Raw genomic sequence first — 57,671 nt, forward strand, 5'->3', positions numbered from 1 at the left:
GGCATAATTCCACTGCTGGAGGGCAGATCCCTCTTCCCCTGAACGGTAATAAGCCTTTCCGAGCCAGTCTAAAACCATGTTTTCGCCGGGAAGATGTGACAGTGCCTGTTCGAACACACGAATACTCTCATTAAACTGTCCCCGGTAATAACTCTGAACTCCAAGCCTGAATTCATTTTCCGCAAAACCGGCATAGGCAGACCTGGAAGAAGATTTTTCATCCTTCATGGTATCTTCAAGAACACTCTTGCGTTCCACATAAGACACCTCCGGCTTTTTTGAACATGCAGAAAAAACAGCTGCCGGTATAATCAATAACAAAAGCCTTTTCATTCTTCCCCCGCCTGCAGTTCACGTAAATGCTCTTCAATAATACTACTGTCAGGTCTTTTACTGTATGCCCGCTCCAAAAACTTGCGGGCTTCTGAATAAAGTCCCATCCTCAAATATACGTATCCCAGGCTGTCAAGGCACGCTGCGTTTTCCGGCTCCATATCAAGAGCTTTCTTGCAGCAGCTGAGGGCTTTCGTAAGTTCCTTTCCCTCTACCGCAAGCACATAGCCAAGTCCGTTAAGGGCGGTTGGATTCGCTTCATTCTCAAGAAGAGACTTTTCATAGTATTCAACCGCCTGGTCTGATTCTCCCCGTTCCCAGGAAATATAAGCAAGTGAAGAATAAACTTTATCCCGGTTATATCCTGTTTCCAGAAGTTTCTTTAACTCAAAGTCCGCAAGCTTTTCCCTTCCCGTAAGACAGTATATTACGGCAAGAATATACCTGCACTGTAAAATTCGTCCTTCGTCAATTTCAGCCGGGCTCCTGCCATGGGCAGAAGTTACTACCTGCTCCAGATATGCAAGGGCATCATCATATCTTTTAAGTTTTGAATAACACAGCCCCAGATAATATGAAAGTTCAACGGAATCTATTCCCTCATCATCAGGAAGGGAAAGAAAAAAAGTAAGGGCTGCAGAAAAATTACCGCGGTTAAAAAGAGATATACCTTCTTTCAGAGCATTTTCTTCAAAATTATCTTTAGCCATCATGTTCCCCTCAATACAAACGGCAGCAGTAAAAGCAGATTCCGGAATTTCCAAATCACAGAATGAAATCCGCTGCACAGGATTCCGGCTGACGCGCACATCCACCACCGGGATATACAAGAGAAACGCTTATAAATCCGTTCTCTGCCGCAGCAAAATCACTGTTTCCGTCTCCCTGAGTTTCTATACTGCCACCGCCTGTAATCGTAAAGAAACGGCGGCCGTCTTTAACCTCAGAGACGACATTGTCATTATACTTTCTGTAGCACAATGAAGTAAAGGATACACCTTTATAGGCATCTGAGGAAGCACCGTTAACGTTCACAAAATACGGAAGTTCCCCGGAACATTTTTTTCCGGAAAAACTGCACAATTCCTTCAGCTGCTGAAGATTCTTCAGGGCAAACCCTGCCATTGCATCAAACTGATAAACACCGGAGGATTCTTTCTTTTCCGCCACGCTGAGGGCAACTCCGGGAATACCGTTTACGGCAGACTGACGTGCAGCCCCGCAGGTTCCAGAATACATTATGTCTGTTCCAAGATTATAGCCGCTGTTTATACCTGATATAACAAGATCCGGCAGACAATCTTTCATTAAACCCCTGAACGCAGCAATAACACAGTCAACCGGACTTCCGTCAAGGGCATACCGGTCATTGCCGTAAGAAATCAGTTCCATGGAACGCTCCATAGTAATTCTTGCAGAATAGCCGGAGCGGTTTGACGAAGGAGCAACGACAGTAACATCATGGAGCGGAGAAAGAACTTCATACAGTTTTTCGAGCCCCGGAGCTCCGAAACCGTCATCATTAGTCAGAAGAATCTTCATAAAATCTTAACACCTTCAGCAGGCTTAACTTCATAAAGTTTTGGTGAAAATCCGAATATACGCTCATACTCAGCAAGCTTTTCCCTGTACTTATCCAGATCTTCCGTCTTTAATATGGAATATGTACAGCGTCCGAAGCCTTTGCCGGTAATTCTTCCGCAGCTTTCCGGAGACCTTATGTAATCATGGCTCGGTGCAATGTCCTGTATTCTTTTCAAAAGCCAGTCAATCTCCGGACATGAAATATCATAAAGATCCCTCATTATCTCGTGACTTTTGTTTACAGACCTTGCGAACATCGAAAAATCACCTTTCGAAAGGGCATTTACTGCATCCAGAACATTCTTATGTTCCTGCATTACACAGGTAAGCCTTCTCTTAGTATCCTCGTTTACAACCGAAAATACTTCTGCAATTTCGGAGCGGTTTTCTTCATACTGCCAGCCTCCAAATACGTTAGACCTTATTTCCTTAAGTTCTCCAAGCAGCAGGACGTTTTCAGGCTGAAAGAGACTCTCTTCATTCCACGTGGTTATGCGGGGAACTTCCGCATCTGTAAGGACAATCGTCTTGCCTTCAAAATCAAAAGGTATATTCTGGCAGGTACCGTTTCCGTAATCAGTAAGGACGAATGACTTTTCTTTTGAGTATACGGCAGTAAAATTATCTGCCTTAAGGTTATTCAGCCCGAGGAATTTTCTGTTTGCCTTCTCAAGCACCTGAAGCAGTACGGAATCCCCGCAGTCAAAGCCGAATGCCTTTCTGACAGCCCATGCAAGAGCAACCTTTACAGCACTGGTAATGCCAAAGCCGGCGGATGGAAGCACCTGAGTCCAGACAGTAATATCCATTCCCCTGCATTCATATCCGGAATCACAGAAAGCAAGGATGACCGCCTTTATCGATGCAGCCCACCTGTCTTCCTTCTTTATCTTAAGCTGAACAATTCCAGCATGATTTTTTTCGCCCATCTGAACAAAATTCATATTGAGTTCAAGGTCTTTGCGCAGCGATACAGCCACATATACCGGAAGGTTTATTCCCATGGAAAGTGTCTTATCCCTGAAAAACCACGTATGTTCTCCCATAAGATGAAAACGTCCCGGAGCAGATGCAACGACATCAGGCCTGCGTCCGTATTCTTTTTTATGCTGCTGAATTACTTCGTCCATAGACAGATACCCCTAAACCCCTGTTTTTAATTGAATGTTGCTTTTTTTATCTGTAATAATTAAGATGATATAATGATTTCCTTCATTTTACAAGTTTTTTGCTCGGTTTTTTCGGGGCTGGCTTTATCCGCTGCCATTCCGAGCAGTTTTTACATATTCGGAATTCCGTCAATAGGACTCATAGCACTCATACCTCTTTACACGGCAATCTGCAGATCCCGGTCATTTCACGAAGCCTTTTTTCTTACTTCACTTCAAGTGCTTACAGTTCACCTGACCTCCTGCTGGTGGCTTGGAAATTTCCGCGGTTTCGGCATATTTGCACTTGGAGCCAGCGCCCTTGGAACAGCTTTTGAAGGAGGATGCTGCGGACTCTTCTTTTTCGCACTGCTTTCATACAGAACCCGGACAGACAGAATGAAGGAACTGGCAGGTTCTGACCATACCGGAATGATAAAGAGAAGCATCTGGTTTGCACTCTGCTACACGGCATGGGAATACATAAAATCCACAGGGAGCATGGGATTCCCCTGGGGAACGATATTCATGTCCTCCTACCGGTGGAAGCTGATAACACAAGTTTCCGACATAACCGGCGTATGGGGAATAACATTCCTTTTTTCCCTGACAAATGCCGCAGCCGCAGAAGCAGTACAGCTTTTCCTCAGAAAAAGAAATTCAGAACACTTCTCCAGTTCCCTCCGTCAGCTGAAATCCCTCATAAAACTCCCTGCATTTTTATTCCTTCTCTGTCTTGTCTACGGTACGTGGAACTATCTGTTTCCGGGAAATCCGGTCAAGCACGTAAACACAGTCATCGTACAGCAGAACCGGGATCCATGGGAAACTGACGAATCTGAAACCTTAAAAGTAACAATGAACCTTACCAGTCAGGCTCTGGAAAACCTCAATGACAGAAATCTTGAGGCAGACCTGGTACTGTGGAGCGAGGGTGTGCTGTCCCATAAATTTCCGGGTTCAGAAGGCTTTTACCAGGATTATCCTGCAAAAGAAAGCCTCTCATCCTTCATAAAAAACACGGGAACCCCTTTCATAATCGGCGGTGACACGGCAATAGACAGAAAAAGGCACATAAACTCAAACAGTGCCATATTCTATGATGCAAAAGGCAAGTATTCGGGATTTTACAGCAAAATGCAGCTGGTTCCTTTTGCTGAATACATTCCCTTCTCTGACAATGCTTTTATAAAATACATAATGGATGATGTAGTTCAGTACGGTTCCGACGGATGGGAACCGGGATTTCAGCACGTACTGTTCAAGATACCGTTAAAATCAGCCAGGCATGAGGAAACTCCCCTTAATATCGGAAGAGAAAGCCGGGCTGTAATCGCCCTGGACAAAAACGGAAACTCTGACTCTTCCGTTACGGAACAATACAAAAAAAACAAGGCCGAAAATCCAGACGCATTCTTCAGTTTTACGACACCGATATGCTTTGAGGATTCATTTACGGCAGTATGCAGGCAGCTTTACAACTCAGGAAGCGAAGCCTTCATGAACATAACCAATGACTCATGGTCAAAAACACCTGTTGCGGAATACCAGCACTTCGTGGTTGCAAGTTTTCTGGCAATTGAATACAGGACGACACTGGTACGTTGTTGCAACTCAGGCTATTCAGCAGTTATTCTTCCAAACGGAAAAATCGCAGCAGACTTAATGCCTTTTACGACAGATGCAATGGCCGTCAGCGTTCCCGTTTACCAGCGTAAGCCGACCGTATTTGCAGTATTCGGTGATTATTTTGCCCTGAGTGCCATATTCATAATAATTGCAGCAGTTTTCCTGCGCGCACTGAAGGAATTCATCAGTCCTGAAAAATTAAAGGTTCCGGCTTCCGCAAAAATAAAAATCTGCATAGTTACAGAAAATAAAGCCGGCATAAGTACTGATGAAGCTGAAGAAACAGAAAGTACGGGGCCTCAACTCAAGGAAGAGCCTGAATCAAAAAAGCCGGGCAGACGCAAGACAGGAAAAACTGTTCCTTCTTCTGAAGAAAAAGAAAAAAAGTCCCTGCCGGCAAAAAAATCCGGAAGAACGGCAAAAAAAACTTCTGAAACAACAGAAAAGAAAACCGTAAAAAAAGGCACGGCCGCAGTAAAGAAAACTTCCGGAACTGCAAAAAAAGATGGAACTGCCTCAAAAAAACCGGCCGTAAGGCGTACTCAAAAAAAGACAGGAGACAGCTGATGAAGGAAACGACGCTTAGGAACGCACTCAGAAGCTCCTGTACAATCGCCTGCAGTTTTCTGACCGGAATCACGGTTTTATTTTCATTCATTTCAAATGAGACATCCCTTCAAGTACAGAACCTGACAGCCGTGCTGTCAGGATGCATACTCGGAGGAATAAACGGAAGTTCAGCAGCAGGCCTTTTCATAATGGCAGGAATTCTGGGTATTCCGGTTTTTCCCGGTTTTGAATCAGGATTTGCTGCATTTACATCAGAAAACGGAGGATGGCTCTGGGGTTTTTTTACAGGAGCTCTGGTTTCAGGACTGATAATCAAACATCCTGCCCCGTACGAAAAGGCAGTTTCTGGCACATTCATAAAGGCAGCGGCAGCATCAGCAACAGGTCTGGCAGCAAGCTACATTCCCGGACTATTGTGGTACCTTCATTCATCCGGAGACTCAGCCTGCGATATTTTAAAAAGCCACATCCTTTATCTTAACATCCAGATTGCAAAGACTGCCGCATGTACAGTACTGACAGTATTCCTGCGGCCGCCGGCAGCAAGGCTCATGTACCCGGGACTTGAAAGCGCACTTAAAGAACAGAATGAACTCATGGAAAAACTGAAGACATACAACCAGAAAAAACACAGGAGGTCTGAAAAATGAGATGTCCTTATTGCGGAAGCCTGAAAGACAAGGTTATAGAATCAAGAACAATGGCAAACGGAGGAAGCATACGCAGAAGGCGGGAATGCTGCAGCTGCGGATACAGATTTACCAGCTATGAACGGATTGAAGAAAAACCATTCATGGTAATAAAGCGCGACGGCAGACGGGAACCTTTTGATCCTCAGAAACTTTACAAGGGAATCGAACGGGCCCTCGAAAAACGACCGGTTCCTACTTCCCTCATCGAACAGATAAACGACGAAATCGAAGACGAGGCATATCAGGCTGGTAAATCCAGTCGTGAAATAAGCACCGCTGACCTTGGAGAACTGGTACTTAAAAGACTGTACAACGTTGATAAAGTTGCATACATAAGATTTGCCAGCGTTTACAAACAGTTTGCCAACCTCACGGAATTCGTAAACGAAGTCAAAAGACTCGAAATGGAACAGTCGGAAGAACAATGACAGTCCTGCTGCTCTCAAAGAAAGACTGTCCCCGCTGCACGGATATAAAACAGATCATACTCACAAAAATAAAAGGAACAGATGCCGGATTTCAGGAGCTGGATGCATCATCAGCAGCAGGTTCTGAATTTGCAGCCAGTCACGGAATAATCATGCTTCCTCAGATTTTCTTCCTCGATGGAGAACAGGAATATGCCGTGTGCTCTCAAAAGGATGAATTCATAAAAATTTTTGATTCATTTTTTAAAAACTCTATTGACACAAACAAATAAAAAAATATATACTCTCATCATTCTATGGGGGCATAGTCCAGCTGGTAGAACACCGGACTCATATTCCGTATGTCATAGGTTCAAATCCTATTGCCCCTATAAAACTAAAAGGCTTTTCAGCAATGGAAAGCCTTTTTTTATTTAAGAAAAAAAGGAGATCTGAGGGATGAAAGCAGAAAAATTCAAAAGTCCTTTTAAGGGCAGAAGCCTCCTCAATTGGATTGACTGGAAAAGAGAAGAAATAGAATGGATTCTCGACAAAGCCTTTCTGGTAAAAAAACAGTCACACAACGGAGAAGTTCATCAGCGTTTTCTGGGAAAAACAATCGCACTCATTTTCGAAAAACGTTCAACCAGAACCAGATCAAGTTTTGAGACTGCATTTGGCGAAGAAGGCGGACATCCTGTTTTCATGTCAACTGACGACATCCAGCTCGGCGGAAAGGAAAGCGTAGAAGATACGGCACGCGTACTTGGAAGAATGTTTTCTGCCATAGAATTCAGGGGATTTAAGCAGGAACACGTAGAACTTCTTGCAAAACATTCTGGTATACCGGTCATAAACGGACTTACAGACTCCTTTCACCCTACTCAGGTTCTTGCGGACATAATGACATTAAAAGAACAGTTCGGCACGCTTAAAGGACTTTCCGTATGTTTCTGCGGCGACGGACGCAACAACATGGCAAGGAGCCTCATGCTCATCTGCGCAAAATTCGGAATCAACTTTTCAATTTTTGCACCAAAAGAACTGTCTCCTGATGAAGAAATAATAAAAATCTGCACTCCGTTTGCAAAGGAATCTGGAGCCTCCATTACGATTTCTGATGAAATTTCTGTTGTCAAAGGTGCCGATTGCCTTTATACTGATGTTTGGGTTTCAATGGGAGAAGAAACCCTCAAGGATGAAAGAACTAAGCTTCTTCAGCCTTATCAGGTGAACAGAGAACTTATGGCTGCAACCGGAAAAAGCAGTACGATATTCCTTCACTGCCTTCCTGCCGTAAAAGGACAGGAAGTAACGGAAGAAGTATTCGAAAGCAATGCAAGCAGGGTTTTTGACCAGGCAGAAAACAGGAAGCACACCATAAAAGCAATAATGCTCGCCTTAATATAAAGAGGTCAAACATGAAAAAATTATCAGCAGCCCTTGCGCTGGCATTTTGCATCTGCGTACCGTTTATTGCGCAGGACAAAAAACAGTCCACCCCAATCTGGGATCACGGCGATAACGTTTCTCCGCTTACATATCAGAACGTGGAGATTTACCGCGTCATGGATTCAAAAGATGCATACGTCGTTCTCTATGCAAAAGGTGGATATCAGGTAGGACAGGTAACACTCCCTAAATCATGGATGAAAGAAGAACCGCGCAAACTGGAATTCCGTGAAAAGGCAAGGCGCGTCAGTCCATACATGACAGTCATTAAGCAGGACGGAAACTTTCTTAAAGTCTGGCTTAACATAACCACAGACAAGAGGGATCCTATATGGGGCCTCATGCCTAACGGAGCCAAGATTGAGGGAATCGATGCAGATACCCTCACGATAGAATACTAAACCGCGTTCTACACGGAAGAAGGCAGGAATCAAAAGTTCCCGCCTTTTTTGTTTTAAAATACGTCGAGTCAAGGCACGCTAACGCTTAAAGCCTTGACTTCGCCGTTTTGAGGGTTTGTACTACCCCCTCAATCAAAATCAAGGAATAAAAAAATGAAAATCGTTTCACCGGAACAGATTAAGAATTTCAAAAGCTTCATGGAAAATCATGAAAGTTTCATCATAGCAGGCCACAAAGAACCTGACGGTGACTGCATCTCAAGCTGCATTGGACTTTCCTACATTGCTGATTATTTCAAAAAACCATACATAATGATTAATGCAGGCCCATTCAAAAGAAGCGAAATAAAAAAATACAGTTCAATGTTCACAGACACCCTTCCCTTCATGAACAAACAGGAACGGGATTCCTGTGGACTGATAATTACAGACTGCAGCGAAATTCAGCGGCTGGGAGAAATAGACGGAGACTTAAAGGGATTCGATACATTCATTATAGATCATCACAAGACGGCAGATGTTCAGGGAGACAACACCATAATCGACCCGTCCAGCCCTGCTGCCTGCCTAATAGTTCAGCAGCTGGTAGAAGCCATAACAGGGCAGCTCACGAAGGAACAGGCAGAAACAATATTCTTCGGAATGGCAACAGATACAGGTTATTTCAGGTTCCTGACGGAAGATTCAAGGGAAGTATTCCTCCAAACCTCAAGACTTGTAGACGCGGGAGCAAATCCGCGCATCATATACCAGGACATGACTGGCGGAAAGCCGTGGTCTACCAGAAAGCTTTTAGGAATAATGCTTGACCGGGCAGAACGTCATGCCGAAGGAAAACTTGTAGTTACATACGAAACAATGGAAGATACGCGCAGATACGGTTCAGAAGGAAGAGACAGCGATGCACTTTACAGCCTTATGCTTGCCGTAGAGGGTGTAGAAGCAGTAGCTTTCGTAAGGCAGGATACAGAACACACCTGCACCCTCGGGCTCAGGTCAAAAGACAGCTGCGACGTAAGCCTCATTGCTGCTAAATTTGGAGGCGGAGGACACAAAAATGCTAGCGGAGCCAGTACGGAAGGCCGTATAGAGACACTTCTGCCTCTCCTTATAAAAGAATTTATGAAAGTTCTGTAAAAAAAAACGTCGGACAGTAAAATAACATGCCGGGAACATGCCATCTCCCGGCTTTTTTTTTACGGCCGCTTGATAAATATAATCTTACTCCTAATAAAATCATAAATATCACTTATTTAATAAGTAAAATAATTATTTTATCAGTTTATTAATATTTTTTTTATTCATCTAAAACTCCAGAAACTCACATATCTCCATAATTTCATCATGGCACGGAAATTGCATATATAAAACTGATCATTTAAAACTGGAGGGTATAAAAAATGGATCAACTGGAACTTACGGCTCTGGCCGTAAAGAAAAATGTCATTACGTCAGACGAAGGAGCAAAAATCATCTGGGAAACGGTTTTCACCCAGAGAACAAAATTTGCCCTGGGAGCAATGGATTACGACAGTTTCATGGATTTTCTTGAATACATACAGCCGAAATTCAAGAAAATTCTTGAATCCTACCAGCCTGCAGACGGAACTTTTTTTTCCTTTTTGTTTTCCCATATCCGGAAAATACTTTTCAACTGGAAAAAAATAATCGTAAGAAAGGCGGCAACAGCAGAAAGTTACCTGAGCATACAGGAAATAGAATATGACACGGAATTTGACAAGTACAGAAACTGCGAAAGCTCCGTAAAAGCATTTACAGAAGATACAAAACCCAGTCTTGATGAAATAAAAAACATAAAAGAACTGGAAGAACATAAAAACCGGCTCCGGCGCAGAAGAGGCAATCCTGCCCTTACCCGAACGGACGAAACTTTCAGAAAAGAAGCTATTCTGATACTTACACTGAAAGCCTGTTTCGATGTAACGGAAGACATAATTGAAAAAGTAAGCATTCTGACCGACATAACAAAATCAGAACTGCACGAAATGGTCGCAAAGGCAAAATCTACTCTTTCCACAAAAATACAGAGGAGGAACATGTGCACCCGCACAAGAGACAATGCATTCTTTTATCACAGAAAGTACTCTATTGAAATTCCCCGCGTTGACCGCAGAAGTTCATGGGCGGAACATCTGGCATCCCGTTATGAAAGGCACACGAAGATCTGGGAAAAGGCAAACAGAAGGCTTAACACAAAATACTGCCGGCTTGTTCCAAGTACAAAAAAAGTCGCGGAAATTCTGGGATTATCCGTCAGGCACTGCGAGTACATTCTTAAAAAACTTTCTGATGACATGGACAAGGTAAAGCTCAAATGGTATCCTCAGCATCATGAAAATTTACCTTGCAAGCTCAAACGATCATAAAAAAAGGGAAATGGCAGAACTTTTTCCCGAACATCAGATTGTTACGCCAAAAGATGAAGGAATTGATTTTGATCCTGTAGAAAACGGCGAAACTTTTTATGAAAACAGCCTGATAAAGGCCCGTGCCCTTTGGGAAATCGTACACTGCCCCGTATTTGCAGATGATTCAGGGCTGTGCGCAGACGCACTTAACGGTTCCCCGGGAATATACACCTCCCGCTATGCCGGACCACAATTCATGAAAGGTAAACCGGACGGAAGTAAAATTCCCCAGGAGCTGCAGAATGAATACCTTGTAAAACAGGTCGCAGATGCAGTAAAAACCGATTCCACCCTTACTGGAAAAGCCCATTACGTCTGCGCAATGGTTCTTTATATGGGACCGGACAGACTCTTTGTAGCACAGGAAACCATGGAAGGAGAAATAATTCCGGACATAAAAATGCAGAAAGGCAGCGGAGGATTCGGCTATGACCCTATATTCTTCCTGCCGGAAAAAAACTGCACGGCGGCAGAACTTTCTCCTGAACAAAAAAATGCTATAAGCCACAGAGGCAAAGCAGCCCGTGCAATAAAAAAAATAGCAGCAGAAGCCCTTTCCCAGATGCAGTAAACATTTCTTTCCGGCTGTCCTTTTTCTACTGATGCAGCACCGGACAGCCGGAATTAAAAAAAAAAAATAAAAAAAATCTCAAATTTTATTAAAGTTTTCATAACCTCAAACCGATAGTCAAAGAGAATAACTATGGCGGTATGATTTCGTTGAAATCGAAAAGCCGTCAGGGTATTCATGTAAAAGAAAGGCAGATGTAGCCTTGTAATGCAGATGCCTTCTTTTACAACAGGTTAAAAAGGATTTTGACCTGACAACTTCCACGGAGGAACAAACTATGGTTATCAACCACAACATGTCCGCAATGTATTCCAATCGTACTTTAGGGGTTACCAACGGCAGCCTTACTAAAGACATGGAAAAACTTTCATCCGGCGAAAAGATTAATCGTGCCGGAGACGACGCTTCAGGACTTGCAGTTTCTGAAAAAATGCGTTCTCAGATTCGCGGCTTGAACCAGGCTTCAAGAAACGCTGCAAACGGTATCAGTTTCATTCAGACAACTGAAGGATATCTTCAGGAAACAACTGACATCATTCAGCGCATCCGCGAACTCGCAGTACAGTCATCAAACGGAATCTACAGCGATGAAGACCGCATGCAGATTCAGGTTGAAGTTTCAGCACTCGTTGCAGAAGTTGACCGCATTGCATCCCAGGCACAGTTCAATGGTATGAACATGCTTACAGGACGTTTTGCAAAACCAACAGGAGAAAACACTCCAACTGCTTCAATGTGGCTCCACATCGGTGCAAACATGGACCAGAGAACACAGGTTTACATCGGAACGATGACAGCATCGGCTCTCGGAATTCGTGAAATCGGAACCGAAGATGTAATGACAATTGCGACACCGGATGAAGCCAACCGCGCAATCGGCACACTGGATGAAGCTATCAAAAAGATCAACAAACAGCGTGCAGACCTTGGTGCTTATCAGAACCGCCTTGACTACGCAGTAAAGGGACTTGATGTAGCAGCTGAAAATACTCAGGCTTCTGAATCAAGAATCCGTGATACTGACATGGCAGCTCAGATGGTAGAGTTTACCAAGAACTCAGTACTTACACAGGCAGGAACAGCTATGCTTGCTCAGGCTAACAGTCAGAGCCAGTCAGTCTTGTCTTTGCTTCAATAGTGTAGTATAATCTCAACATGGGTGTATCCAAAATATACCCATGTTGACTGTTGTGCGGTACATTTTCTTTAACCTTCCCGTTTAATCAAAATCGCACCCACATTACGATCATTTTGTCCTTTGTTTTAGGAGGACTTATTGTTCTTTGAAAATGCCCTTAATGTGTTTGTAACAGCACAGACGGTTGCTTATTTTTCTGTACAAGGCTCTAAAATAAGAAACAGTTCCTGCTGTAAGGGACTAAAACGGACTCCGGGGGCGCAAAAACCGGTGTCTTCCCATACAAACAGGCGTAACAGCACGATGCTTTACGTAAAGAATCATGGAGGGCAATTATGGTTATTAATCACAACATGAGTTCAATGTTTGCTAACCGCGAGCTCGGAGTTTCTAACTCACAGCTTATGGGCAGCATTGAAAAGCTCAGCTCAGGCGAAAAAATCAACAGAGCTGGAGATGACGCATCAGGACTTGCAGTTTCTGAAAAAATGCGTTCACAGATCCGCGGACTGAATCAGGCTAACAGAAACATTCAGAATGGTGTTTCTTTCATTCAGTCAACAGAAGGATACCTGCAGGAAACTACAGACATTCTTCAGCGCATCCGCGAACTTTCAGTTCAGTCTGCCAACGGTATCTACTCAGATGAGGACCGCATGCAGATTCAGGTTGAAGTTTCACAGCTTGTAGCAGAAGTTGATCGTATTGCAAGTCAGGCACAGTTCAATGGAATGAACCTTCTTACAGGACGTTTTGCAGAAAACTCTGTAACAAATCAGGTTATGACATTCCAGGTTGGTGCAAACATGGATCAGAGAGTTACTGCTTTCATCGGAACTATGACCGCTCAGGCACTTGGTCTGAAAGGAACACAGGGAACTGATGATCAGATCAGTATTTCTACTCCTGATACTGCAAACATGGCTATCGGTACTATCGATGCAGCACTTAAGACTGTTTCTCGTCAGAGAGCAGACCTCGGTGCATATCAGAACCGTTTCGAAATGGCTTCTGACGGTATTGCAGTAGCTGCAGAAAACATGCAGGGAGCAGAATCAGGTATCCGTGATACAGACATGGCTTCAGAAATGGTTGAATATACAAAGAATTCAATCCTTTCTCAGGCAGGCACAGCAATGCTTGCTCAGGCAAACAGCCAGTCTCAGAACGTTCTGGCATTGCTTCAGTAGAATAAACCGTGAGGATATTGTTTTGAGAGAAATCTGGATGTCTTCTTTTGGACAATAGAATCACGTAAGAGTGAGGAGGGGTGCGCCCCCTTCCCCATCTCTTTTCAAGGAGGAACACCATGAATACCATCAGTACGATTGGACAGACCGGTGCAATGGATGGCACCACAGTCAGCAGTTCTTTTGAGACAACTAAAAACATAAAGCTCCAGACGGACTCCATGAATAAGTTGCCTGATAGTGCTGCAGAAGTTTCAGAAAATATCTCACGCAATATTGAAGCAACAAAAGCCGATGTACAGGAACTTCAGAGGCTTTCTGACATGGTAATGGGCCACAAGCTTCAGTTTAACGTGAACGAAGATCTCAATAAAGTTATCGTCAAAGTTGTAAATTCCAAGACAAACGAAGTCATTCGCGAAATTCCATCAGAAGAGGTTCAGAAATTTCAGAGCAGGCTGAAACGTCAGATTGGTTTACTGTTTGACGAAGTTATCTGACTCTTCAAATAAACTAACAGGAAAAAAGCGTATAATTCTATGGCAGACGGAATCGGAATTCCAGGCGTCTCTGACAAATATAAGACAAATGATCTCGTTGAATCTTTAATGGAAGTGGAACGCATTCCATTAAAAAGAGAGCAGACTCAATTAGAGACATATCAGAAACAGCAGGATGCCTGGAGAAATGTCAACCAGAAAATGTCCACGCTCAGGGACAGCGTAAAAACACTCTACTCCTTCGAGAATCCCTTCAACAATAAACTTACGACCTCTTCAGACGAAAATGCACTTACTGTAGACGCAGGAAGGGAAGCAGAATACGGTTCCTTTAAAATCGATGTCGTAAAACCGGCTACTGCAGACAGATTTTTAAGCGGTTCCATTGACAAGGATCTTGAAGTACCTCAGGGACAGTATACATTCCGCACAGGAGACAAATCTCTTGACTTTAACTGGAAAGGCGGAAAGGTAACGGATTTTGTCGCAGCAGTAAACAGACGCGGCGGAACGACAGTAAAAGCCAGCCTCATAGGTGTAAGCGCGGATAAAAAATCCCTCTTAATAGAATCCCTTAAAACCGGTAACGAAAATTCCCTTAAATTTGAAAATGATGCCCTTAAATTTGTAAAAACCATAGATATGATAAGCGAAGTAAAACCGGAAACCTTCAGCTTTGCAGACAGTCTGTCAAAAATCAAAGATACTCAGACAAAAGATGCAGTCTTTCAGAAAGGAATGCCTGAAATTTCAAAGGACAATATTACCCTTCAGGAAGAAGCTTTCACTGTTCCGCAGAGAAGCGGTTTTGAAACAGAAATTCCTTCTCAGGCAAAAAACAATAAAGATTTTGCCATAAGTTTTTCATATAAATCAGATCCTGCACAGGATATTACAGATGAAATAAACCAGAGATCCTCACTTCCATCAATGCCTGAAGCAGGGAAAATTCTTTACGGAGGAATATCAGTGAGCAACAGCCTCAGTGACCCCGCCATGAAAAAGGATCCTGACTGGAAACCGCTTGAACCAATAAGCAGTTCTCACTATTTTTTTATAAAAGACTCTTCCGGCAGAGAAACAGAAATACAGCCGGCTTCATTCAAACAAAACGAAGAAACCTCAATGACAGATGTTACCGTCAATCTTTCTGACTATCCGGATGCAGAGTCCCTGATAGTCAGAAACAGCAGCACGAATTCTGTAATAACTGTATCGTCATTCAAAGCATTTGACGCAACAAAAAACAAAGGATTTGCACCGTCACATGCAATTACGGAAGCAGGAGATGCTGTAATAAAATACGAAGGCATTACAATGACCCGCAGTTCCAATGACATAGATGACGTCATTCCGCATATAACCCTGCACCTGCATGATACCAGTGAAAAAACAGTAACCGTTAAAATTGATCCTGATACAGAATCTGCAAAAGACGCACTGATAAATTTTGTCGGAAACTACAATCAGACAATAGCAGAAATGAATATACTGTCTTCCGATAAAAGTGAAATAATTTCTGAACTTGACTACCTTACTTCTGATGAACAGGACAAGGCTAAAGAACGGCTTGGAATGTTCCAGGGAGATTTCACCCTTACAAATGGAAAATCATCCCTTCAGAGGATAATTTCTTCAGGATACAGATACTCAACTGACGCCCAGATAACCCTTCTCTCTCAGATAGGAATTTCAACCAATGCCAGCACTGGAAACCGTGGATATAATCCGGGACAGATGAGGGGATATCTGGAAGTAGACGAAAAAAAACTTGATGAAATGCTTGCTTCAAATTTGAATGAAATAAAAAACATGTTCGGATTTGACTCAGACGGAGATCTTATCATAGACAACGGAGTTGCTTTCCTTCTGGACAAGCAGCTTACATCCTGGGTTCAGTCCGGTGGAATTATTTCTGCAAAAACAAACGCCCTTGAAGGCAATATAAAATCTTCCAATTCAAAAATCACAAGACTGGAAACTCAGCTCGAAAGAAAAGAAGCAGAGCTTAAATCAAAATACGCAAGCATGGAAGGAACCCTTAATAATCTTGAGGCCCAGCAGAATTCTTTAAATAATTATTCCAACGCAAACAACCGAAAATAGTAGCAGAGGTAAAACGTGGAACTTAAAATAAACGGTCAGAATGCTGACGTAACTTTAGAAAATGAAAAAACAATAGGAGAAGTTCTTAAAGCATTTGAAGAAGAAGCTGCAAAGAATAATGCCGCAACAATCGGTATCACGATAAACGGAAAGAAAATTCTGGCAGAAGATTTTGACAGCGCATGCCTTATGGAACTTAAAGATGATACTGTCATAGAACTGGAAGTAATATCAGAGCCGGAAATCAAGGATTCATTCATACACTGCGGAACAAGCTTTGAAACCCTTTCTGAGAAACTTGAAAATATAAGTATCTACCTTCAGAGCGGAAAAGACGAGCAGGCTCATGCAATAATAACCGAGCTTGCAAATGCCATTGATGTTTTCTGCAGGACAGCAACTTTCAGTGCCCTTTTTCCAGACACCTACAAATCCATACAGATAGACGGAAAAGAAATGGGAGAATTCTTTAAGGATTTCGCCCCACTGCTTTCAGATTTTGAACAGGCGCTTGAGTCAAACGATACTGTTACGACAGGTGATATTGCAGAGTACGAAATTTCCCCGAGACTAAGAAAACTTTCACAATCAGTAAAGAATGTGTTAAAATAATAGAAGGAGCCAGAGCGGCTGCATTAAGTACCCTGCAGCCGCAAACCGTTTCAGCCGTGACTTTAATGGAGGTGCCTATGGACAAGACTTTATCACCTGTCAATGCAAGGCAGGACAGTTTTACTTACCTTTTCATATTAGGCGCTGCAATAATCCTTATCCTGCTTTTTATACTCTACCTCATAATCCGGCACATAAAAAACATTCATTCCTCCAAAAACTGGATTGAGACACACAAAAACCTTCCGACAGTACTGAAAAACGTTAAAAATCTGGCAAGAGAAGCAGCTCTTACAAAAAGTGAAATTTCAATGTTATGGAGCATCTGCAAAAAAAATCAGGTTCCAAACATTGAATACAGCTACAGAGACAACAAACTCATGGATCAGCTTTTTTCTGCTGAATACCAGGACATGATTGTACTGGAAGTTGATGAAGAAAAAATACAGGAACTTTTCAGTTTAAGATACAAACTGGAAAAATGTCACGAAAAGAAGCTTCAGTTAAAAAGCACCAGGAGTCTGAAAGAAGGACTGAACTTTACCTATAACGATGAAAAGAAACGCCTCTGGACTCTTACGCTTCTTGAAAATAAGGAAAGCGGAATGACTATCCTGCTTCCATCTGGATTCATTGAATCAGAAAACAGACCGGAACCACTTACAAAGATAACCTTATCCTTCAGCACACCTTCTGATACCAGATACAAAATGATAACCCGGATAATCCGTTATGAAAAAGACAATAAGGACAGACCTTTGATGACGGTAACAACTTCTGACCAGCTGGAACCGATTTTAAGAAGGCTTGCAAAACGAATGGATATTGAAACCGAATGTGAATTTTCAGCCATAAAACTTGAAACTCAAAAAAACAAGAAAAAATTTACAGTCATGAAAAACCGCTATCCGGGAAAACTTCTTGATATTTCCGCAACAGGCTGCAGTTTAAAATCCTCTCTGCCTATAAAAAAAGGCCAGTACTTAAAGCTCTATTTTCAACTCAACAATCCAGAACTTCTTGAAGCTTCGGGAATAATTATAGTTACAAACAGGGCCCAGGACGGAAAAAACTTTATAATACACGTAAAATTCGAACAGATTTCAATTTCAGCCCAAAACAGGATTTATGCACAGATTTACGGATATAATGCCCTGTAACAGCACTCAGTCAAATCTTAAATGATTTTACGTAACCTAATTGTTTTTTTAATTGATAAGCATTAAAATATACTGTATGAGGATTTTGGGATTACGAGCGATTTCTAAGGAAGAAAGCTACATCTACTACATTGACCGCTACAAAGCCACAGTCATAATGGAAGTACTCAACAGGCAGGTTTCATTTCAGGTGAATTTCTCAATAGAAATCAATCCCCTGGGAATGAAGAGCATTGACCTTGAACCGCTTCCAAAAACACTTGACTACCCTGTTCTCCCGATAACAAAATCCCTCAAACAATATATTACGGAACTTTCAAACGAAGGAAAGCTTCCATAAGTTTAAAGGCAAAAAATGACTTTTCATACAGATTCCTCAGAAGAAACCATAGAGCTCGGAAAAAAAATAGGAGCCCTTTTAAAACCAGGTGACGTAATAGCAATGACAGGCACTCTTGCAGCCGGAAAAACAACAATTACAAAGGGAATTGCAGAAGCTCTTGGTGTAAAAGATAACATCACAAGCCCGACTTTCTGTCTGATAAGCGAGTATGAAGGAGAAAAAATGCCCCTTTATCACATGGACGTATACCGTCTTGATGGAGAAGAAGACTTCATTAACCTGGGGGTTGAAGACATGCTTTACGGAAACGGGGTCTGCATAATCGAATGGAGCGAAAAAGTACAAAAAGAACTTCCAAAAAAGACCATTTACATGACAATCACTCCCGATGAAAACTCAGGACGTACAATCACCATTGAAAACTGGAATGTGGAGATAAAAAAATGAATGCACTTGCCATAGACTGTGCTGTTTCTAAAATTACGGTTGCAGCAAAAAAAGAAAATAATCTTATAAAATTAACTCTTGACGTTGGTATTAAACAGTCAGAAAAACTCCTCCCGGCAGTTGACTATGTAATGAAAGAAGCCGGACTGAAAGCAGCTGACCTTGATTATACAGCATGTACATCAGGACCGGGAACCTTTACAGGACTTAGACTCGGAATGAGCACCCTCAAAGCTCTGAATCTTTCCCACAACATTCCCCTATACGGAATTCCTTCACTTGAAGCTTACTCATGGCCATATAAAAGAGCATTGGAAACAGTACTTCCCTTAATTGAAGCAAAAGAAGACGAGTACTTCTGTAATTTCTTTGTCAGAGGTCAAAAACTGAGGGAAGACGAAGATTTAACAGTTGAAGAAATCCTTAAACAGATTGATGCAGAAGCAGGCGTACTTGCCTGTGGTCCGGGGGCAAAGAATTTTACGGAGCGTGTAAACACGGACTACCCTATGTACTCAGTACACTCTTTCCTTCCGGAAAATGACAGCTGCGAAAGCCTGTTCGAAATAGCTGAAAAAATGATTGCAGAAAAAAAGGAACCGCTTTCAGATTATGACGGTCCCCTTTATGTCAGAAAAAGTGAAGCTGAAATTGTACGGGAGAAAAAACTCTCCGAAGAAAAACAGTCTTAGGAAAAAAGCTTTTTAAGCTGTTCTTCTGACGGCTGGGTTGCGGCAGCTTTATTTTCATTCTGTATTTCATCAAATACTTCCTGACGAAATACTTTTACGTTTTTAGGAGCCTCAACTCCTATCTTTACCTGATCTCCCCTTACTTCGATTATAGTAAGGGTTATCTCATCACCTATTCTTATCTTCTGGTCAACTTTTCGGGAAAGAATCAGCATCAGTTTTCCTCCTTTGCCTTGAGGGCACCGAGGATATTATGCTTAGTAGTCCATTTTGTTCCGTCAAGAATAGCCTGCATGCATTTATGATTTTTCTTGTTAATAACAAGCGGTCCCTGAAGGTTAGCAGTTACCGCGCTTCCGTCACTTGGAACGGTGACCACAGTCATTACGGTTACATCTGCAGGATCCTTTATACCAATCTTCAAAAGTTCCCTGTCGTCAATATCAGCTTCATAATCCGAACAAATGATGAAAGGATCAATTAAAAGAAAAGCAAGATTCTGTTCCTTAAGAGACTGAAGCCATATAAACGGTTTATACTGACTTTCAATAAGTGCAAAATCCGTATATTCCTCAAATCCGAAAAGTCCGTCCGGAATATTAATTACATGATTCTGATCAACTTCTACAGTTCCCATCATCTTTGTTTTTACCTGCATTTTTTTACCTGCCTTTTCCTGCATTATTTTATCTTATATAATCAAGAAGCGTGCTTGAATACATTTTACCGGCATTGCTGAGAGTTGCCTGATTTACATACTCAAGCATTTTAAGGTCTGTAATGGCTTTCGTCATATCCACATCACCTTCACGGCTTACAAGACGTGTAACATTAAGATTGTTTGTCTTTGCAAGTTCCACGTTATTTACAGCACGTTCATAGTCACTTCCAGATTTAGCCAGACGGGTCGTAAGATTATTCATTCCCTCATCAAGAGTTCCCAATATTCTTCCGCCAATAGCTTCATTATCACCCCTCAGCATGGCATCCCTTAAAGCTATTACAGAGTCAAACAATGAACCGCCTGAAACTTTTACATTATCGGCAATATTGTAAGGAGGAAGCTGGCTCTTATCCTTTATGATTCCAAGGTCTCCCAAAACACTTCCATCCCTGTCTTCAAGCCATATCTGGTGAGCATCAGTAGTTACAAGAGAAAGACCGTTTGATATAGGATCAACGGAAGCCTTTATAGCTGCTCCGGAATCATTGATTTTTGCTGCAAGAGCATAAACATTGTCACCTGCATTTATCTTAATATCAACTCCATCAACAGAAATTACGGCATCAGAAGCACTCTGCCAGGAAGTCATATCACGCTGTGCTATCAAAGACTGTTTTTCTGCCCAGAATGTTTTATTTCCGGAAGCATCAAGAGTCATATAATTGTTTTCATCTACTTCAATTTTATTTAAACCGATATTTCCGTTATAACGTACTTCCTCTATCAAAGCACCGTCAGCACCAGGAACATTTCCCATTATTATATCAAAAGCTGTTGAACTGCTTCTCGTTCCAGCAAAAAGTGAATTACCATCAGGACCGACAGCATTGGCATTCTGAATCATTTCCTTTAAAAGTTCATTAACTTCAACAGCCATATTCTTAAGGTCATCCTGATTGTAAGTACCATTTGCTCCTGTAACAGCCAGTTCACGTACCCTCTGCATTATCTGAAGGTTCTGATTTATATAACCGTCCCTTACCTGAAAATTATCAGCCGCAGTCTGTGCATTTTTCTCAAACTGATTGACACGGGTTAAATAAGACTGATAGCGGACAAGATGACCGGCAGCAATAGGATCATCCCTCAGAGATCCAATTCTACTCTGACTTCCGATCTGAGCATTCATCTGATTCTGGCGTATTTCCTGCTTTCTAAGATAGTACTGAGTATCATTATTATTCATCTGTGAACTTATTCTATTCATTCCGTTTCTCCTTATGTTTCAACATATAACCAAAAAACTGTTCAGACTCCAAGACGGTTTATGAGAGTATCAAGAAGTGCATCCTGTACCGAAATAAATTTTGCAGCTGCATTATACCCATGCTGAAATTTAATTATATCAGCAAGTTCTTCATCAATATTGACACCGCTTATAGAATCACGAAGACTCCTCAGATCATCCATAATCTTATTCTGGCTTGCAAGCTGATTCTGTGCCTGCTCTCCTTTCAAACCTACTTCAGTAACTGTATCAGCAAAATAATCATCAAAGGTTCTCTGTTTACCAATCATTACTTTTGTATTTCTGATTGCCGCAAGCTCAACAGCCGCCCGTCCGTCAGAAGCATCTGCAAAGCCCTGCCCGTTAGCATAGGCAGAAGCAACACTTGAAACATCTGAAACAATGGAAGGATTAACTTCTACATAAGCAGAAGGATTCCTTAACGGACTTACAGCAAACTGGGCACCGGCAAGAGAATTAACAGCATCAGCCCTGTTCCAGTCAAAGGCTCCGGCTTCGCCGGACTGACTGAGTATTCCTGCATATCCGGCAAGGAAAAGACCGGAATCTTCAACATGACGTATTACAAAATCAGGATTTGAAGCATCTGAAGCTGCAGAAGCTTTCAATACAAGGGAATTATTTCTGTCCAAATAAGCCTTTACTTCTGAAGCAGAATCATTAATACGATTTATAACATCCTCAACCGTATCAGTCGGATAATACGGAACGCTTACAGTTTCTGCACCGGCATTAAAAGTCATCGTTCCTGCAAGACCAGTCTGTTCCTGGGCTTTTAAGGCGTTATTTCCAGTAATTCTGAATATCCGGCTGGAATCTTCAACACCGTCGCCGTCGGAATCATAATTACCATTTACATTCTCAACAAAATCATGCTGTACAAAAAAATCAAGACCCGTAACATTGTTTTTTCCTACAGAGTTGCGGTGAACGTCATTCACAAGGTCTGCAAAATTAAGAGTCATCGTATCAAGGGACTGAAGCTGGGCTCGAAGATCTTTATCCCTAAGTTCAACAAGTGCCCCAAGGGAACCGCCCCTGAAATAAGCATCAGCATTCGTATCAGTCCATACAAGCTTTGAATATCCGCTGTCATTATCCTGAGGTGCAAATCCAATCTGTCTGTTTACGGCCCCCTGAACGATAATCTGTCCGTCTGTATGAACCATAAATTCATCCGGATCCCGCTGAGTAACAGTAACGTTTATCAGGCCTGAAAGTTTTTCTACAAGAAGATCCCTTCTGTCCATCAGATCATTAGGATTATCCCCCACAGCCTTTGATTTTACTATTTCAGCATTAAGTGCAGAAATCTGCCGCGAATAATCATTAACCTGCTTTACAGTCGCTTCTATATCTCCATTAATCTGATTTCTGATTGATTTCAGAGAGTTAAACTGCTGCCTGATTGAGTTTGTAAGACTTTCTCCTCTTGTAACGACTGCCTGACGGGCTGCATCGCTTTCAGGATAATTAGAAAGTTCCTGCCACCCTTCCCAGAATTTATCCATATTGTATCTTACTGAAATTTCATCAGGCTCATTGTAAACCTGCTCAATCATTGAATAATAATTATTTCTTGTTTCCCAGTAAGTCTCTTCATTTTCCTGTGCAACGATTCTTGACTCAAGAAGTTCATCCCGGATTCTGGTTACGCTTTCTACATCAGTACCCTGTCCAAGCTGTCCAGGGCGCATCTCACGTTCCAGGTCAGGACGATATATAGGTTCAAACGACTTTACGATAACACGCTGTCTGGAATACCCTTCAGTATCTGCATTTGAGATATTATGACCTGCAGTCTGAATCTGTACTGTATGAGCCTGAATTGATCTTTTTCCTATTTCTATACCTGCAAAAGAATTTCCCATAATAAAGTTCCCCCGAAATAATCAAAATACTGCATTCACAATAAGTGAAGGCGCCGAAGATTTACGTAACTGACCGGTACGGGTATAAACCGGAGTTCTCTGCTGCGGTGTACAGCGTTCAATAACACCATAAACAAATTTCTGAGCGGACTGAACATATTTTGCAAGAGCTTCATTTTCAATCTTACTTTTCATAAGTTTTGACCTTACACTGGTAAAAACAGGGGAAATATTTTTATCCATATAAATGGATTTATCATCACCGGCAAGAATTTCCCTTTTTTTATCAAGATTTACAAAAGAATCACTGAGAGTTCTGATTTTACACAAATTTTCCTCCAGATCACTCCAGCGGCGTTCCCTTACGCATTCATGAATTTCATTCTGTTTTACGAGGATGGCATCCAGAACGCCTTCAAGATTTACTAAAACTTCAGCAAGATCAGCTCTATGATTTTCTGTAAAATTCATATTTCCACTCCTACTCTGTTTATCGGAATTTTAAAATTCAACTTTAGAATAATGATGATTAAATATTTACGAAAAAAAATGATTTTTTTTTATTATTTTTTTTAACTCACTTGACAAAGTTTTATGTTTTACGATATATTCTTCTACGTTGATTACACGGTGCCTGTAGTTCAGCGGTGGAATCCCAGATTGTGGATCTGGTTGTCGTGGGTTCGAACCCCACCAGGCACCCAGACTCTGTAAAGTATAGAATGGAGTAACCCACGCGTCCGTAGCTCAATCGGATAGAGCAATGGACTTCGAATCCGGAGGTTGCACGTTCAAGTCGTGTCGGACGCATACTTTAACAGGCCAAGTAATAAAAATACGGGCGATTAGCTCAGCTGGTAGAGCAACAGACTCTTAATCTGTGGGTCGGGAGTTCGATCCTCCCATCGCTCATAAGGATTTTAACCCCGTTTAGGCTGATTCAGGCACTTTTTCTTGCGAGGGTGGTGAAATTGGCAGACACGCCAGACTTAGGATCTGGTGCCCTAGGCGTGAGGGTTCAAGTCCCTTCTCTCGCACTAATTTTTGATTTTAGTGTTTTAAGTTTGCAGGAATGGCTCAGTGGTAGAGCGCGACCTTGCCAAGGTCGATGTCGCGGGTTCGATCCCCGTTTCCTGCTCGAAACAAACAGCGGAAACGCAAATTATTTGCAGGAATGGCTCAGTGGTAGAGCGCGACCTTGCCAAGGTCGATGTCGCGGGTTCGATCCCCGTTTCCTGCTCGAAAATATAGAGCGATTTGATTATTCTCAAATCGCTTTTTTTTTACAATTTTTATAAAACAGAGGACACTCAAGTGAAAGTAACAAAAGAATTCACAAGAATCGAAAATTCAGCAGTAAAACTCACTGCAACTGTTTCAAAAGAAGATGTAGCTGAAGGCTACAAAAAGACACTTGCTAAGTATTCAAAAAACCTGCAGCTTCCAGGCTTCAGAAAAGGCCATGTTCCTGCAAGCGTCCTTGAGCAGAAATACGGCGACTCACTTAAAATTGAAAGCATCGGAGACATAATCGACGAATCACTCAATGAAATCTTTAAGGAAGAAGATGCAAAAGACATCCGCCCTCTTCCTTACAGTCAGCCGCGTCTTGAGAACGACAAGATGCCAGAATTTGATTCATCAAAAGATCTTACATACACAGTAATTTACGATGTATTCCCAAAAGTAGAAGTTACTAACTTCAAAGGAATCACTGTAAAGGAACCACAGGTTAAAGTTGGCGACGAAGAACTTAACAATGAACTCAAAGCCATTCAGGAACGCAATGCAATGGTTATCGACAAAAAAGACGGTGACCCTGTAGAAAAAGAAAATATTGTAACTGTAGATTACAAGGAACTCAACGAAGACGGTTCAACAGTTGAAGGCAGCGAAAGACAGGACTTCGTATTTACAGTTGGAAGCGGCGAGAATATCTACAAATTTGATGATGAAATCCTCGGCATGAAGAAGAATGATACAAAAGAATTCTCAAAAACCTTTGCAGCAGATGATGCAGATAAAGACCTTGCCGGAAAAACTAAGAAAATCAGTGTAACAGTTAAAGCTGTAAAAGTACGCAACCTTCCAGAACTTGATGACGATCTTGCTCAGGATGTTAATGAAAAATTCAAGACTCTTGAGGATCTTAAAAAAGACATAATGCTGAATCTTGAAACTGCAAAGAACAGAAAAATTGCAGAAATCAAAAACCAGAGTCTTCTTGACCAGCTCGTAGAAAAGAATCCTATCGAACTTCCTGCTTCAATGGTTGCAGCAGAAAAAGAAAGCCGCTGGAACATGATGGCACAGCAGTTCAGGACATCACCGGAACAGCTTGAAAAGATGGTTGTTGCAAGCGGCCAGTCAAAAGACGCAATGCTTGACCAGTGGACAGGCAACAGCGAAAAAATGCTTAAGAGCCGTCTTATCGTAGACACACTCCTTCGCGAAAAGAATATTTCCGTTACACCGGAAGAAATCGAGGCTCAGTACGAAAAAATTGCTTCTGAAAACGGAATGACTGTTGAAGAAGTAAAAGATCACTATAAGGATCCTAAAACTAAGGAATACCTTATCGATGATACGAAAGAAAACAAGCTTTTTGATGAACTTTACAAAGAAGTAAAGGTAGAAAAAGGCGACAAAATGACTTTTGCTGATCTTTTCAAGAACGAAAGATAAAGTAAAATATAATTTTGTGAAAACGGAGTGTTGTCGCATTCCGTTTTTTTTGTTTATATTATTAAGTATAAAAACATTAAATCTAATAAAACAGGTTTAAAAATCACGGGAGTTTACATGAACGAATACATGAACACACTGGTTCCTACAGTTATGGAACGAAGCGGAAACAGCGAACGGGCTTATGACTTATACTCAAGACTCTTGAAAGACCGCATTATCTTCGTTGATGGAGAAATCAGGGATGAAACAGCCGACTTAATTGTTGCCCAGCTTCTTTATCTTGAAAGTGAAAATCCTGACAAAGATATAAACATGTACATTAACAGCCCCGGGGGCTCTGTAACAGCCGGGCTTGCAATTTATGACACTATGCAGTACGTAAAATGCGACATTCAGACTATCTGCATGGGTCAGGCAGCAAGCATGGGAGCAATCCTTCTTGCAGGAGGAACACCTGGAAAAAGACATGCACTTCCGTCCAGCCGCGTAATGATTCATCAGCCTAGAGGCGGAGCCGAAGGTCAGGAAAGTGATATTGCAATCCGTGCAAAAGAAATCATCAGATTAAAAAAACTCAGCATAAAATACCTTGCCCAGCAGACAGGAAAATCAGAAGAAGAACTTGCTCATGACATGGAAAGAGACTTTTTCATGAGTGCTGAAGAGGCAAAAGACTACGGCATTATCGATGACATTCTCATTTCTACAAAAGCTTCTAAAAAAGGAGAAAATAAATAATGGCACGTTTTGGTAAAGGAGACGCAAAGATCTGCGCATACTGCGGAAAACCTGCGGACAGTTCAAGAAGAGTCGTTCAATCACCGGCAATTCCTGACGTATACATCTGTGAATTCTGTGTAGATGCGTGTCGTGACGTTCTTGATGATCAGGAACATTCCATTGCTCCTATCAATATGGAGGACATCCCTACTCCAAAAGAATTCAAGGAATATCTTGATCAATATGTAATCGGACAGGACTATGCAAAAAAAGTTCTTTCTGTAGCCGTATACAATCACTATAAACAGCTTTCAGGAGACAGGCTCTCAAAAACAGGAGAAAACATTAAGATTGAAAAATCAAATGTCCTTCTTCTCGGACCTACAGGCTCAGGAAAAACCCTTCTTGCAAAAACGCTTGCCCAGAAACTTAATGTTCCCTTTGCAATAGCTGATGCAACCACGCTTACAGAAGCCGGTTACGTAGGCGAAGACGTAGAAAACGTCCTTTTAAAGCTTTATAACGCAGCCGGACAGGATGAAAAGGCAGCAGAAAGAGGCATAATTTTTATCGATGAAATAGATAAAATTGCAAGAAAAAGCGAAAATACTTCAATAACACGGGATGTTTCCGGAGAAGGCGTACAGCAGGCACTCCTGAAAATTCTTGAAGGTACAGTAGCTTCCGTTCCTCCTCAGGGTGGAAGAAAACATCCTAATCAGGACATGATCCATATTGATACAACAAATATTCTCTTCATCTGTGGTGGAGCTTTTGTTGATCTGGATAAAATAATTGAAAAACGCCTCTCTACCAGTTCAATCGGATTCGGTGCAGAAGGAACAAGAAGAACTGAAGCAGAAAGAATGGAACTTCTTAATCAGGTTACATCTGACGATCTCGTAAAATTCGGAATCATTCCTGAACTTATCGGTCGTCTTCCTATTACCTGTGCACTTAAGGAACTTGACAAGGCTGATCTCAAGAGGATTCTTACAGAACCTAAAAATGCAATCACGAAACAGTTCCAGGCCAGCCTTGCAATAGATGACGTTGATCTCAGTTTCAACGACGAGTCAATAGAAGAACTTGCAGAAATTGCAATAAAGAATAAAACAGGAGCCAGAGGACTGAGGGCTATTGTTGAAAAAATACTTCTTGACATAATGTTCGAAGTACCGAGCGTCAAGGGAAAAAAGAAACTTGTAATAACCAGAGACATCGTAAATCAGAAATGTATCCCTGACCCGAAAACTCTCCTGATCGAAGAAAAGACAGCCTGAGTTCAAAAATAAAAAAACTGCATTATTGCCAGACTATAGGCATAATGCAGTTTTTTTTATCGCTTACTGTCTTTTTATTACAGACAGAACCACTTCCATGGTTTTTGCAGCGGTTTTTTCCCATTTAAAATTTTTAGTCCATTCAAGCCCACTGGCAACAAGTTTAGCCCTGAGTTCCGAATCAACTGCAAGACGCTCAAGACAATAAGAAATTTCCTCAACATTGTTACTGTCAAAAAACAGTGCATTATTTCCGGCAATTTCCTTCAGGGCTCCAGATGAAGAACAGGTTACCGGAATTCCCGTAGCCATCGCTTCAAGAACAGGAAGCCCTACTCCTTCATTCATTGAAGGAAAAGCACATATTTCTGCACCCCGGTAAAGTTCAGGAAATCCTTCATGAGGAAAATATCCGGTTATAAAAATATCACTTGCTGCTGACGAAGTAAAAGCTGCCCTGTGAACAAAATCACTGTACGGACCTTCACTTCCAGAAATAACAAGTCTGTGAGGAAGTCCTGTTCTTTCCTTAAAGAGCGTAAAAGCCTTAATCAGTTCCACATGCTTTTTTTCTTCGCGCTGCATGCGGCTGGCATAAATTATATACGGTTTTTTTATTGCAAATGGCTTTATATCAACTACATCATTTTCAATTCCAAGATTTTCCTGCGGATAAAAAATACTGTGATCAATGCCATTATGAACAACCTCAACACGATTCGGTGTTATTCCTGAAGAAAGCAGGTCATTCCTTATAAAATCACTGGCTGCAATAACGCAGTCTGCCCGGGAAAGCCCCTTTACAATCTGACGCCGGAGAAATGCATTTTTTGTCTTATCAAAAACACTGCTGACCATGTCACTGATTATGGCAATGGAAGGAACGGAAAAATTAGACGGTATGATTCTTGCGCCTGCCGGAAAAATAACGGCATCATACTTCTGTTTTTTTGCAAAGGAATTAAACTGAAACTTATGCCATAAAAGTTCAGGCGTTACCCCTTCCAGTATATTGACACTTTTAAAAGTAAGGTTTGGATTTTTCTCGGTTTCAGGAGAAACATATGTATATCTGTCTATTTCAGAACCAAAAAGTTCAAACTGAATATCCTGATAATCAATGCTCAGCTGCCTGCACATAGAAATAAGATAAGAGCCTAAGCCCGAGCGTCCGTGATCGCAGCCAAAAGTATCAATTCCAATCTTCATAATGGCGCAAATTATACCACAAAGAGCTGAAAATATGCTATAGTTTGAAACATGAACAGTGTATTTGAAGATTTATCAAAAGAAACAGTAGAAAACCTTAATAAAAACGGCATAACTTCACCGACTCCCGTACAGCAGAAAGTAATTCCCCTTATTTCTCAAAGAGAAAACATTCTGTTCCAGAGTGAAACAGGAACAGGCAAAACTTTTGCATATCTTATTCCGCTTGTTGAAAGGCTCTTAAAACTGGATAATCCTAAAAAAGAAGTCAAACTGCTGATTGCTTCTCCTACATATGAACTCGCCAGCCAGATAAAAATTCAATTTCAGAAACTTTCTTCCCTTAAATGCATTCTGTGCATAGGCGGAGCCCCTGTATCCAGACAGATAGAAATGCTTAAAGAAAAACCTGTTGCCGTTATAGGCGGAAGTGCAAGGCTTCTGGAACTGATTCACTTAAAAAAACTGAAAGCTGATGCCGTTGACGTCCTCGTACTCGATGAAGCAGACCGGCTTTTAAGCCCGGAACTCAGAGATGAAACCATTGCACTTATGGAGAGACTTCCAAAATCAGTCCAGCTCATTGGAAATTCTGCTACGGTAAGTGAATTTACAAGAAAAACCCTGGAAAAAATGAGAACGGAAGCAGGCATTGAAGGTTCATCAATGATACTTGTAGAACTTCCAAAAGAAGATGTTTTACAGAAACGCATTGAACACCAGGCCTTATTTTCAGAACGCAGGGACAAAATAGACACCCTGAGAAGTTATATAAACGCAGTAAAACCTGAAAAACTAATCGTATTTACTTCGAAGACAGACCAGGTAGAAAACATCGCTTCAAAGTTGAAATTCAGAAAAATTGAATGTGAGGGACTATGCCGTCACAGCGACAAAAAAGAAAGAAAAACGGTAATAGACAGATTCAAAAGCGGAAAACTCAAGATTCTCATAACAACGGATCTTGCTTCAAGAGGACTGGACATTCCCGATATAACGCATGTAATACAGATGGATCTTCCTGAAAATGACGACTTTTTTATCCATCGGGCAGGACGTACGGCCCGTGCAGGAAAAACAGGAATAAACTGTGTAATTGGAGATGAGGTTGAAATGCACCGTTATGCGGCACTGGAAAAAAAGCTTCATCTAAAAGTCTATCCTAAAATCCTTTACGGCGGAAAACTTCTGAAGCCGGAAGATGCAGAATAAAAATAGCTGATTTTGCTGACATTAAAGGCAAAAATCATTATAATTCTAAAACTTTTACGGAATTTAAGAAAAACTATAATTTTAAGAGGACAACCGTGTTTTTAAAAAGTCTGGAAATATTCGGGTTCAAGTCTTTTGCAGACAGGACAAAAATCAACTTCCCTGACGGTATTACTGCGTTACTGGGACCGAATGGATGTGGAAAAAGTAATGTAGTTGACGCAATTAAATGGGTTCTTGCAGAAAATAAATCAAAAAATCTCCGTGCCGACTCAATGAACAGCGTAATATTCAACGGAACAGAAACAAGGCCGGCTCTTAACATGGCAGAAGTTACTCTTACAATTGCAAATGAAAACGGACTTCTGCCCCTTGCTGATGAAGAAATTGCAATAAAAAGACGAATTTACAGAACAAAAAAAGATGATTCAGTAGAAAATCACTATTTCATAAACGGAAACGAAGTAAGTGCAACTGCAATCAGAAAACTTTTTCTTGATACAGGCGTCGGAAAAGCTGCTTACTCAGTAATGGAACAGGGAAAAATCGACCAGATTCTTTCAAGCAAACCGGAAGACAGGCGTTACCTTTTTGAGGAAGCTGCGGGAATCTCCAGAAGCAAGGCCCAGATTCAGGAAGCAGAGAGGGATCTGGAAAAAACAAGAGCAAACCTTGCACAGATTGACCATGCACTGGCAGAAACAAAAAGAAGTTATGAAACTCTTAAAGTTCAGTCGGAAAAAACTTCCAGATACAGGAAACTTCAGGACGAAAAATTCAACTATGAACTTGATATACAGCTCCTTAAACTCAAAGACTTTACGGTAAATAAATCCCGTCACGAAGAAGAAAGAAAGGAAGCAGAAAAAAAACGCAATGAAGCAGCAAAAGAAATAGAAGAAATTTTCCGTTCCATCAATGAAAATAATGATAAGCTTGAACAGCTTCAGGACATTCAGAACAAAAAACAGATGGAGCAGATAAAAATTGCCAGAGATCAGAGCGGCCTCAATACACTTGTTTCAAAGTATAGAAATGACGAGCGAGATATAGGCATTACAATTTCTCAGATTGAAAGCAAAATTAAAAACAATCAGATGAGGATTGACGATTTCAATGATGAAATTGATTATCATAATTCTGATCTTCACGCAAAAGACAAGCAGCTTGCAGATATAAGCAAGAATATCGATAGTTTTGTTTCCAACATAAATCTTTCATCAAGCCAGATTGATGAGAACACAAAAATAATAGGAACAAATTCTGGAAAAATTCATAATCTCGACAACGAACGTGCCCTGCTTCAGAAAGATCTTGAAGCCATCACCGAAGATATCGTTACAAAACTTGATGCAAAACTCAGGGACGCAGGCTACTCTTCCGCATCAAATAAAAAAGCAAAGGAAGAACTTACGATTCTTCTTGAAAAAATTAAGATTTTTGCAACAGGACGTTCAAACATTTTCAATGATTTTGCTTCCCTGCCCCATCATACAGAAAAAGACTCTCTTAAGATTGTCACAGATGCCGTAGCAGCATTCAAAGACCTGCTTACAATGTTTGATGAACTTTCTGCATCCATTGAAAACTACACAAAGACTACACCTCAGTTTATCGATGAATTCTTAAGTCCGGAAGGTATAATCACAAAGAAAAGAAGCATCGACCAGCTTATTCAGGAAAACCTTGCAAAAATAGATTCCATAAAGAAGGAAAGCGAGGAACTTACTAAAGTTAATGCTGAGCTTAATAAAAAAATCTCGGAATATAGGGAAACCCTTAGCGACCTGCGTACGAATCAGGCAACCATCAATCAGCTTGTAGTATCAATAAAACAGCAGATCAGCCAGACAAACCGCTACCTTGTTCAGGAAAAAGCAACCATGCAGGAAAATGAAACTTCCCTTATGCATGAACAGAAAAAGAAGGAAGAACTTTCGGAACAGATAGAAGATCTTGAAAGCCAGATTGCCGAACTTCAGTACAAGGGTGAGCAGCTCACAAAGGAACTTTCTGACCTTGATAAGCAGATTGCTGAATGCAATTCAAAGGTAAACGGAAAGGACGACATAATCCGCAAAAAGCAGGAAGAGCAGAAAAAATACCAGGCCCGTCTTGAGGAACTTACTGTAAGATTAGCTCAAAGTGATACGGAAATCCGTAATGTAAAGCAGAACTTTCAGGACGTACATTCCAGAAACCTCATGGAATTTGAAGAAAGAATGTATACGATTACAGCTTCTTCAGTTCAGCTAAAGGAAAAACTTGCCCAGACAAAACAGAAAATTCAGGATCTCGGACAGGTAAACCTCATGGCTGTAGAACAGTTTGCGGAAGAAAAAGAGCGTTATGAAAGGCAGCAGGCAAACTATGATGATACACAGAAAACACTGGAAGACCTTATTCGCGTAAGTGAAGAAATCTGTACTAAATCCAGTGAAATGTTTCTGGATACTTACAACAAAATCCGCAGAAACTTTCATAATATGTTCAGACGGCTTTTTAACGGAGGAAGAGCAGAACTCAGGCTCAGTGATCCGACGAACGTTCTTACATCCGGAATCGATATATATGCACAGCCGCCTGGAAAAAAACTTGAAAACATCAGTCTTCTTTCCGGAGGTGAAAAGACAATGACCGCAGTTGCACTTCTGTTTGCAACCTATCAGGTCAGACCAAGTCCATTCTGTCTTCTGGACGAAATTGATGCGGCCCTCGATGACAGAAACGTTTCCAGTTTCGTAAATACATTGAGGACCTTTGCAAACGTAAGCCAGTATATTGTCATTACTCATAACAGAAAAACTGTAGTTGCAGCTTCAAGCATGATCGGTGTAAGCATGGCAGAAAGCGGCATTACAAAGGTTGTTCAGATTCCTCTTGATGAAGACATGATTAACGGAAGGGCTAAATTTGATGAGGCGGACAACTTCGTAGAAGAAGATGTTGAGCCGGAACAGGGAATCGTCATTCCGCCAAGACCACCAAGACGTGAACATAATCCGGACGGAACACTCAAAATAAAGAAAGAAGAAAAAGAGCCGGAACATTCTGACTGCAGCACAGATACAGAAGAAGAAGGTTCAGTTTCTGAAAAGGAGAACGACAAGTCCTAAAAAGACTGCACTATGGAAGTACTGGATAATTTACGCCGGCGTTTCGGTGATTTTATAAGGAACAATTCAAAGCTTACCCTCACGATTATTTTTACGCTAACAGCGTTTGTGGCAGTAGCTCTTGTAATTGTTCTTTATGAAACAGCACATCTTCCAAAACCTCTGAAAAAATCTGATATAAAACAGCAGAATGACTTTATTCAGACCGATTCGTTTTTTGTTCCTGATGAAAAACCTGTTATTGAAGATTATTATTTTTCCAGGGATGAAAAAGAAAAGTGGACGGAAGAAGAAACCGACAAATGGTTCACAGTTCCTGACAGCAGGTGGGTCGAGTCTTTGAGTGAAGCAAACCGACAGAAAGTAAATAAAATTCTAGGAGCCGCACCATGAAAAAATTCACTTTCACAAAAATTGCACTATTAATATTTTTTTCTGCATCAATGATTTCCTGTGCCGGAGATCCTGAACCACAGCCGGAACCTGTACAGGAACTTCAAGATGACGCTGAGGCTGAAAACCTTCAGGTAGATTTTACCGCACCAATAGAAGAACCTGCAATCTTTGAATCTGAAACAGAATCTGCCGTAGAAAGTTCAAATCTTGAACCTATCGACGACGAAGAAGGTTTTTACATGAGTGATAAAACCGTCCTCGAAAACACTGATTCTTCAGAAGACACCGGGGCGGCAGAAGAAGCTTCAGAAGGCAGTACTACATACGAACCTGGAGAAACCTACTATAAAAAATATTTTCCAAAAGAAAATGATGAAAATTATTCAAATCCATATCTGGAGGCAGATCCTTTTGAAGGAGAAGATTTCTCTACAGATCAGGACTCTTCTGCACCTCTAACAGACAACACTGAAGAAGACAATGATACTTCAGAGGAAAATGCAACGGACGATGACGGTTTTCCTGAAGAAAAACAGGATGAAACTGAATATACGGAAACAGAAAGCCGGGAAGAAACACTGGAAAATCAGGAAGAAAATAATACTTCTGATACAGAAACCGCAGAAACAGAATCAGAAGATGAAGAAGAAATCAGTATACCCGTACCGTCAAGAAGCGTAACGATAAAAAAGAATCAGTATCTTGAAATCAAATATCCGGGTTCAGGATGGGTTTATCTTGGAGAAACAGATGACACGTCAATGATGCGTTATTTCGGAAGAAAAAGAAATTCCGGAAACACTTCCTTTACCCTCAGGGCTCGAGATGAAGGTACAACCCTGCTTCACTTTTACAAAAATGATGCACTTACAGACGAATTCATAGATGATTATCTTGAAGTCACAGTTTCAGGAACAGACAATAAAGAAAGCCGGGTTACAGCACCTGATTATGAAACTGCCGTACCCCCGGCTCCAAAAAACAGAAAGCATAACAGTCACAATACAGTTCCTGAATACCCTGAAATTTCCGAAACTGTAGAATCATCTTCAATCGACATAACACCATACGGTCCCGATGAAACAGGAAACAAAACTGAAAACACAAAAACAGCTTCTGACACTTCTGTGCGGAACGAAAGAAAAAACGACAGCAATATTGCAACAGTAATACAAAATACAGATTCAACAGATTCAGCCGTTTCTACAAAAAAAAGTTCAAGAACTGAGACTTCTGAAAAACCAGACAGCACTTCCGCTGAGAGTAAAAATGAAACCATAACTGATGGACTGTCAGCAGATGAACTGCTTGAAAAAGCTCAGGCTGCTTTTGATAACGGTGAATACGAAAAAACATTAAATTACCTTGATGCTTTTTTTGACAAGTCAACAGAAAAAATTGACAGCGGTCTGTTTCTTCAGGCCCAGACATATGAATCAAACTCCTCCGTAAGAAACTTAAAAAACGCACTTGAAACCTATGAAACAATAGTACGGGACTATCCGCAAAGCATAAACTGGACAAAAGCCTACGAAAGGATGACTTACCTCAAGAGATTTTATTTTAACATCAGATAAAAAATTAAAAATTATATGGAGAAATAAACATGAAAAAAAACTATTTCATTTATGTAACTATTATTACAGCGGCATTCCTGCTCTCCTCCTGCACGGTAAAACAGGAAGCAGCAAAACCTCTCCGCACTATAACAGTTTCCGGACAGGGCAGTATTTTTGTTGAAAACGATACGGCAAAAATCATATTTTCAATCGTTACCCGCAACTACGACATAAACAAAGCAGTCAGTGATAATGCAGCAAAAAGTACACAGGTGAATGAAGCCCTTTCAAAAGCAGGATTATTAAAAAGTGACATTGCAACTTCAAACTATTCAGTTCAGCAGGATGCAAATCCATCTCCCACAAGAGTTAACTACGGAGCCTATACAGTAAGCAACAGCATTATTGTTACCGTACGGGATATTTCAAGAACAGGGGAAATCATCGATCTCTGCGTAAAAAATGGTGCAAACCAGTTTTCTTCCCTGGGATTCTATGCATCACAGACTGAAAAGGCAAAAAAAGAAGCTGAAGTTCTTGCCATTAAAAATGCAGAATCAAAAGCAAAATCTCTTGCAGCTGCAAGTGCTGCAAAACTTGGAAAAGTACAGACAATCAAAACTGAATACATTTATTCAGAATACTCAGCTGCTCAGGCTGACATGAAAACAGCAGAATCCTATACAACAAGCGTAACACCCGGAAAATCTGCAACTCACGCAGAGGTCACAGTAACTTACGAACTTGAGTAGAAAGTGTAATTTCACTATAGTAGATAAGATTCAGAACAAAACATTAATTAGACAAGGAAACGATAATGTTAGATTACAAATTCATTAAAGACAACCTTGAGGCTGTAAAAAAGAATATTTCAGACAGGAACATGTCTGCAGACGCAGATATTGTTGTAAAACTTTATGATGAACGCACTGCCCTCACTACAGAACTTCAGTCCCTTCAGCAGAAACGAAACGCAAATGCTGCTTCCATGAAACAGAAGCTCGATGCAGATACAAGGGCAAAATATGTAGAAGAAGGAAAAGCCCTTAAAGACAAAATCAGCGAAATTGAAGCTAAGCTTAACAAAACTGAAGAAGAACTTGATGAAGCTGCAAGGCAGATTCCGAACATGGCACATCCTGATGTTCCGGTAGGAAAAGTCGATACTGAAAACCTTGAAGTAAAAAAGGTAGGAACTCCTAGAAAATTTGATTTCCAGCCTAAAGATCATGTTACTTTAGGTGAAGAACTTGACATAATTGACTTTGACAGAGGAACAAAAGTTTCTGGTCCTAAATTTTATTACCTTAAAAACGAGGCTGTTTTCCTTGAACAGGCTCTGATTATGTACGCACTTAACATTCTCCGCAAACACGGTTTTACAACATTCATTACACCTGATGTTGCAAAAGAAGAAATACTTAAAGGTATAGGATTTAATCCTAGAGGAAACGAAAGCAACGTATATTCCATTGAAGAGGAAGGAACCTGTCTCGTTGCTACTGCAGAAATTACATTAGGAGGCTTCCATTCAGGAGAAATTCTCGATAAGAATGCCCTTCCGCTTATGTACTGCGGTCTTTCTCACTGTTTCCGCCGTGAAGCCGGTGCTGCAGGACATTTCTCAAAAGGACTTTACAGAGTACATCAGTTCGACAAAGTAGAAATGTTCGTATACGCACTTCCTGAACAGAGCGATGCACTTCATGAAAAACTTCGTCTCATTGAGGAAGAAATCTTTACAGGACTTGGTCTTCCGTTCCGTGTAGTTGATACCTGCACAGGTGATCTTGGAGCACCAGCATACAGAAAATGGGATCTTGAAGCATGGATGCCTGGCCGTTCAGATGCAGAACATCCTGACGGAGATTATGGAGAAGTAACATCCACATCAAACTGTACTGACTATCAGGCCCGCCGCCTTAACGTTAAATACCATGATGATGACGGAAAAAACAAGTACGTTCATATGCTTAACGGAACGGCAATTGCAGTCGGAAGAGCAATGCTTGCCATTATCGAAAACTATCAGAATGAAGATGGTTCTGTTACTATTCCGGAAGCGCTTGTTCCTTTCTGCGGATTTGACAAAATCGGTCCAAAGACAAATGTAGTATCACCAGTTTATAAAACAAAAAAATAAAAAGGAGATTTCCAGTGAAGGAATATAACTATCAAAAGGGCATTTTCCTTATTCTTCTGCTGCTGACATTTATATTCCTTCTGGAAGTACTCAAAGTAACGGCTTCATTTTCAATGCCTGTGTGCATTGCGGTAATGATTTCCTTTGTTTTCTTTCCGCTGATAAAAAAACTTAACGAAAAATTCAAAATACCATGGGCAGTAAGTGTAATTGCAATCATGCTGGTTATGTTCATTACCCTCTTTCTTTTAGGAAATATTCTGGTTACAAGTTTCAAAAATATCGGCAACACCTTTCCAAAATACGAAGAACGATTTCTAAAGCTTTATAAAACGACAGCACATATCTTTAATTTTAAGATTGATGAAGATCATTCAGTATTCATTAATCTATGGAATTCACTTAATCTCCGTTCATACGTACAGACAGCTGCAATATCAGTAAGCAACTATATAATAAGTACGGCAAGACTTATATTTCTGCTTATACTTCTTACACTGTTCCTTCTTCTTGAAATGAGCACTTTCCATGAAAAAATACTGACTGCATTCAGTACAAAATCCCACGGTGTAAAAGCGGTGGAAATTACAGACAGAATAATAAAAGAAGTAACGCACTATATTTCGATTAAATTTCTGATTTCACTCTTTACAGGAATCCTTGTATTCTTCTGTTCATATATTGCCGGCATCGACTTCCCTATTGTATGGGGATTTATTGCTTTTATATTAAATTTCATTCCTACATTCGGCTCAATTCTTTCATGGGCGCTTACAACAGCATTTACAGTCATGCAGTACTTTCCTGAATGGGGAAAAATAATTTTTATTGCAGCCAGTGTCCTGCTTATAAATTTTGTACTTGGCAACATAATCGAACCAAAATGGGAAGGCTCCGATCTCGGAATATCCCCTTTCTTCATTCTCATAAGCCTTTCCATATGGAGTTATGTATGGGGATTTATAGGAATGATTCTCGCTGTACCCCTGCTTGTTATAATCAAAATTGCCTGTGAAAATTTTGAACCTCTAAGACCTGTTGCAGCTCTTTTAGGAGAAATAAAAACAGCAAAGAAAAAAAATGACAGTTCAGAACCGGAAGAAAAAGTATAAAATCAGCCTGCAAATTTTTTTCCTGATATACGTTCATAAAGAAACCGCACATCTTCATTCTGAATATTTTCATACCTGCAGCTCCAGCACTTCCGCAGACCATTGTCTTCGTCTGCAAACACTCCTTCCACTATACTGTTAACCCGTACAGATCTTTTTACAGGACCTCCGGAAGCAAGGACAAAAGAAAGTTCAAGAGTATAATGCTGGTTTACTTCAAGTTCATCCTGATTCTCCGCAGCACAGACAAAGCGCTTATCATCAATGTAAATTATGTCCAGAGGTTTTACCAGTCCTTCAACAGATTCATTTTCCGGAACAGAAGTTCTTGTCAGATACCTGACGATACTTATCAGGTGAAGTCCGTTACCCAGTATAACAGCAGACTGCTTTCCCTGAGTAATAAACTTTTCCAGAAGGAACTTTGCATGATGCTGTTTTTCAATCTCGATTTCAGACCACTTCGGCTGTGAAAAAAGATTAAAGCCATACAGCGGTCTGCAGACATGATTTACGGAATCAAATGATAAAACGGCAGACACTTCAAAATCATTGGTCTTAAAAGAATCCTTCACCCTCTTTATGGAAGGAGGTATGACAACGGCAAAACCCATTGAATATTCTTTTACTGTAGAAATAAAATAAAGTCCTACATGATTAAAATAAAACTGAACTCTGACGCTCTTTCCAATAAACGGCTGAACCAGACGTCCTGCATTTTTCAGAAGGATTATTCCCTGATTTAATACTTCAATCTGCCGGCTTTTTATGGCTACAGGAAAAACAGCGCTTGCAGGCACCCGCTTTTCATAATCAATACTGTCCATCCGGTTATCAGTCACATCTGCTTCCGTCTGATCAGGTTTCTCTTCAAGCGTTATAGTAAGGGGAACATTATCGTCCCTCAAATACTGCAGGACAAGTTCCCTTTCAATCTGCGTAAGTTCCTTTTCGTCCGTCATAAATCCACCTTTACCTTCTGTACGCTTAAAAAAAATCAAAACGGATTATCTTCCATTCGTTTTCACTTTTTGAAAGATATACAAAAAAATCAATATGAGGCTTAAGTTCATAATTAGTAATGGAGCTTTTCAAATAAACCCTTACAGGAAACTGAACCTGATCCTCTGACACAAAGGGATTGCCTAAAATAACTTCAGATGCTTTCTGATCTGAAAGAATATTCCTGTAATTATATAAAAATACAGCAAGTTCATATTCCCTTCCTGAAAACATCAGAGAAATATTCTCACTATCATTAATAAGGTTTTCTGTAAATTTTCTTACTATCGAGATGCATTCCGGCTCGGCATTCCCAAGATACAGGGAAGCAAAGCCTTCAATACAGGGATAAACAGTCTCTGTTTTTTCAGAGGAAAGTATGACACTCTGAACAGAGGCCTTTACATTGGCTGCCATTTTCTCCGGCTGTCCCGGTTTTGACAAATCCTTTTCCTCCAGATTCTCTGTCCACTCTATTTTTCCGTCATATTCATCCGCCGTACTTCTAAGCGTCTGTTTTTCACGATCAAACTGAGACTCAGGACTTGAACATGAATAAAACAAAGCAAGCGTTAAGAATACAAAGCAGAAGAAAACTTTTTCTTTTTTCACGCATCCATTATATAAAAAAACTTCAATAATATAAAGAGATTTTTGTATTTATCGGCACCACAGAAAGTAAAACCAGTCAATTGTAAAATTCAACTATTGAAACTCTCTCAATGAAAATTTATACTGTCGGGGACTGTTTATTTAATATTAAGGAGAATTCAATGGCTTTAACGCTTGCAGAAAAAATCTTACAGAATCATATCGTATCCTGCGAAGTAGAATGGAAAAAAGGTGCACCAATAGAAAGAGGCAAAGATATAGCTATAAAAATCGACCAGACTCTTACTCAGGATGCAACGGGAACAATGACCTATCTTCAGTTTGAGACAATAGGTGTTCCACGCGTTAAAACTGAGCTTTCCGTTTCCTATATTGACCATAATACCCTTCAGACTGACTTTAAGAACATGGATGACCACAGATACCTTCAGTCCATTGCCGCAAAATACGGTCTGTATTTCTCAAGACCGGGAAACGGTATCTGTCATCAGGTTCACATCGAAACTTTTGGAAAACCTGGAAAAACTTTACTGGGATCAGACAGCCACACTCCTACAGGAGGCGGTATCGGAATGATTGCCATCGGAGCCGGAGGTCTTGATGTTGCAGTCGCTATGGGAGGAGGAGCATTCCACCTTGCCATGCCTAAGATTTTTGGAGTAAAACTTACGGGAAAATTACGTAAGGGCGTAGGTGCAAAGGATATCATTCTTGAAGTCCTTCGCCGTGAAACCGTAAAAGGCGGAACCCTTGCAATTTACGAATACTTCGGAGAAGGCGTAGAAAGCCTTACCGTACCGCAGCGCGCAACAATTACAAATATGGGTGCCGAGCTTGGAGCAACTACTTCAGTATTTCCTTCAGACAGCAAGACAAAAAAATTCCTTGAATCAATGGGAAGAGGGGCTGACTGGACAGAATTAAAAGCTGATGAAGGAGCACAGTACGATAAACTCATCGAAATTAATCTTGATGAACTGGGAGCTTTAGCTGCATGTCCTCACAATCCTGATGTAATCAATACCATAAAATCACTTTCAGGAAAGAAAGTAACTCAGGTAGTCATCGGCTCATGTACAAATTCATCTCTTGATGATCTTGAAAGCGTTGCCGCAATCGTCAAAGGAAAACATATTGCACCTGGTGTAGAAGCAGGTATTGCACCGGGAAGCCGTACTACCCTTCTTATGGCTTCAAAAGCCGGAATTCTTGAAACTCTTATAGAAGCAGGATTCCGTATTCTTGAAAGTGCCTGTGGTCCTTGTATCGGACAGGGCTTTGCACCTAACTCAGAGGGAGTAACACTGCGTACCTTCAACCGCAATTTCAAGGGAAGAAGCGGAACTGCAGATGCAAACGTATATCTCGTAAGCCCTGAAACAGCAGCAGCGGCTGCAGTTACAGGTGTATTTACAGAAGCAGAAACTCTTGATTATGAAGATCCTGCATACACAACAGGCACGAGAGTTTCAATGCTCGACGGACAGGACAGCCGTCTTTCATCACAGAATATTCTTTCTTGCGCTACAAACAAAGGCATGCTCATAGCTCCTCTCAACGAAGAAGAAGCTGCAAAAGTTGAAATTCTCCGTGGTCCGAACATCAAACCGTGTCCAAAATGCCGTGACTATGCAGGACGCCTTACACTTCCAGTCCGCTTAAAGGCTGGAGATAACGTTTCCACAGACGATATCATGCCTGCAGGCGCTAAAGTTCTTCCACTTCGTTCTAACATTCCTGAAATCTCAAAATTTACGCTTACAAGGCTTGATGAAACTTTCTACGAAAGAAGTGAAAAAGAAAATTTCGCAGACTGTATCGTTGTAGGAGGAGAAAACTACGGACAGGGTTCAAGCCGTGAACATGCAGCACTTGGACCTATGTACCTTGGAGTAAGGGCGATTCTTACAAAAAGTTTCGCAAGAATCCATAAGGCAAATCTCATAAACTACGGTATTATTCCGCTAAACTTTGTAAATTCTGCAGATTATGATAAAATAAATCAGGGAGACATCCTTGAACTTACTAATATTGAAGAAGCACTTTCTACAGGATGTGAATTTGAGATAAAGCTTAACGGTTCAACAATAAAGGCCGTAAATGACCTTGCACCGAGAAGCCGTGAAATCCTAAAAGCCGGAGGGCTTGCCGCTTACACAAGAAACGGCGGACAGTAAAAACGGAGGCCTACATAATGCTGAGTGTCCATAACATAATGGAAGAACAGGTTGCATCCAGAGTAAATGAACTTTATGATCAGGTGACGGAAAAAATTTCCGCATGGGTATCATGTGACTGTCAAAACTGCCGTCTTGACACCATAAATTACGTTCTTAACAGAATTCAGCCACATTATGTTGTGAGTGGAAGAGGCGTTACACACAACACAAGTCTTCTTAAAGACTCTCAGCTTTCTGCAGATATTGACAAGCTTGCCATAGAAGGTATGAGGCTTGTCAATGCTGCAAAACGTCCATATCACACATCAAATATAAAAAGAGGAAATGATACTCCTTCATGTCTGTTTGTTTTTCCAACTTTTGTAGGAAACGTTTTTGACGGACAGACCTTTGAACCTGTAACAAATGCAACAATCCTTCTGCTTCTGAACGGCAGTCAGGCTAATATGATGGACGTAACATGGCCTAATCCAAGCAACACATTTGCATCAACAGAAGGAAGTTTTACATTCTGGGCTGAACCTGAAAAGAGTGAAAAACCAGGCATTACAAAAAATTTTACTTTTACTATAGATGTTACGGCACCTGACTACCAGGAAACATCCTATTCGCTGACTTTACCTGTCACAAGCCGTATGACAGAGCGTGCCCTTCTCGATTCAACTTATAGCGTAAAATTAAAAGATCTTTTTCTTTTTAAAAATGGAATAAAAAACGACCAGGAGGTATAACAACTATGGATAATACAGTTTCGCTTTTTAAACCTGCAGAGAGTGAAAAAAGCCGATTTATGGTAAAAACCTATTTATGGATGGCATTTGCACTGGCCCTTAGTGCCCTGACGGCATGGTACTGCGCAAACAGCCTGTCTTTAATGCAGCTTATATGGGACAGCAGGTTCGGTTTCATTGCACTTGCAGTTGGAGAACTCGCAGTCGTCATGATTCTTTCAGCCGCAATAAGAAGTATATCAACAGGCATTGCAAAACTTCTTTTCGTGTTTTATTCAGTACTTAACGGAGCAACACTCTCTTCAATTTTCTGGCTTTACCACATCACTTCAATCTATATGTGTTTCGGCACAACAGCCCTTATGTTTTTTGTAATGAGCATATATGGACTTACAACAAAGCAAAGCCTGGCCAGAGCCGGACACTATCTGATGATGCTGCTTATCGGAGTCATTATAGTTGGAGCTGTAAACATGCTTGTAGCCAGAATTGGCGGCGGAGATCCTTCAAAACTGGATCTTATCCTTTCTTTTGTTACTGTAATTATTTTTACAGGGCTTACAGCCTATGATTCTCAAAAGCTGCTTGCAGTTGCACAGAGGGCTGATTCTTCAGAAGCATACAAAAAGCTGGCAATTATCGGTGCTCTTGAGCTGTATCTTGATTTTATAAACATATTCCTGAACCTTCTTCGCATTTTTGGAAGAAGCAGGGACTAAAAACACAATTGAATTTTAAAACATGAAGAGCCCCTTAAAGTTGAACGGCAAGAGTTCAATTTTAAGGGGCTCTTTGGTTTATACCTGACAACTCCAAAACTTTATGCAAACAAAGAAGTCTCTTTTAACCAGACAGCCACTTTTTCTGCATCTTTATCTAAAGGCCTGTCATCCTTAACAAATCTGCTTATTGCACGAACCTGCTCATACACCTTTCTTGTAAACGGAGAAAAATCCTCCTTACCGGCCAGATCAACTGCCTGCATAGCCGCAAGAAGATGTGTTGCAAACTGAAGATAAACAAGTTCAATCTGTTCTGCAAATTTTCTTGCACTGATTGTTCCCATAGAAACTTTATCCTGATTAAGAGCTTCCGTCGGATGACTTGTAAGACTGACAGGGAACGTATAAGTCATTATTTCACCGCGAATAGCGCTGATTGTAATCTGAGCAGCCTTAAACCCTAATCTAAGACCTGCACGAGGGTCATCATCAGCAGTATACGGGATAAGGTTTTCTGTAAGACCGTTAAATTTTCCGTCAATTATAACCTCTGCCTGCTTATCACTCAAATCACTAATATTTGCAAGAGCAGTCCTCATGTAATCACATGCTGCACAAATATGCCCGCCGTAAAAATTTCCTGTGTTATAAAGACGTCCGGCTTCAATATCTACAAGAGGATTATCACTGGCTGCATTCAGTTCCTCAGTAATCCACTTTCTTGCAACGTCAAGTGTATCGCGATAAACACCGGTAATTTGCGGAGCACAGCGTATGGAATATCTGTCCTGAATCTTATTCTGCTGTTTTAAGAATTTCTTTTCATTAAGAGAATCAATTTTATTTTTCAAAAAATCTTCATATTTAAAGACTCTTTTTGAATCTTTTATAATTTTATAAACATAGGCTGCAGATTCTACCTGACCGGAATGATTCTTAATACGGCTGACTTTATCAACAAAAGGAGTATCTTTACCGCCTGTAATCTCAGAAGTAACCGCTGTTAAGAAATCAGATATATTTGCAAGACGCTCAGCTTTTTTCCATGCAAGGGACGCAACCGCAGTCATAACTGCAGTACCGTTCATTATGGCAAGTCCTTCCTTTGCCTCAATAAGAAGCGGTTCTAAGCCTTCTGCCTTAAGAGCTTTTTTTGCAGGAACAATCTTTCCTTTATAATAAGCATCCCTGTCACCCATTATTACAGCAGCAAGATAGCTTAAAGGAGTAAGATCACCACTGGCACCTACAGAACCAAGTTCTGGAATAACCGGAATAATATCATGTTCAAGAAGAGCAAGCATCATTCTGGCAAGTTCAGGACGAATAGCAGAATGCCCTCCCTTTACGTTCATATTAAGACGGGTAAGAACAACTGCCCTTCCCGTTTTAACATCAAATTTTTTACCAAGTCCGATTCCGTGATATGCAACAATATCCCTCTGAAGTTCACCTGCTTTATCAACACTTATCTGATTTGCACAGGAGTCTCCAAAGTCAGTAGTTACACCATAAGTCGGAACTCCGGTTGAAATATAATCCATAAGAAATTTTCTTGATTTTTCAATTATATTCCAGAATTTTTTGTCTGACGGAAGCTTTACCTGAACTTTCTGTTCTGCCACATCACACACGTCTTCAATAGTCAAACTATTACCATCAACAACAATACTTCTCATAAAAGCCTCATAAAATCGATTTAAATCAATACTGAGCAGTATATCGAATTATTCCAATTTATAGAAGTAAAGTATATTTTTTTATAGTTCAATTTTCAGATCAGGAAACTTCTGTATAAGGGCAAACTTTATCATCTTAACACATCCGTCAATACCAAGTTTCTGTGAATTTAACGTCAGATCATAATTAACAGGATTTGTCCAATAATTTCCACCAGTATAATATGAATAATATTCAGCTCTATAAGTATCAGTTTCTTCTATTGCCCTGTCTGCCTGCTCAGCAGAAAGTCCAAGTTTTTCCATAATACGTGGACGGCAAAACTCTCTCGGAGCTTCTATGTAAACGCTTAGAACCCGGTCTGAATCACGAAGAACCCAGTCTGCTGCCTTTCCGACGATTATAGAACTTTCAGTTTTACTTATCTCCGTAATAATCTGCTTCTCATATTCATAAAGCTGATCATTAGAAACAAATTTCTGGAGTTCCGGCTTAGGGATTTTTCTTTTAGGAAGAAGCTCCAGCAAGCGGGAAAAACCTGTTTTTTTCTGAATTTTCTCATTTACATTTTCAAAAAGCTGTCTGTCGATACCGCTTAACTGAGATGCCAGTGTCAGAATACGGTTTTCATAACAATGAATTCCTAAATCTTTAGCAACCATGGATGCAATTTCTTTTCCGCCCGAACCAAATCCTCTGGCAACTGTAACGGTAAAATTTCTGCCACTGATCATAAATTTCCCCTTGTTTAATATTATGAAAAAAATATAAAAAAACACCGTATAACAGTCAATGTAAAAAGAAGATCGGATTTTAACAATTTCCGTTTTTTACAAAAAAAAAGTGTACCTCCAAAAATTGTCTCCAATTTTTTTTGGTACACTTCAATCACTTATACATATGATTTCCGTCTTTTTCAGATTATTTATTTCACAGATTTTACAAAAGCATCCCTGTAACCGAAGGATTTGAATTTAGCAAGAACTGCTCCATATTCATCCATCGTAAGAGGACCAACCATTACACGGTAAGCTCCCTTAGAAGTTTTTACGAATACCAGCGGATATTTACTGTATCTTACTGCCAGTATCTCAAGATTTTCCCTTTGACTGATAGTAGCAATCTGAACATAATAATATCCTTTCTTAAGGTCACTTTCCTCTACTGTATAACGCCGGATTATGTCATTCTCTTCTGCAACAGGTTCAGGCTGAACAGTTTTCTCTACATAGACCTCATCTTTTTCCGGTTCACCGCTGTCATCAGGAATGATAGTTTCTGCCGGAACAAGAATAATTCCCTCATAAGAGCCTTCTTCAACAGGTTCTTCGATCTCATCTTCTGCTTCAGCAGAAGGTTCAGCAGGAAGAACAGGTTCTGCATCTGCAACAGTTTCTCCTGCAAGATCAGCTTCAGGCTCATCTTCATTTTCAGGAACAGAATCATCTTCAAAATACTCCGCTACAGGCTCTTCAACTACTGCCTCTTCTCCAGGAAGATCATCTTCCGGCTCTTCTTCCACAGACGGTTCTTCAACAGTTAGTTCTTCATCCAAAGTTTCTTCCGGTACAACAGGTTCTACATTATCAACTGTTTCACCCTCAGAATCATCCTCAGGAACTCCGTCGTTTTCAGAAACAACTGTTTTTAATACAGGTTCAACAGAAGCTACTTCTTCACCATCAAGATCGTTATCCGGAACATCAGAGTTTTCTGGAACAACATTTTCTTCTTCAACTGGAACTATAATAATATCCTCTTCAGAAGGTTCTGTTTCTTCTACTCCAAAGTCAGCAACAGGTTCCTCCGGATTATCTTCCGTCAAATCCTCAGGAAGTTCATCAACAAACACATCTTCTTCTACCGGCTGCTCAGAGCTGATATTTTCTTCCGGTTGAACAATTACCGGTTCTTCAGGAGAAACCTTTTCTCCATCAAGATCACTTTCAGGAATTCCCTCATTTTCTTCAGGAAGATTTTCTGTTACCGGCTCATCAACAGGTTCAAGTTCATCAGCTTCAAAAGCCTCTTCAGAAACAGCTTCTTCTTCATCATTAACATCATCCTCAGTTACATCAGTCTCCGGTTCATAAGATGATTCAGTTTCAGCAGGAGCAGTCTCTACTATATTTTCAGACACAGGTTCAAGCTCATCAGCATCAAATTTTTCTTCCTGAATTTCTTCCGGAACTTCTTCTTCCGTTGAGTTTTCCTCTTCTACAGGAAGGCTTTCTTCTGAATCCGTATCATTTTCAGGAACATTTTCTTCAACTTCAGGAAGTTCTTCTTCAAACGGTTCCTCAACAACAGGCTCTTCAAAACTTTCCTCAACAGTAGTTTCCGGTTCTGTCTCCTCAGGAATTTCTTCCACAGGAGTTTCTTCTACTGGAGTTTCTTCTACTGGAGTTTCTTCAACGTTTTCAACCGGTTCCTGAACATTAGAAACAGGAGTATCAATTTCATCAGCAGGGGAAGGCTGCTCAACAGCATTTTTTACGCTCATGAAATCATCTTCTGAGTTTTCATTATCAACTTCATAAGAAAGTTCATCACTTTCAGGTTCAGCTGTATTTTCCGGCTCTGATACAGTCTCACGAGAAATATTTCCTGCAGAAGCCTTTTCAAGAACAGCAGAACCTGTTGATGATTTATCAATAGTTCCATTCCGTCCTGTAAGTTTTACAGTCAGCTTAACTGAAGGTTCAAGCCCCAGTTTTGCAGCTGCTTCCTGACTTACGAGAAGTGCTGTTCCTTCAGCAGCATCAAGAGTTCCAAGATTAAGAAGGCTGAGACTTTCTCCTGTTTCAGGATTAGAAAGTACAACGCTGTCTCCCGGAAGATAACCGGCAGCTTTGACAAAAAGACCTCCTGGAAGTTCTCCCTTTCTGGCAATTACAACATTTCCGGAGGTAAACTCCCCCTCAGCTGAAATCAGAGTAAAACTTATAAATAAAGTAAAAATCAATGATAGAATCTTTTTCATAACTGCCTGCCTATTTCTGAATGAATTTCAGAAGCAACTTTCTGTGACAATTTATAAACACCAGTCTGCATGTTTTTCGCTTTAATCCCGGAAGCATCAATTTTACCGCCGGCAACTCTTTCATCCCTGCGGATATCAGTAAGTTTCCAGCTTATAAAATCAATATTATCAACAACGTTCGCTTCAGATCGTGCTGATGCAGAAACATCATAGTCGGCCGTTATCAGGATAAAGTACCGGATTCCCCCTTCTCTTGCTTCTGCCACAGCTTTTTTTTCGTAATAACCATCCTTTGCAGAATCATTAAAACTTATTGCAGGAGAATTAGTAACTATAAACCCCTGGTTAAAAAAATAATCAAGAATAGTCTCCTCTATCATGAGTGATGAAAGACGAACGTCATCAGAGCTTTTATCATGCTGAATTACCTGAAAAGCAACAGATTCTGAGTATACTAAAACACTGACAACTGCAAAAATAACCGTCAATGCCATTCTTTTTACACTCATGATCATTCCTCCCGCTTAGTACTCTCTAATATCATCGGAATCTGATTTTTTTTATTTAGTATTTTCTGATAATTGAAGAAATAACCATATGGTGATATCATTTACCCGGGTGTGGACATGAATAAAACAGATACTAGAATCTACATTATCGGCGCCGGTTTTGCAGGACAGATGATAGCCCGGGATCTTCTCAGAAAAAAGATTTTCGGAACTGTAGCATCTTTTTTTGATGATGATGAAAACCTGATCGGAAAGAGTTTTGACGGAATTCCGGTTTTCGGACCTGTAGAATCAATTGCATCCGTAATACGGGCCGGACAGAACGATGAAGCAATAATCGCAACTCCAAGCGCCGGAACTGAAAAAATAAAAAAAATATACGATATTCTCATAAATGCCGGTTTTACCAGAATAAAAATTCTTCCTTCCGTGAGCCAGATTGTTGAAGGAAAAGCACATCTCATTCAGGCAAGAGACATAAATCCTCTGGATGTTCTGGGAAGAACACCGATTGTCATATCGTTAAAAGAAAGCCTTTCATACCTTAAAGGAAAACGAGTTCTTATTACAGGTGCCGGAGGTTCCATTGGAAGCGAACTTGCCCGCCAGCTGCTTGAAGGAGGAGCTGAACGTCTGTACCTTTTCGGACACGGTGAGAATTCAATTGTAAATATTTATAGAGAACTTCATATACTTCAGAATGAAGGCGTCGGAGAAAAAGCAACTGTAGTTCCAATAATAGGAGATATGAAAGACAGGGAATACACTGATTACATCATTGGCCGCACTCATGCAGATGTAATATTTCACTGCGCCGCATATAAGCATGTCCCGATGATGGAAGAAAATCCAGTCGCAGTAATAGAAAACAATGTATTGGGAACAAAAAATCTGCTTGATGCAAGTCTGGCCCATAACGTAGAAAGATTCGTACTTATTTCGACAGATAAAGCTGTTACTCCGGTAAGTGTTTACGGAGTAAGCAAAATGCTGTGCGAAAAACTTGTCCTCAAGGCAGCAAAAAGCGCAGGAAATAATCAAGCATTTATGTTCGTAAGATTCGGTAATGTTCTTGGTTCACGAGGTTCGATTCTTCCGCTCTTTATGGAACAGATAAACAATGGCGGTCCTGTAACTGTTACAGATCCGGAAATGGAAAGATTTTTCATGACTATACCGGAAGCATGTTCCCTTGTACTTCAGACCGGTGGAGTAGGAAAAAATGCTGAAAGTTACCTTCTTGACATGGGAGAGAGCATCAAAATAATTGACCTGGCACGTCAGATAATAAAATTCTCAGGTTTTGAACCGGAAAAGGATATTGCAATAAAAATAATAGGTCCACGACCGGGAGAACGTCTGGAAGAACCTTTATGGCTGAAGGAAGAAAATCCCCAGCCTACCGAATACAAGAAAATCCTTAAACTCAAGAATATCGAAAGCAAAACCCTTGACGGACTGCTGGAAAAGATAATGCCTGTAGTAAAATTTAACAGCGAAAAAAAAGAATTATTCAGAAATAAAGAAGTTCTGTTGAGAATTCTGAGGGATGAAGTTCCTTCCCTGAACGAATTTTATACAAAAATGGAACAGGAAGGAACTAAACAGAAATTATCAGCAAAGGTGGTGCTTTAAAATGAATGCTGTAAAAATGAACGTACCTTTTTTCAAGGCATCAATCGGCAGTGAAGAAGAAAAAGCTGTTATCGATGTAATGCGCAGCGGCTGGCTTACAACAGGAAGTCAGGCCCTTGCTTTTGAAAAGGAATTTTCAGAAAAAGTACACTCTCCTTTTGCACTGTGCGTCAATTCAAATACAAGCGGAATGATTCTGGCAATGGAAGCCCTTGGCGTCAACAGAGAAAATGCAGTAATAACAACTCCGTACACTTTTGTTTCTACAGCTGCAAGTGCCCGGCACCTTGGAGCAGATGTTTTCTTTGCTGACATCGAAAAAGACTCTTACTCCATTGATCCGAACAGCATAGAAAAAATACTGAAAAGTCCGGATGGAAAAAAAGTAAAGGCTATTGTTCCGGTTCACATAGCAGGAAATGTCTGCAATATGAACGCAATAATGAATCTTGCAGAAAAATACAATGTAAAGGTTATAGAAGACTGTGCCCACTCATTTCCAAGTAAAACGCAGTCCGGATATGCAGGCACAATAGGCGACGCAGGAATTTTTTCATTCTATGCAACAAAGACAATGACAACTGCAGAAGGCGGAATGGTTACCGTAAAAGATTCCGCTGTTGCAAAACGAATTACTCAGATGAGGCTTCACGGAATGGACCGAACGACATGGGACAGATATACATCTCCTAAAGCCAGCTGGGAATACGATATAATTGCCCCGGGATACAAGGCAAATCTTCCTGACATACTGGCTGCTCTCGGACGGGTACAATTAAAAAGAGCAGAAGAATTTGACAGAAAACGCAAAATCCATGCAGCCTATTATAATTCAAATCTAAAAAAACTCGATTTCATAAAACTGCCTCCTGATTCTGAAGGAAACGCCTGGCATCTTTATCTTATGAGGCTTGATCTTTCTAAGCTCAAGTGCAGCAGAGATGACTTTGCCCGGGAACTTCAGCAAATGGGTGTAGGCATCAGCATGCACTTTATACCGCTTTTTAATTTTTCTTACTGGAAAAACCTTTATCATGGATTTACCCCGGAAAATTTTCCAAATGCACAGCAGCATTACCTGGAAACGATAACACTGCCCCTGTGGCCGGACATGACAGAAGAGATGTGTGCCTATGTAGTTGACTGTATAAAAACCATCGGAGAAAAATATCATGGCTGAAAAAAAAATAAAGAAAGAACATCCTGCAAAATTTTCATTTCAGAATGAATTTTATTCAGATCTTTCAATGCCATCGATGCTGTATGCAAAAGTTATACGAAGTCCGATAAAAAAAGGAATAATAACTTCCGTAACACATCCAGACCTTCCTGACGGATACTTTCTTTTTACTGCAAGAGATGTTCCGGGCAGCAATCTTATTGATACGCCTTTAGGAAAAGTACCGGTATTCAGTGAAGGAAATGTTTCCTATCTTGGAGAACCAATAGGTCTGCTGGCAGGCCCGGATGAAAAAACAGTCAACAGACTTCTACAGGAAATAGATATTGGTTATGACAGAAATTCCATCGACTATTATTTTAAGGAAATAACAGTTGACGGAGAAGATAAGCTGTTTTCATCAGAAATCACCTCAAGAAAAGTTACCTGGGGAAAAAACGTAGAAAAAATTGACGACATCATAAATGAATCAGATTACAAAAGTGAACAGACATGGACCTTTGCCGTATCTGCACTGAACACAACAGAACCAAACGGAGCCTTATGTTCCTTCAGCAATAACAACCTGACCGTATTTACTTCAGCCCAGTGGATTTTTCAGCTCAGAACAATTCTAAGCACTGCATTAAAAATAAAAAACGAAAACATCATAATAAAGAAAACAAAAACCATGGATTATGGAACGAACAGTATCTGGTTTAATTCCATAATCACATGCCAGGCTGCAGTTGCATCATTTCATACTGGTCTTCCTGTAAAGATTGTATACACACGGGAAGAACAGCTTAGATTTATGGATACAATGCAGCCTATTTCCATACATTACAGAACAGCAGCAGACAAAGACGGTACACTTACAGCAATTTCAGCTGACATAAAAATGGATGCCGGATTTATAAATCCCTTCTGTCAGGAAATAATTGACAGGCTTGTAATCGCCAGTATCGGAATCTACAGAGCAAAAAACATAAGTATAAATGCTTCTGCCATACAAAGCTACAATCCACCGTCAAGCATTGAACTCGGACTCATAGACCAGGCAGCTTTCTTTGCATTAGAAAATCAAATGACTCTCATGAGCAAGGAATGTTCCATCTCTCCACTGGAATTACGATTAAAAAATTCTGTGTTCAGCGGCAATCCAAAAAAACAGGATTTTCCATTTTTATTTTCTGTAGAAAAAGGAAACGAAGTATTCTCAGCTCTTTCAACAGCCGGAGACTTCAACAGAAAGTATACAACCTATAATCTAAACGCCAGCTCCGTATTTTCTGATCTTTCCGGAGAAAAACGGTTTGCAAGTCTGGCACCTTTGAGAGGAATAGGATTTGCATGCGCATATGAAGGTTCATGTTTCTTCGGTTCAGAAGCAAATGCCAACAATCAGTACATTGAAGTTACACTGGAGGAAAATTCCACACTTATAATACATACCTCTCCAGTATCTCATTCCATAGAAATGATATGGACTAAACTGGCTTCTGAAATGCTCTCCATTCCCCAGAACTCTGTAAAAATCGACACGAACTTTCCTGCAGAAAAAGAACCTCCTCTTCCTGAAAGCGTTTATTCAAACATAAGTGTAATGACGGAACTGCTAAAAAAAGCATGTGAGACAATCAAAAAGAAAAAAGAAAAGGAATCCCTTCCCATTAGCGTAAAAAAAACAATTACGCCGGCAATAAAAAAATTATGGAACAAAGAAAAATTCACAGGCTTCCCGTATCACAGTACATCCTTTGCAGCTGCAACAGTAGAACTGGAAATGGATATTACGCTTTATCGGGAAGTAATACGTTCCATAAAAATAGTTATTTCCAGCGGTAAGGTAATGCATCTGCAATCTGCACAGAACAGCATAAAACTTGCAGTTCAGAAAGTTCTTCAAACACTGGTAAAAGACGAACCCCTTGACTGTCCGGACATAAAAATAGCTTTCATACAGTCAGATGAAAATCCAAAACAGATTGGAGAAGTTATAAAAAAAATAGTTCCGGCTGCATATACACAGGCATTAAGCCAGGCCTTAAATACAACAGTAACAAAGTTACCTTTAACAACGGATTCACTCTACGAATTCTTAAAAACAAAGAAAGAAGAATCAAAACCTACAGAGGAACAGAACAATGAAAATACCGGTAACCCTGAACTATAAAAAAATAATTCTTGAAGCTGATGCGCAGGATAAACTTCTGGACGTACTGCGGGCACAAAAAATTTACAGTGTGAAATGCGGCTGTGAAAAAGGATGGTGCGGAAACTGCATGGTCCTGCTGAATGGAACAGCCGTACCCTCCTGCTGTGTAACTGCAGGTACATTAAGGGACGCAACAATTGAAACCCTTGAATCTTTTAAAAACAATCCGATTTATCAGGACATAATGACCGGCTTCTCACAGGCAGGAATTCATCTTTGCGGTTACTGTAATGCCGGAAAAGTTTTTACAGCCTATGAACTTATGGCAAAATATCACAGACCTGATAAAGATCAGTTAAAAAACGCAATAAAGAACCTTTCCTTATGCTGTACTGATTACGATCAGCTGGCAAACGGAATTCTTTATGCTGTTGCAGCACGTCATGCAAGGGAGGGAAAATCAAATGCAAAAAAATAATTCCTCTGTATTAATGGCATCCACACTCTCAGACGTATTCTTTCATTTAAAATCAGTCAATAACCTGCAGATTCTTGGAGGATGCACTTACATCAGCAGTCTTGATGAAAAATCGCTATGCGTAAAATTCATAGATGAACTGTCTCAAATTGAAAAAAAAGAAAGATACATTGATTTCGGGCCTTCTGTTACTCTTTCACAAATAATACAGATCCGCCGTACAAACCTTCCTGAAGTTTTATACGATGCTCTTATTACTATGGCAAGTGAATCAGTGAGAAACCTTGCAACTTTTGGAGGAAGCATCTGCGCTGCAGATCCAAAAATAATGATATGGTCTCCACTTCTTGCTCTTGATGCCAGACTTGAAATAAGAAACCAAAGCGAAACAAAATACATTCCATTTTCAAAATACACCGGAATTCCGAAAGGCTTCATACTGACGAAAATTCGAATCCCCATTGATGACTGGGACATACAGATTTTTAAAAGAGTCGGACCATCCTCAAAACTGAATGATTTAAGTGCGGGATTTACATTTCTTGCATCAACACAAAAAGACCTGATAACAAACGTGCGGATTACTTTCTCCGGAAATACTGTTTTCCGTTCCACAGAACTTGAAAACAAAATAATCGGAGCACATTTTCCGCTTACATCAAAGTTCATCGGTGATGTTGTAAAAACTGCTTCTTCACTTTTAGAAAAAAATCAAGAATATACAAAAATGCAGCCGATACTCAGGCAGCAGTTTCTGAACCTGATTCAATACTCACTGGAACAACTCACATAATAAAGGCTACTTTATCAGCATACAATCGCCATAAGAAAAGAATCTGTACCGTTCCTGAACAGCCTGATTATAAGCATTAAGAATGTTTTCTCTTCCTGCAAAAGCACTTACAAGCATTATAAGGGTACTTTCCGGTGTATGAAAATTTGTAAACATCTGGTCCACCACCTTAAACTCATAACCCGGGTACATAAAAATATGAGTACTACCAGTTCCGCCCTGCACCTCATAAGATCCGTCTTCCTTTTTTACGGCAGCGCTTTCCAAAGTACGGACACTTGTAGTACCGACAGCAAGAACAGGTCTTCCTTCCCTTTTTGCTTTATTAATTTTTTCCGCAACTTCATAAGGAACGGTATATACTTCTTCATGCATTTTATGGTCTTCTATGTTTTCTTCCCGTACAGGTAAAAAAGTTCCAAGTCCAACGTGCAGCGTAATCCATTCCAGATCAACACCTTTAGCTCTTAATTTATCAAGAAGCGACTGTGTAAAATGAAGTCCTGCAGTAGGACAGGCTGAGCTTCCGGTTTCTTTTGCATAGACTGTCTGATAGCGCTCACTGTCAGTATCATCATCTTCACGCCGTATATAAGGAGGAAGCGGTATATGTCCGTTTCTTTCAAACCATTCCTCTGTGAGCATGAAAGGAAACTTGATTGTACGGAACTCAGTACCATCATCTCCTTCATGGGCAATAATTATCCCTTCACTTCCATCTGCAAACCTGTATATATTTCCGGTCTTAACTTTTTTTGCACCCTTTACCATTGTATTCCAGGTGTCACCATCCGGCCCGCATTGATTCAGAAACATAAATTCCTGCTCTCTGCCAGATGTTGTTTTTATTCCGTAGCATCTTGAACGTCTTACTTTTGAATTATTAAAAATCATGAGAGTTCCGCTTTCTACCAGATCAACAAGATCTTCTACTTTATAATGTTTTACGGACCCATCATTTCTTCCCAACAGCATAAGACGGTCATCACCACGAGTTCCGGCCGGTTTCTGAGCAATAAGTTCCTGCGGTAATTCAAAATTAAAATCACTAAGTTTCATATTCACATTTCCTGAAAAAAAATTTATTTAAAACAGACTTCCCTGTCCCTTCAAAGAATCAGAAGCAGGTGTCATTCCTAAATGTTCATAAGCCTTCTGAGTAACAATTCTGCCTCTCGGAGTCCTCTGAATCAATCCACATTGAATTAAATAGGGTTCATAATAATCTTCTAAAGTATCCTGTGATTCTCCAATACTAATGGCAAGCGTTTCTGCACCAACAGGTCCGCCTCCAAAATTATTCATAATGCTTAAAAGAATCTCACGATCATAATTTTCAAGTCCAAGATTATCTATTCCCAGTTTTTCAAGTCCCTCTCTGACAATTTCAGATGTGACTACAGGACTTCCGGCATGCTGAGCATAATCCCTCATACGCCTCAAAAGTCTATTTGTAACTCTTGGAGTTCCGCGGCTGCATCCTGCAAGAAGCATTGCCGCATCATCATCAATTGCAGTCCCGAGAATTCCCGCAGAACGCCTTATAATATCTGCAAGCTCATTATCATCATAAAAACGCAGCCTCTGAACAATTCCAAACCTTGTCTGAAGAGGTTTACTCACCATACCAGCTTTTGTAGTTGCTCCTGCAAGTGTAAAATGAGGAATTGGTATTCTCACAGTTCTTGCCGCAGCCCCCTGTCCGATAACCCAATCCAGCTCAAAATCCTCCATGGCAATATACAGCATTTCTTCTATCGCCGGTTTAAGTCTGTGAATTTCATCAATAAAAAAAACTGTTCCAGGGGTAATTGTAGAAAGTATTCCTGCCAGATCTTTAGGTTTATCAAGAGCAGGTGCGCTTGTTACCTTAAAATCAGCTCCAAGTTCATTTGCCGTAATCTGAGCAAGAGTTGTTTTTCCAAGTCCCGGAGGTCCAATGAGAAAAAGGTGATCCAAAGGTTCATTCCTTTGTTTTGCTGCATCTATAAAAACCTTCAGATTCTTTTTGATCTCACTCTGACCTAAAAAATCATCCAGAAGTTTTGGTCGAAGAGAATTATCCGGAACGTCTTCAGCAGAGAAAACATCAGCACGCACAATATGAGAATCAGTAGGCAAACTTTCAGCCCTGACAATTTTTGTACGTCCTCCATATTCATTGTCCATAGAAAAAGCTGCCTGAGAGGCAAGTTGAGACACTATATTCATATCGTCTTCTTCATTATTCTTTTTTTGATAAGAAGATTTTGAAGTTACACTCTTATTAAACATATCCTTCATATGCTACCTGGCCAAAAATAAAAGTGCGCGTCTGAAAACAGCATCTTCCTTTTCTGCTGT

The 57,671-nt window shown here is 40.5% G+C and carries 55 protein-coding genes and 7 tRNA genes (2 of these 62 running past the window's edge); 43 read left to right on the forward strand and 19 right to left on the reverse strand.

The window, feature by feature from the left end:
• The 4 genes in view from HNP77_RS04215 to HNP77_RS04230 are tightly spaced (at most 55 nt apart) and all read right to left on the reverse strand, a layout consistent with a single transcriptional unit that may run on beyond the window.
• A protein-coding gene (locus HNP77_RS04215; protein WP_184651902.1) for a VWA domain-containing protein crosses the window boundary here: on the reverse strand, positions 1–333 show its beginning. The gene continues 1,785 nt to the left of window position 1, outside the view; the window shows 333 of its 2,118 coding nt (coding positions 1–333); it begins with the start codon at positions 331–333; its stop codon lies off the left edge, out of view.
• Positions 330–1,043: a tetratricopeptide repeat protein gene (locus HNP77_RS04220; protein WP_184651903.1), complete on the reverse strand. Its 714-nt coding sequence runs from the start codon at positions 1,041–1,043 to the stop codon at positions 330–332. Before HNP77_RS04220 ends, HNP77_RS04215 begins: the two co-directional genes overlap by 4 nt.
• Before the next feature lie 55 nt (positions 1,044–1,098).
• Complete coding sequence (surE, locus tag HNP77_RS04225) at positions 1,099–1,875, reverse strand: 5'/3'-nucleotidase SurE (protein WP_184651904.1); 777 nt, start codon at positions 1,873–1,875, stop codon at positions 1,099–1,101.
• Entirely contained in the window at positions 1,872–3,047 is a 1,176-nt protein-coding gene (locus HNP77_RS04230) for a galactokinase (RefSeq protein ID WP_184651905.1), read from the reverse strand. The genes surE and HNP77_RS04230 overlap by 4 nt, the downstream gene beginning before the upstream one ends.
• 72 nt (positions 3,048–3,119) lie before the next feature.
• Between HNP77_RS04230 and lnt the strand changes: the two genes are divergently transcribed.
• The 19 genes from lnt (at position 3,120) to tsaB (ending at position 19,404) form a co-directional block, all read left to right on the forward strand.
• A complete protein-coding gene (gene lnt / locus HNP77_RS04235; RefSeq protein WP_246428846.1) occupies positions 3,120–5,261 on the forward strand; it encodes an apolipoprotein N-acyltransferase in 2,142 nt (713 codons plus the stop codon).
• Positions 5,261–5,914: a biotin transporter BioY gene (locus tag HNP77_RS04240; protein WP_184651907.1), complete on the forward strand. Its 654-nt coding sequence runs from the start codon at positions 5,261–5,263 to the stop codon at positions 5,912–5,914. Before lnt ends, HNP77_RS04240 begins: the two co-directional genes overlap by 1 nt.
• The gene (nrdR, locus tag HNP77_RS04245; RefSeq protein WP_184651908.1) at positions 5,911–6,384 is read left to right on the forward strand and encodes a transcriptional regulator NrdR; all 474 of its coding nucleotides are present in this window, start codon (positions 5,911–5,913) and stop codon (positions 6,382–6,384) included. The genes HNP77_RS04240 and nrdR overlap by 4 nt, the downstream gene beginning before the upstream one ends.
• Positions 6,381–6,656: a hypothetical protein gene (locus tag HNP77_RS04250; RefSeq protein ID WP_184651909.1), complete on the forward strand. Its 276-nt coding sequence runs from the start codon at positions 6,381–6,383 to the stop codon at positions 6,654–6,656. The genes nrdR and HNP77_RS04250 overlap by 4 nt, the downstream gene beginning before the upstream one ends.
• 26 nt (positions 6,657–6,682) lie before the next feature.
• Positions 6,683–6,755, forward strand: a tRNA-Met gene (locus HNP77_RS04255).
• A gap of 67 nt (positions 6,756–6,822) precedes the next feature.
• On the forward strand, positions 6,823–7,773 hold the full coding sequence (gene argF, locus HNP77_RS04260) for an ornithine carbamoyltransferase (protein WP_184651910.1): 951 nt from the start codon (positions 6,823–6,825) through the stop codon (positions 7,771–7,773).
• 11 nt (positions 7,774–7,784) lie between these two features.
• Positions 7,785–8,216 carry a hypothetical protein gene (locus HNP77_RS04265; protein ID WP_184651911.1) on the forward strand — a complete coding sequence of 144 codons (432 nt, stop codon included), beginning with the start codon at positions 7,785–7,787 and terminating at the stop codon, positions 8,214–8,216.
• A 153-nt stretch (positions 8,217–8,369) separates the two neighbouring features.
• The gene (locus tag HNP77_RS04270; RefSeq protein ID WP_184651912.1) at positions 8,370–9,353 is read left to right on the forward strand and encodes a DHH family phosphoesterase; all 984 of its coding nucleotides are present in this window, start codon (positions 8,370–8,372) and stop codon (positions 9,351–9,353) included.
• A gap of 263 nt (positions 9,354–9,616) precedes the next feature.
• The gene (locus HNP77_RS04275; RefSeq protein ID WP_184651913.1) at positions 9,617–10,603 is read left to right on the forward strand and encodes a hypothetical protein; all 987 of its coding nucleotides are present in this window, start codon (positions 9,617–9,619) and stop codon (positions 10,601–10,603) included.
• A complete protein-coding gene (locus HNP77_RS04280) occupies positions 10,569–11,216 on the forward strand; it encodes a non-canonical purine NTP pyrophosphatase (protein ID WP_184651914.1) in 648 nt (215 codons plus the stop codon). The genes HNP77_RS04275 and HNP77_RS04280 overlap by 35 nt, the downstream gene beginning before the upstream one ends.
• Positions 11,217–11,493: 277 nt before the next feature.
• Positions 11,494–12,354 carry a flagellin N-terminal helical domain-containing protein gene (locus HNP77_RS04285; protein ID WP_184651915.1) on the forward strand — a complete coding sequence of 287 codons (861 nt, stop codon included), beginning with the start codon at positions 11,494–11,496 and terminating at the stop codon, positions 12,352–12,354.
• Between the two features lie 335 nt (positions 12,355–12,689).
• Positions 12,690–13,544, forward strand: a complete 855-nt coding sequence (locus tag HNP77_RS04290; protein WP_184651916.1) for a flagellin N-terminal helical domain-containing protein — start codon at positions 12,690–12,692, stop codon at positions 13,542–13,544.
• Between the two features lie 119 nt (positions 13,545–13,663).
• The gene (locus HNP77_RS04295) at positions 13,664–14,044 is read left to right on the forward strand and encodes a flagellar protein FlaG (RefSeq protein ID WP_184651917.1); all 381 of its coding nucleotides are present in this window, start codon (positions 13,664–13,666) and stop codon (positions 14,042–14,044) included.
• 39 nt (positions 14,045–14,083) lie between these two features.
• Complete coding sequence (gene fliD / locus HNP77_RS04300; protein ID WP_184651918.1) at positions 14,084–16,150, forward strand: flagellar filament capping protein FliD; 2,067 nt, start codon at positions 14,084–14,086, stop codon at positions 16,148–16,150.
• Positions 16,151–16,165: 15 nt separating this feature from the next.
• Entirely contained in the window at positions 16,166–16,762 is a 597-nt protein-coding gene (locus HNP77_RS04305) for a hypothetical protein (protein ID WP_184651919.1), read from the forward strand.
• A 77-nt stretch (positions 16,763–16,839) separates the two neighbouring features.
• Positions 16,840–17,922, forward strand: coding sequence for a PilZ domain-containing protein (locus HNP77_RS04310; protein ID WP_184651920.1), 1,083 nt, complete (start codon positions 16,840–16,842; stop codon positions 17,920–17,922).
• Between the two features lie 76 nt (positions 17,923–17,998).
• Entirely contained in the window at positions 17,999–18,262 is a 264-nt protein-coding gene (locus HNP77_RS04315; protein ID WP_184651921.1) for a hypothetical protein, read from the forward strand.
• A 15-nt stretch (positions 18,263–18,277) separates the two neighbouring features.
• Entirely contained in the window at positions 18,278–18,712 is a 435-nt protein-coding gene (gene tsaE / locus HNP77_RS04320; protein WP_184651922.1) for a tRNA (adenosine(37)-N6)-threonylcarbamoyltransferase complex ATPase subunit type 1 TsaE, read from the forward strand.
• Entirely contained in the window at positions 18,709–19,404 is a 696-nt protein-coding gene (gene tsaB, locus HNP77_RS04325; RefSeq protein WP_184651923.1) for a tRNA (adenosine(37)-N6)-threonylcarbamoyltransferase complex dimerization subunit type 1 TsaB, read from the forward strand. Before tsaE ends, tsaB begins: the two co-directional genes overlap by 4 nt.
• On the opposite strand, the gene csrA is transcribed toward tsaB, so the two are convergent.
• Genes csrA through HNP77_RS04350 form a run of 5 tightly spaced genes read right to left on the reverse strand, consistent with a single transcriptional unit; the run spans position 19,401 to position 23,719 of the window.
• Positions 19,401–19,619, reverse strand: a complete 219-nt coding sequence (gene csrA, locus HNP77_RS04330) for a carbon storage regulator CsrA (RefSeq protein ID WP_184651924.1) — start codon at positions 19,617–19,619, stop codon at positions 19,401–19,403. The genes tsaB and csrA overlap by 4 nt on opposite strands.
• Positions 19,619–20,062: a flagellar assembly protein FliW gene (gene fliW, locus HNP77_RS04335; protein WP_184651997.1), complete on the reverse strand. Its 444-nt coding sequence runs from the start codon at positions 20,060–20,062 to the stop codon at positions 19,619–19,621. The genes csrA and fliW overlap by 1 nt, the downstream gene beginning before the upstream one ends.
• Before the next feature lie 28 nt (positions 20,063–20,090).
• The gene (locus HNP77_RS04340) at positions 20,091–21,335 is read right to left on the reverse strand and encodes a flagellar hook-associated protein 3 (RefSeq protein WP_184651925.1); all 1,245 of its coding nucleotides are present in this window, start codon (positions 21,333–21,335) and stop codon (positions 20,091–20,093) included.
• Positions 21,336–21,376: 41 nt separating this feature from the next.
• Positions 21,377–23,248, reverse strand: a complete 1,872-nt coding sequence (flgK, locus tag HNP77_RS04345) for a flagellar hook-associated protein FlgK (RefSeq protein ID WP_184651926.1) — start codon at positions 23,246–23,248, stop codon at positions 21,377–21,379.
• Positions 23,249–23,269: 21 nt separating this feature from the next.
• On the reverse strand, positions 23,270–23,719 hold the full coding sequence (locus HNP77_RS04350; RefSeq protein ID WP_184651927.1) for a hypothetical protein: 450 nt from the start codon (positions 23,717–23,719) through the stop codon (positions 23,270–23,272).
• 159 nt (positions 23,720–23,878) lie between these two features.
• On the opposite strand from HNP77_RS04350, the gene HNP77_RS04355 reads away from it, so the two are divergent.
• The 9 genes from HNP77_RS04355 to clpX all read left to right on the forward strand — a co-directional run bounded on the left by HNP77_RS04355 (position 23,879) and on the right by clpX (position 27,939).
• A tRNA-His gene (locus tag HNP77_RS04355) sits at positions 23,879–23,950 on the forward strand.
• A 34-nt stretch (positions 23,951–23,984) separates the two neighbouring features.
• A tRNA-Arg gene (locus HNP77_RS04360) sits at positions 23,985–24,058 on the forward strand.
• Positions 24,059–24,087: 29 nt separating this feature from the next.
• A tRNA-Lys gene (locus tag HNP77_RS04365) sits at positions 24,088–24,160 on the forward strand.
• Positions 24,161–24,204: 44 nt separating this feature from the next.
• A tRNA-Leu gene (locus tag HNP77_RS04370) sits at positions 24,205–24,285 on the forward strand.
• 29 nt (positions 24,286–24,314) lie between these two features.
• Positions 24,315–24,386: transfer RNA gene (locus tag HNP77_RS04375), tRNA-Gly, on the forward strand.
• Between the two features lie 30 nt (positions 24,387–24,416).
• Positions 24,417–24,488, forward strand: a tRNA-Gly gene (locus HNP77_RS04380).
• A 74-nt stretch (positions 24,489–24,562) separates the two neighbouring features.
• The gene (gene tig / locus HNP77_RS04385; RefSeq protein ID WP_184651928.1) at positions 24,563–25,933 is read left to right on the forward strand and encodes a trigger factor; all 1,371 of its coding nucleotides are present in this window, start codon (positions 24,563–24,565) and stop codon (positions 25,931–25,933) included.
• A gap of 117 nt (positions 25,934–26,050) precedes the next feature.
• Positions 26,051–26,674 (forward strand): ATP-dependent Clp endopeptidase proteolytic subunit ClpP, encoded by a 624-nt coding sequence (clpP, locus tag HNP77_RS04390; protein ID WP_184651929.1) that lies wholly within the window; start codon positions 26,051–26,053, stop codon positions 26,672–26,674.
• Positions 26,674–27,939, forward strand: a complete 1,266-nt coding sequence (clpX, locus tag HNP77_RS04395; protein WP_184651930.1) for an ATP-dependent protease ATP-binding subunit ClpX — start codon at positions 26,674–26,676, stop codon at positions 27,937–27,939. Before clpP ends, clpX begins: the two co-directional genes overlap by 1 nt.
• Positions 27,940–28,002: 63 nt before the next feature.
• Here the strand turns inward: clpX and HNP77_RS04400 are convergent, their stop codons facing one another.
• A complete protein-coding gene (locus tag HNP77_RS04400; protein WP_184651931.1) occupies positions 28,003–29,148 on the reverse strand; it encodes a glycosyltransferase family 4 protein in 1,146 nt (381 codons plus the stop codon).
• Between the two features lie 51 nt (positions 29,149–29,199).
• Between HNP77_RS04400 and HNP77_RS04405 the strand changes: the two genes are divergently transcribed.
• The 7 genes from HNP77_RS04405 to HNP77_RS04435 all read left to right on the forward strand — a co-directional run bounded on the left by HNP77_RS04405 (position 29,200) and on the right by HNP77_RS04435 (position 38,686).
• The gene (locus HNP77_RS04405; protein ID WP_184651932.1) at positions 29,200–30,360 is read left to right on the forward strand and encodes a DEAD/DEAH box helicase; all 1,161 of its coding nucleotides are present in this window, start codon (positions 29,200–29,202) and stop codon (positions 30,358–30,360) included.
• A 95-nt stretch (positions 30,361–30,455) separates the two neighbouring features.
• Positions 30,456–33,476, forward strand: coding sequence for a chromosome segregation SMC family protein (locus HNP77_RS04410; protein ID WP_184651933.1), 3,021 nt, complete (start codon positions 30,456–30,458; stop codon positions 33,474–33,476).
• Between the two features lie 12 nt (positions 33,477–33,488).
• Complete coding sequence (locus HNP77_RS04415) at positions 33,489–33,869, forward strand: hypothetical protein (protein ID WP_184651934.1); 381 nt, start codon at positions 33,489–33,491, stop codon at positions 33,867–33,869.
• On the forward strand, positions 33,866–35,449 hold the full coding sequence (locus HNP77_RS04420) for a tetratricopeptide repeat protein (RefSeq protein WP_184651935.1): 1,584 nt from the start codon (positions 33,866–33,868) through the stop codon (positions 35,447–35,449). Before HNP77_RS04415 ends, HNP77_RS04420 begins: the two co-directional genes overlap by 4 nt.
• A gap of 29 nt (positions 35,450–35,478) precedes the next feature.
• Positions 35,479–36,183 (forward strand): SIMPL domain-containing protein, encoded by a 705-nt coding sequence (locus HNP77_RS04425; protein ID WP_184651936.1) that lies wholly within the window; start codon positions 35,479–35,481, stop codon positions 36,181–36,183.
• A 65-nt stretch (positions 36,184–36,248) separates the two neighbouring features.
• Positions 36,249–37,574 (forward strand): serine--tRNA ligase, encoded by a 1,326-nt coding sequence (gene serS, locus HNP77_RS04430; RefSeq protein ID WP_184651937.1) that lies wholly within the window; start codon positions 36,249–36,251, stop codon positions 37,572–37,574.
• A gap of 14 nt (positions 37,575–37,588) precedes the next feature.
• On the forward strand, positions 37,589–38,686 hold the full coding sequence (locus HNP77_RS04435) for an AI-2E family transporter (protein ID WP_184651938.1): 1,098 nt from the start codon (positions 37,589–37,591) through the stop codon (positions 38,684–38,686).
• A 2-nt stretch (positions 38,687–38,688) separates the two neighbouring features.
• Here the strand turns inward: HNP77_RS04435 and HNP77_RS04440 are convergent, their stop codons facing one another.
• Both HNP77_RS04440 and HNP77_RS04445 read right to left on the reverse strand, forming a co-directional pair.
• Positions 38,689–39,648, reverse strand: a complete 960-nt coding sequence (locus tag HNP77_RS04440) for a hypothetical protein (RefSeq protein WP_184651939.1) — start codon at positions 39,646–39,648, stop codon at positions 38,689–38,691.
• A 25-nt stretch (positions 39,649–39,673) separates the two neighbouring features.
• Entirely contained in the window at positions 39,674–40,300 is a 627-nt protein-coding gene (locus tag HNP77_RS04445) for a hypothetical protein (RefSeq protein WP_184651940.1), read from the reverse strand.
• Positions 40,301–40,461: 161 nt separating this feature from the next.
• On the opposite strand from HNP77_RS04445, the gene HNP77_RS04450 reads away from it, so the two are divergent.
• Genes HNP77_RS04450 through HNP77_RS04460 form a run of 3 tightly spaced genes read left to right on the forward strand, consistent with a single transcriptional unit; the run spans position 40,462 to position 43,930 of the window.
• Positions 40,462–42,477: an aconitate hydratase gene (locus HNP77_RS04450; protein WP_184651941.1), complete on the forward strand. Its 2,016-nt coding sequence runs from the start codon at positions 40,462–40,464 to the stop codon at positions 42,475–42,477.
• Between the two features lie 17 nt (positions 42,478–42,494).
• Complete coding sequence (locus tag HNP77_RS04455; RefSeq protein WP_246428847.1) at positions 42,495–43,211, forward strand: late competence development ComFB family protein; 717 nt, start codon at positions 42,495–42,497, stop codon at positions 43,209–43,211.
• Between the two features lie 5 nt (positions 43,212–43,216).
• The gene (locus HNP77_RS04460) at positions 43,217–43,930 is read left to right on the forward strand and encodes a Bax inhibitor-1/YccA family protein (RefSeq protein ID WP_184651942.1); all 714 of its coding nucleotides are present in this window, start codon (positions 43,217–43,219) and stop codon (positions 43,928–43,930) included.
• 101 nt (positions 43,931–44,031) lie between these two features.
• Here HNP77_RS04460 and HNP77_RS04465 read toward each other — a convergent pair whose 3' ends face one another.
• The 4 genes from HNP77_RS04465 to HNP77_RS04480 all read right to left on the reverse strand — a co-directional run bounded on the left by HNP77_RS04465 (position 44,032) and on the right by HNP77_RS04480 (position 49,105).
• Positions 44,032–45,612, reverse strand: coding sequence for an HAL/PAL/TAL family ammonia-lyase (locus HNP77_RS04465; protein WP_184651943.1), 1,581 nt, complete (start codon positions 45,610–45,612; stop codon positions 44,032–44,034).
• An 81-nt stretch (positions 45,613–45,693) separates the two neighbouring features.
• Entirely contained in the window at positions 45,694–46,347 is a 654-nt protein-coding gene (locus HNP77_RS04470; protein WP_184651944.1) for a cytidylate kinase-like family protein, read from the reverse strand.
• 191 nt (positions 46,348–46,538) lie between these two features.
• Complete coding sequence (locus tag HNP77_RS04475; RefSeq protein WP_184651945.1) at positions 46,539–48,596, reverse strand: SPOR domain-containing protein; 2,058 nt, start codon at positions 48,594–48,596, stop codon at positions 46,539–46,541.
• The gene (locus HNP77_RS04480; RefSeq protein WP_184651946.1) at positions 48,593–49,105 is read right to left on the reverse strand and encodes a hypothetical protein; all 513 of its coding nucleotides are present in this window, start codon (positions 49,103–49,105) and stop codon (positions 48,593–48,595) included. The genes HNP77_RS04475 and HNP77_RS04480 overlap by 4 nt, the downstream gene beginning before the upstream one ends.
• A gap of 117 nt (positions 49,106–49,222) precedes the next feature.
• Here HNP77_RS04480 and HNP77_RS04485 point away from each other — a divergent pair, with 117 nt between their 5' ends.
• From HNP77_RS04485 to HNP77_RS04505, 5 genes are read left to right on the forward strand one after another with little or no spacing between them, the layout of a single operon-like run.
• On the forward strand, positions 49,223–50,740 hold the full coding sequence (locus tag HNP77_RS04485; RefSeq protein ID WP_184651947.1) for a polysaccharide biosynthesis protein: 1,518 nt from the start codon (positions 49,223–49,225) through the stop codon (positions 50,738–50,740).
• Between the two features lies 1 nt (position 50,741).
• Positions 50,742–51,920 (forward strand): DegT/DnrJ/EryC1/StrS family aminotransferase, encoded by a 1,179-nt coding sequence (locus tag HNP77_RS04490; protein ID WP_184651948.1) that lies wholly within the window; start codon positions 50,742–50,744, stop codon positions 51,918–51,920.
• Entirely contained in the window at positions 51,913–54,075 is a 2,163-nt protein-coding gene (locus HNP77_RS04495; RefSeq protein WP_184651949.1) for a xanthine dehydrogenase family protein molybdopterin-binding subunit, read from the forward strand. The genes HNP77_RS04490 and HNP77_RS04495 overlap by 8 nt, the downstream gene beginning before the upstream one ends.
• Positions 54,047–54,535 (forward strand): (2Fe-2S)-binding protein, encoded by a 489-nt coding sequence (locus HNP77_RS04500; protein ID WP_184651950.1) that lies wholly within the window; start codon positions 54,047–54,049, stop codon positions 54,533–54,535. Before HNP77_RS04495 ends, HNP77_RS04500 begins: the two co-directional genes overlap by 29 nt.
• On the forward strand, positions 54,522–55,328 hold the full coding sequence (locus HNP77_RS04505) for an FAD binding domain-containing protein (RefSeq protein ID WP_184651951.1): 807 nt from the start codon (positions 54,522–54,524) through the stop codon (positions 55,326–55,328). The genes HNP77_RS04500 and HNP77_RS04505 overlap by 14 nt, the downstream gene beginning before the upstream one ends.
• Before the next feature lie 6 nt (positions 55,329–55,334).
• Here HNP77_RS04505 and queA read toward each other — a convergent pair whose 3' ends face one another.
• The 3 genes from queA to ruvA form a co-directional block, all read right to left on the reverse strand.
• On the reverse strand, positions 55,335–56,387 hold the full coding sequence (gene queA / locus HNP77_RS04510; RefSeq protein ID WP_184651952.1) for a tRNA preQ1(34) S-adenosylmethionine ribosyltransferase-isomerase QueA: 1,053 nt from the start codon (positions 56,385–56,387) through the stop codon (positions 55,335–55,337).
• Between the two features lie 27 nt (positions 56,388–56,414).
• Positions 56,415–57,449 (reverse strand): Holliday junction branch migration DNA helicase RuvB, encoded by a 1,035-nt coding sequence (gene ruvB, locus HNP77_RS04515; RefSeq protein WP_425506735.1) that lies wholly within the window; start codon positions 57,447–57,449, stop codon positions 56,415–56,417.
• Positions 57,450–57,614: 165 nt separating this feature from the next.
• Positions 57,615–57,671 carry the final stretch of a Holliday junction branch migration protein RuvA gene (gene ruvA / locus HNP77_RS04520; RefSeq protein WP_184651953.1) on the reverse strand. It continues 558 nt past the right edge of the window, so only the last 57 of its 615 coding nucleotides appear in the window; its start codon lies off the right edge, out of view — the gene reads right to left on this strand; its stop codon occupies positions 57,615–57,617.

It is taken from the genome of Treponema rectale (assembly GCF_014202035.1).
GTDB classification, from domain to species: domain Bacteria; phylum Spirochaetota; class Spirochaetia; order Treponematales; family Treponemataceae; genus Treponema_D; species Treponema_D rectale.

What these genes read in the sequence shown, in the direction of transcription:
- HNP77_RS04270 (WP_184651912.1), top strand. Translation starts at nt 8,370, where the DNA reads ATGAAAATCGTTTCACCGGAACAGATTAAGAATTTCAAAAGCTTCATG.
- HNP77_RS04490 (WP_184651948.1), top strand. Translation starts at nt 50,742, where the DNA reads ATGAATGCTGTAAAAATGAACGTACCTTTTTTCAAGGCATCAATCGGC.
- HNP77_RS04450 (WP_184651941.1), top strand. Translation starts at nt 40,462, where the DNA reads ATGGCTTTAACGCTTGCAGAAAAAATCTTACAGAATCATATCGTATCC.
- HNP77_RS04240 (WP_184651907.1), top strand. Translation starts at nt 5,261, where the DNA reads ATGAAGGAAACGACGCTTAGGAACGCACTCAGAAGCTCCTGTACAATC.
- HNP77_RS04405 (WP_184651932.1), top strand. Translation starts at nt 29,200, where the DNA reads ATGAACAGTGTATTTGAAGATTTATCAAAAGAAACAGTAGAAAACCTT.
- HNP77_RS04420 (WP_184651935.1), top strand. Translation starts at nt 33,866, where the DNA reads ATGAAAAAATTCACTTTCACAAAAATTGCACTATTAATATTTTTTTCT.
- HNP77_RS04400 (WP_184651931.1), bottom strand. Translation starts at nt 29,148, where the DNA reads ATGAAGATTGGAATTGATACTTTTGGCTGCGATCACGGACGCTCGGGC.
- HNP77_RS04415 (WP_184651934.1), top strand. Translation starts at nt 33,489, where the DNA reads ATGGAAGTACTGGATAATTTACGCCGGCGTTTCGGTGATTTTATAAGG.
- csrA (WP_184651924.1), bottom strand. Translation starts at nt 19,619, where the DNA reads ATGCTGATTCTTTCCCGAAAAGTTGACCAGAAGATAAGAATAGGTGAT.
- argF (WP_184651910.1), top strand. Translation starts at nt 6,823, where the DNA reads ATGAAAGCAGAAAAATTCAAAAGTCCTTTTAAGGGCAGAAGCCTCCTC.
- lnt (WP_246428846.1), top strand. Translation starts at nt 3,120, where the DNA reads ATGATTTCCTTCATTTTACAAGTTTTTTGCTCGGTTTTTTCGGGGCTG.
- HNP77_RS04455 (WP_246428847.1), top strand. Translation starts at nt 42,495, where the DNA reads ATGCTGAGTGTCCATAACATAATGGAAGAACAGGTTGCATCCAGAGTA.
- HNP77_RS04220 (WP_184651903.1), bottom strand. Translation starts at nt 1,043, where the DNA reads ATGGCTAAAGATAATTTTGAAGAAAATGCTCTGAAAGAAGGTATATCT.
- HNP77_RS04275 (WP_184651913.1), top strand. Translation starts at nt 9,617, where the DNA reads ATGGATCAACTGGAACTTACGGCTCTGGCCGTAAAGAAAAATGTCATT.
- HNP77_RS04310 (WP_184651920.1), top strand. Translation starts at nt 16,840, where the DNA reads ATGGACAAGACTTTATCACCTGTCAATGCAAGGCAGGACAGTTTTACT.
- HNP77_RS04465 (WP_184651943.1), bottom strand. Translation starts at nt 45,612, where the DNA reads ATGAGAAGTATTGTTGTTGATGGTAATAGTTTGACTATTGAAGACGTG.
- HNP77_RS04440 (WP_184651939.1), bottom strand. Translation starts at nt 39,648, where the DNA reads ATGACGGACGAAAAGGAACTTACGCAGATTGAAAGGGAACTTGTCCTG.
- HNP77_RS04495 (WP_184651949.1), top strand. Translation starts at nt 51,913, where the DNA reads ATGGCTGAAAAAAAAATAAAGAAAGAACATCCTGCAAAATTTTCATTT.
- HNP77_RS04425 (WP_184651936.1), top strand. Translation starts at nt 35,479, where the DNA reads ATGAAAAAAAACTATTTCATTTATGTAACTATTATTACAGCGGCATTC.
- HNP77_RS04315 (WP_184651921.1), top strand. Translation starts at nt 17,999, where the DNA reads ATGAGGATTTTGGGATTACGAGCGATTTCTAAGGAAGAAAGCTACATC.
- HNP77_RS04250 (WP_184651909.1), top strand. Translation starts at nt 6,381, where the DNA reads ATGACAGTCCTGCTGCTCTCAAAGAAAGACTGTCCCCGCTGCACGGAT.
- surE (WP_184651904.1), bottom strand. Translation starts at nt 1,875, where the DNA reads ATGAAGATTCTTCTGACTAATGATGACGGTTTCGGAGCTCCGGGGCTC.
- HNP77_RS04460 (WP_184651942.1), top strand. Translation starts at nt 43,217, where the DNA reads ATGGATAATACAGTTTCGCTTTTTAAACCTGCAGAGAGTGAAAAAAGC.
- tsaB (WP_184651923.1), top strand. Translation starts at nt 18,709, where the DNA reads ATGAATGCACTTGCCATAGACTGTGCTGTTTCTAAAATTACGGTTGCA.
- HNP77_RS04340 (WP_184651925.1), bottom strand. Translation starts at nt 21,335, where the DNA reads ATGAATAGAATAAGTTCACAGATGAATAATAATGATACTCAGTACTAT.
- HNP77_RS04230 (WP_184651905.1), bottom strand. Translation starts at nt 3,047, where the DNA reads ATGGACGAAGTAATTCAGCAGCATAAAAAAGAATACGGACGCAGGCCT.
- nrdR (WP_184651908.1), top strand. Translation starts at nt 5,911, where the DNA reads ATGAGATGTCCTTATTGCGGAAGCCTGAAAGACAAGGTTATAGAATCA.
- HNP77_RS04505 (WP_184651951.1), top strand. Translation starts at nt 54,522, where the DNA reads ATGCAAAAAAATAATTCCTCTGTATTAATGGCATCCACACTCTCAGAC.
- HNP77_RS04295 (WP_184651917.1), top strand. Translation starts at nt 13,664, where the DNA reads ATGAATACCATCAGTACGATTGGACAGACCGGTGCAATGGATGGCACC.
- HNP77_RS04280 (WP_184651914.1), top strand. Translation starts at nt 10,569, where the DNA reads ATGAAAATTTACCTTGCAAGCTCAAACGATCATAAAAAAAGGGAAATG.
- HNP77_RS04350 (WP_184651927.1), bottom strand. Translation starts at nt 23,719, where the DNA reads ATGAATTTTACAGAAAATCATAGAGCTGATCTTGCTGAAGTTTTAGTA.
- clpP (WP_184651929.1), top strand. Translation starts at nt 26,051, where the DNA reads ATGAACGAATACATGAACACACTGGTTCCTACAGTTATGGAACGAAGC.
- HNP77_RS04470 (WP_184651944.1), bottom strand. Translation starts at nt 46,347, where the DNA reads ATGATCAGTGGCAGAAATTTTACCGTTACAGTTGCCAGAGGATTTGGT.
- HNP77_RS04265 (WP_184651911.1), top strand. Translation starts at nt 7,785, where the DNA reads ATGAAAAAATTATCAGCAGCCCTTGCGCTGGCATTTTGCATCTGCGTA.
- HNP77_RS04500 (WP_184651950.1), top strand. Translation starts at nt 54,047, where the DNA reads ATGAAAATACCGGTAACCCTGAACTATAAAAAAATAATTCTTGAAGCT.
- serS (WP_184651937.1), top strand. Translation starts at nt 36,249, where the DNA reads ATGTTAGATTACAAATTCATTAAAGACAACCTTGAGGCTGTAAAAAAG.
- HNP77_RS04285 (WP_184651915.1), top strand. Translation starts at nt 11,494, where the DNA reads ATGGTTATCAACCACAACATGTCCGCAATGTATTCCAATCGTACTTTA.
- HNP77_RS04290 (WP_184651916.1), top strand. Translation starts at nt 12,690, where the DNA reads ATGGTTATTAATCACAACATGAGTTCAATGTTTGCTAACCGCGAGCTC.
- flgK (WP_184651926.1), bottom strand. Translation starts at nt 23,248, where the DNA reads ATGGGAAATTCTTTTGCAGGTATAGAAATAGGAAAAAGATCAATTCAG.
- fliW (WP_184651997.1), bottom strand. Translation starts at nt 20,062, where the DNA reads ATGCAGGTAAAAACAAAGATGATGGGAACTGTAGAAGTTGATCAGAAT.
- clpX (WP_184651930.1), top strand. Translation starts at nt 26,674, where the DNA reads ATGGCACGTTTTGGTAAAGGAGACGCAAAGATCTGCGCATACTGCGGA.
- queA (WP_184651952.1), bottom strand. Translation starts at nt 56,387, where the DNA reads ATGAAACTTAGTGATTTTAATTTTGAATTACCGCAGGAACTTATTGCT.
- HNP77_RS04485 (WP_184651947.1), top strand. Translation starts at nt 49,223, where the DNA reads ATGAATAAAACAGATACTAGAATCTACATTATCGGCGCCGGTTTTGCA.
- fliD (WP_184651918.1), top strand. Translation starts at nt 14,084, where the DNA reads ATGGCAGACGGAATCGGAATTCCAGGCGTCTCTGACAAATATAAGACA.
- tsaE (WP_184651922.1), top strand. Translation starts at nt 18,278, where the DNA reads ATGACTTTTCATACAGATTCCTCAGAAGAAACCATAGAGCTCGGAAAA.
- HNP77_RS04475 (WP_184651945.1), bottom strand. Translation starts at nt 48,596, where the DNA reads ATGAAAAAGATTCTATCATTGATTTTTACTTTATTTATAAGTTTTACT.
- HNP77_RS04480 (WP_184651946.1), bottom strand. Translation starts at nt 49,105, where the DNA reads ATGAGTGTAAAAAGAATGGCATTGACGGTTATTTTTGCAGTTGTCAGT.